The sequence below is a fragment of the Faecalicatena orotica genome, from assembly GCF_905197545.1.
In the GTDB taxonomy this organism is placed as follows: Bacteria; Bacillota; Clostridia; order Lachnospirales; family Lachnospiraceae; genus Faecalicatena_A; species Faecalicatena_A orotica.
Window position 1 is genome coordinate 57,672 of sequence record NZ_CAJJZH010000013.1, and the last position, 57,671, is coordinate 115,342.

The window sequence follows — 57,671 nt, forward strand, 5'->3', positions numbered from 1 at the left end:
TTTCTGATATTGTTATTCATTAAATGCCTTCCCAAATTTCTATACAAGAAGCCTTTAAGTACTGACAGTTCTTGATTATGATCTTTTAGTAACTCATCCGGACAATCATAAATTCCGAAGTCATGGTTAATGCCCTCGCTCTGAATATAGGTATCGTTTCGATCAAAATCAATTACAGGATTATGAAAATCCTTTACAGCAACACCATACCCGCAAAAGGCACCTGAGCATATTGAGTTTATACGTTGTAATTGTGAAAGATATTTTTTGTCTAATATAAATGCCTCTAATTCATACCATATCCCATCCAAATATACCTCGACCCAGCTGTGTAAAATATTTTTGGGAGCGTTTTTGTATACAAGGCCTGTCATTGCCCCTTTTTGCAATTTCTTATCAATTGTAAATCCATGCATACGACATGGAATATGAACTCCGCGGAGCAGGGCCATAAATAATGTTCCCTTTGTATTACATTGCCCATACCCATCAGACAACACTTTTGACGCGGGGATATGATCATCTATATTGTAACCAAATAGGATTTCATCACGAACAAAATTGTATATCTTCTTTATGCGATTGTACTCATCTATATTTTCCCATTGCCTGTCCCTTATTAATTTCTGAATATTTTCGGCAGAAAAGTTTAACAAAGAGGTTTCTTTTAAATATTGTTCCATCAGTGGACTCCCCCATAAAATCACATCATTATTTAGCCAAAAACATAATTTGTTTCTTCGCTTCGGGCTTTAGGTACTTTGCCTTTTCCTGTAGTAATTCAATAATTGTTTGTTTATCATTTTTAGAGAGAACAGCGTAGGAACGGTTATATGTAAATATCCATCTGCTGATTTGTGTTTGACATAGATTTTCTAATTTCTCACAGCCACTGCCAAGGAGCATAAGAGTATAAATCAGCGATTGCCATTTACCGCTCAAAAACAGAAGCGTGGCGCATTTTATTTTTGTGTTCTCATTTGATGAGTTATTAAGGATTTCTGATACTTTTTCAAAATCGTACTCTCTATTCAATTTGAGCAGTATCGCTGCTGTTTTGACTATGCCAGATTTATCTGCGGCCAGCATATCTGTTATATTAGCCAGATATTTTTCTGTATTTAACCGCATTAATGCCGTCATTGCGGCACGAACAACAGAAACCCTGTCATCTGCTAAATACTTCTCAATAAGTTCACAGTCTTCGGCAGATCCAACTTCCCCCAGTCCATAAATACTAATTGATGTATTTACATAAAGGTGATTCAAATAAATTTGGCGGATGTCCACCTTTGTATCACCCAGGGAAATAAGATTGCGGGAGAACGCACGAACCTGTGCATTTTTATCCATTAGCATATGTTTTGCAATATCAAATAAGTCATTGGAGTGATTATCAATTAAGTACTGTAATGCTAAGATGCGATTCGGCGGATACTTATCCTTCAGAAAGCATTTGCTTAACTCCAGTATTTCGGTGCTGTCTGCATTTGTTTTTAGTAATATCTGAAAAACCGTTTTTCGTAGAAAGGGGTCTTTTTCATGAAAAATGTAATCCATCAGGTAGTCGTTATCTATTTTATCCAGATGATTAATGATTGATATACAAAATTTTCTTGCCCTAAAATCAGTACTGTTTAACCCTCGTTTTATCAATTGGCCGTTGATCCGAAAGAGATTGACTACAACCGGCAGAATAGTATCATACCCGTACCGTGTGCTCCTACGTAATTTTTCCATAAGGGGAAGCGCATGAACAATTTCCTCTTCACTGGAATATGCCAATATCTGGGTAAACACATTAAATGCCGCCTGACGCACTTGACAAACCCAATCATTACACCTTAGAAGAATAAAGGGGAGGGCATCCTTATATTTACCCAAAGCGTAGATAGCCTGTTCTCTGATATATCCGTTTGGATGAAAAGACGCAAAAACAAAGACTGCACGTTTTTCATCCTCTGACATATGTTTTGTAACAAAGCTTTCCACGTTTAACTCCTTCCAGTTGATGCTCCATTCCATTGAAGTTGTCTGTCGCATTTGCTTATCAATTCTGTAAATATCATCAAAAGAAAGTTTACTTAAAAATTCGTATAGAAAGTTTGCGGCGGTCACTTTGTGATTATCGGAATTCTCAGCAAAAACACAAAAAATCAAAGGCAGATTATGCAGTGCACCTTCTGATGCCAGAGCAATGTAAGCATTTAAATTTGAAGAATAAAAATCAGTTTTTTTATGCAAAAACATTGTTTTAGAACCTCCCGGCTATATAAATAATTTCCGCCCGCAACTTTCATTTGGCTAAAGGCAACTGGTTTTTCATCAGCCATTTTTAATGCCTGATGTCAGCGCTGAACCACATAACGATAATGCGGCATATCTACACCCTTGTAATGCTTTGTCCATGTGCCTGCCATTGTCATCCCGTTTCTTATGGCTACGTTTTGAGATGCTATATTTGTATCTCTGATGATAGAGCAAACTTCTTCTGCTCTTAATACTTCAAACGCATACTTTTTACACGCCTTAGCCGCTTCGATGGCATACCCTTTATGCCAATATAATCTCTCGAAAAGATAACCTATTTCAAGTACCTCCTCATCCTTCCAGGGCTGCATTGTAAGCCCGCATTGCCCGATCATTTCATCGGTCTCCTTTAAAATGACTGCCCATAAACCAAATTTCCATTTTGGATAACGGGAAATTTGTCTATCGAGCCATTCTTGGACTTCCTCATCACTGAATGGTCCCTCAGTGATTCTGTCATTTATCCAGTGTAAGCATTTTCTTCAGTATTTGAAAAATTTTGTTTATCTAACCATTCTTGTTCTTTCACATTCTCTGGAATATCAATTCTTTCTATTTTAAATATGACTGGTCTTGTCCCATCATTGCAGCAAGCGATCATCATTCTTTCGTCATTTGTCCAATTATGCATAATTGAACCTCCTTGTAATGCTGTATAAACATATCTGCTTATTGCATCCCACGCTTCTCCGCAAAACTCTCCATTCATTAATTGATAAAAGTCATCTCTTTCAGGTGTTCTTTTTAATATAAAAGTATCTCCCGCTTTAAAACAAGGACAAGGACCTGATTTTGGATTAGCAAGATATTTCTTCTGATAATCCGAAAAAACTTTTGTTTCCAATACTGTTATTTTGCATTCATGTTTCATGATTTTTTTACCTCACTAAATTCATATTTATAGATTATACACAAAGATGAAAATGTCCACCTTTGTATCACCTTGGGAAATAATATTGCGGGAGAACGCACAAACCCGTACATTTTTATCCATTAGTATATGTTTTGCAATATCAAATATGTCATTGGAGTGACTATATCAATCTATATCAATCCAATATCTTTGTTCTGTTTTTCCTTCATTTTGAATTTCATTTTCCAAAATTCCACCATTGTTTTGAATGGACTTTGCAGAGCCAGTATTATTTTTGTCACATACCATCAGGACCTTATGAATACCAAGTGCTTTGCATTCTTCCAATGCTAAAGCAATCATCTTTGTGGCATATCCTTTACTTCTTTCAGATGGCCGGATTCCATCACCGATATGACCTCCAAATTGTAGTAAAGAATCATTCAAATAGTGGCGAATATTCACGGCACCAATCATAATATTTCTTTCTTCATCCAGACAAAAAAATGTGGAAGAAGGAACTTTTCCTTCTTCAGCCTTTATATAATCTAAATTTGAAATATAAGATGTAAAATCGTGGTAGTCATTTTTGAAGATTGCCATAGGAGAATGATTGGCAGATACATGGTTATTATTATAATCAATCCATTCTTCCAACATATTTACAATTAAATTTTTATATTCAGCACTTGCCTTTACTAATCTTAACGCCATAAATTATCATCCTCCACAAATATTATTTTTCCATAACTAAAAACTTAACCGGTTTTTTGAATGTCGTTTAAGCCATATTTTTGAGATACAGATAGAAAACAAAACGCAATGACCGTACCAATAACGCCATACACAGCATCGGCTATATCTGGTGTATTCATAAATCCCATAACGGTTTCACATAAAATATTAGCTATAATAATTATTATTCCTAATAAGGCGACCCTTTTAAATTTTATTCCCTGTAAAGTCCATGTAAAGCCTATAGCCAGATAAACTATCAAACTTAATGATAAATTTGAAATATGGGAATTTATTTCTTCATTGATAACAACTATGTGGCTGTCGAAGGCGCTTATCCAGCGTATAATCGTTAAAAGCGCTCCTAATAAAATTAAACTGTAATATAGAATGTTAGTTATTTTCTTTGGCTTGAACTTGTAGTTTATGTTCATGTGATTACATTTTGCCCTTTCATAAATTTTAAGTGTATAAAATTCCTTTTGTCATTGACATCATTATACCATGTAATTTTCCATTGTTCTATTTATATCAACGTTAATTGTATGGTATATTCCAAAGAAAAATATTATAATATGCTTACAGATGAAAACAGGACAGAAAAAGTAAGACGGGATTTTGAGAAAGGGGAATATCGTTATGAGCAGAAGCCACGGGGCTGGTGGAAAATTGGAGATAAGGAACATAAAAAAATTGTCAGATTCTAACGTGATTATAAATGTAGTGTCTAAAACGGTGAAAGAAGTATATCCTAGATATTATCCGGAAGAGGTGGTTACTTTTTTCCTGCTGTTCCATAGTGAAGAGAAAGTCATGAAGGATATTGCCGATGGAAATGTCTGGGTGCTGGTACATGATGGGCAGGTTATAGGGACCGGAAGCATAGAAGAAAACCATATCACCAGAGTTTATATACTTCCTGAGTATCAGGGGAATGGATATGGAACCTTTTTAATAGAGAAGCTCGAAAAAGAGATCGGAAAAAAGTATGACAGTGTGCTGGTCGATGCGTCACTGCCGGCATGCTGTTTATATGAGAAATCGGGGTATCATACAGTAAAGCATGAACGGATGGGTGTGATGAATGATGCTGTGCTTGTTTATGAAGTGATGGAGAAGAGATTGGACGGGAAAGATGCCAGAATATAAACAGGAACGAATCCCTCAAATAGTCCCAAAAAGGAACGGATCAGTGGATTCGTTCCTTTTTTGTGCATTTACCCCGTGTTAGCATGAAATTAGAAAGTAAATTCGGTAAATATGCTTAAAAGTAAGGGGGATGAGATGGAATTATACGATGAAATTATTCGAAACACGAGGGAATATTTATCGGCATACACACCTCGCTGTTATCCGTACGATGAGAAGAAGTGCTGGGAGGAGACTGCTTCGGGGGAAATGATCATGCTGCGTGATGCCGCTTTTGAACTGGGCGGAGGTAACTGTGAATCTGTCAATTACACATGTGTGACTTCTGCTTTGGATGGAGGCGGAAAAAATGAAGTGCTTCTTTATGGGCCGGAATTAAGTGAACTGAAGGGGGATGCATCGTTTGCGAGGATTGTTTTTCTTACTGCTGATCCGTCGGTTTGGGAGGGACTTAATGAGGAGGCGGCTTATCGGTTTATCCGTGATCTGGAATATGTCAGGTACCACGTCTATCCGAGGGGATATATGGTCAGAACATCGGCAAAGAGCAGCAAGGAGCAGGCAAGAGTCAGCAGGGAGGCTTTGAAAGCGGGGATTAGTTTTGAAAAGCTTGGAGCTGTATATATCAGAAAGTACCTGCAAAATCCGGGAATACAATCTGTACAGGTTCTGTTTCTGACCGGACTGTATTCGCTTGTACCGTTTCAAAAGGAGGCAGGGCAGGCGGAGGCGGTGACAGAAGCATTGAACCATATTTTAAAGGGGATGCCGATGAACTGTGGAACATGTGATTTGAAAGTAATCTGTGATGAAGTGGAGGGGATGCGTGCACTGCATCAAAAGAAGCGGTAGAACATTAGTGCGGATTAAACAGGCAAAGGAGAGCAAAATGGAAGGAAATGCAAAAGTAATAGCCGTCACAGGTAAAGGCGGCGTGGGAAAGACCTCTCTTGCGGCAGCGCTCGTGCGCAGGCTTACAGAACGGTATCCGGAGGCAAAGGTACTTGCGATTGATGCGGACCCGGCAGTGGGGCTTGCGACAGCCCTTGATGCAGAGGTTAAGGAGACACTGGATGATATCCGTCTGGAGATTACGGACGGGGTATCGGAGAAACTGAAGGAAACACAGGATATCCTATCGGAGGCGAAGTTCCGTATTCTCGATATGATGGATGAAAAAAACGGGTTTGCGTTTGTTGCAATCGGAAGGCCCGAATCGTCCGGCTGTTATTGTGCCATTAATTCTTATCTCAGGGATGTAATTTCCATGCTGGCGGGGCAGTTCGACTATGTGGTGATTGATGGGGAGGCCGGGATCGAGCAGGTGAACCGGCGCGTCATGGAACAGGTGACACACCTGCTTCTCATAACCGACCAGAGCAGGAAAGGGATGCAGGTTATCCAGACGATCAAGGAGGTTGCCGACCGGCTCGTGATGTATGAGAAGCTGGGGGTTGCGGTCAACCGGATTACACAGACCGTTATTCCAATGGAGAGCCCGTTTCCGGATGAACCATTCATACAGATTAAAAATGATGAGGCCCAGATTGTGAATGATATTCAGGGGAAAAGTGTATTCGAACTGCCGGAAGATTCCCTGCTGATGAAAGGGGCGGACGAGATTTTGGAGGCATTGAAACTGTAACGTAACTGTTCAGTACAGGACTGTGCATTTACTGCACAGTTCGTACGAAAACGTAGAACAGCCAGAAGCAAGCCCCATCGCCAAAGGCGATTTTCATGGGCTTGCGGCGTAACTGTTCATGGTCCTGAACAGTTACACTGTAACGGGGATTTACATGAACAGAAAAAGGAGGCGATCGTATTTATGAAAGATTTGAAGCATCTGTATGATTTGGAGCAATTGCTTCAGGAGTGCAACAATGATCTGGTGAAAGCGGCGTGCGAAAAGGGACAGATTGCGGTCGGGGACGTGTGCAGTATGATACCGGAAGTACTGCTGAACCTGCCCGGGTGTTTTTCCGTGCGTTTAAGGGCACCACGGACCGGATCTATAGAGATCGGGACATATTACATGACGAGTCTGCTGTGCGAGTACTGCCGGGCCCTTGTGGAACGTGCGGTGGAGGGCGGCTATAATTTTCTGGACTGTATCATTGCACCGGATGCATGTGCGGCCATGAACCGCTGTGTAGAAAACATGGAACTTTTGAAGACCTGTGAGAAGGAGAAGTTTTTCGTTACATATTCAGACGTACCGATGAAGTCGGATGAAACGGCGCTGAAGCATTATGTAAGGCAGATGAGGCTGCGTGTGCTGGAGCCGCTCCATGATGTGTATGGCATTGATGTTTCGGATGCGGCGCTTCTTGAAGCAGTGGAACAGCATAATAAAGTATGCCGTCTGATCCGTGAACTTGGAGAATTCAGGAAGGAAGAATACCCCCGTATAACGGGCTACGAGTTCTACATATTCTGTCTGGCAACTTACTGCTGTCCGAAGGATATGCTTCTCCCGATTCTGGAAGAGACTCTGGAGGAAGTACGCGAAAGAGAGCCGGATCAGGAGAAAACTTACCGGATCAGGGTTTTGCTTGCAGGATCTGAGATTGACGATCTGGATTTTATAAAACTGATTGAAGACAACGGTGCTTTGATCGTGGCAGACAGACACTGCTTCGGTTCTTTTCCGGGGCGGGATGAAATCAAGATTTGCGAGGGGGAAGACCTGCTGACCCAGATCTGCCGCCACTATATGGTGACCGGACAGTGCCCGCGTTTTATGAACACGGAAAAGGTGGAGGAGCGCAAAGATTATGCAGACCGGCTTGCGAAAGAATATCATGCGGACGGGATCATTTATGAACAAATGAAGTTCTGTGATTACTGGGGATATGAGAGGATGGCAGCGAGCCATATTATGCATGAGGAATATGGGTATCCGGTCCTTTCTATTGACAGGCCGTATGTTGTGGGGAGCTCGGGACAGCTCCGCACCAGAGTGCAGGCATTTGTGGAGAGTGTGGAAATCAAGAAGATACAAGGAGGGAGATAGATGGGCAGGAAGATCAACAGTGAAAAGCTTGGCAGCCTCTACTACGGAAAACGGACGAAGAAACGCCGTGAATGGCGAGGTGCAGCGGATACATGGTATGACTATACGCGCTGGCTGAAAAACTGGTCGGTGATGGCAAAATTTATGGCAAAACCGGCCAACTTAAAAGGCTTTTTCCGCTACCGCTGGATGGGGAACTATCTGGCTGTACCGGATTTTGTGGACCGCCATACAGAGGGACTGAGGGGCCCGCAGCTGCGTATCGCGCATCAGGAATTTGATTTTATTGTGGAACATGTCTGCGATACGATCAGTGATTTGTTCAGGGCCGACCCGAAATGCGGCAATGACGAAGAGTTTAGCAAGAAGCTTGTCGTATTCGATGAAAATATGATGTCGCAGATCATGAACGGTTTTCCAAATCTGAAAATGGTCTGCAGGGAGATTCCGATCGTCTATACCCCTTCCACGGTAGCGCAGGATGGTGTCCTTCATTATATTGATGTAGCAGAAGAGTTTGGACTGCCTTCCGATGTCTGTCCGATGCCGGCCGCGGAGCTGGGCTGTGCGATTGATGATGACTACCCGCTTGTTGGTGTGTGTGCCGTGAACTGCAATACAACCTGTGACGGCAGTCTGATGGGGAACGGTGTGGAGGCAAGAAGGTTCAATATTCCGTCGTTCCAGCTTGCCGTTCCAATCCGGCATATGCAGCAGAGCGTGCAGGAATATGGCGCGGAAGAAGTAGCAAACTGCATCCGGTTTATTGAAGAACAGACAGGTGAAACGTTCGACTGGGATCATTACTTCAAGTGTATGGAAACATTTAATGAGGAGACGAAGCTGTTCCGTGAGTGGCTGGATATTTCCAAAACGAATCATCCGCAGGTGATCGGGAATAATGTGGCGCTGTACCGGGATGCCTATTATCAGGTGGGAGGCGGCCGTGATCCCCGTTTCCTTGAGAATGACCAAAAGATCACGCAGCTGGCGTATAAAGGATATGAGAAGAAGGTTCCCTGTGTGTCCGAGGTTCGTCACCGTGCGGTGTTGTGGGGCGTTCAGGCACAGTACTATACGGCATTTCCGATCTGGCTGCAGAACTGCTGGGGCATCCTTCCGCTGATCGACATGCTGAGCCTGACCTCTACAGAGCTGTACAGCACCACGGATAAACAACAGGCCCTGTATGACATGGCAGACCTGTACATGAAGATGAATATGAGAAACCGCTCCAACGGTGGATATGAAGTCGGTGTGGATGATCTGTGGCGGTTTTGTGAGGAATTTCATGCAGACATGGTCATTATGTATGAACATATCGGGTGTAAGGCAATGGCAGGTTACCACGGAATCTTCGAGGAGCAGGCGAAAGAGCGCGGGCTGCACCTGATCTGGGTGACACACGGCCTGATGGACCCGAGAAAAGCGGGACGCAAGGATATGCGTGACGAGGTGAACCGTTATATGAGGACGGTGCTGAGAGAGGAGCCGCTGGATGAGTCTCTGGAAGAGTTTCAAGATGAAAACAACTGGTAGAGAGGAGCTGACAGGTGATGAAAAAATATTTTGGCGGTTGTGATGTTGGTTCAACCTATACAAAGTGTGTCATATTGGATGAAGACGGAAATATGGCTGCCCATACGACGATGAAAAGTAAAATGAATTCAGAAAAAAGTGCGCGCTCGGCAATGGAGGAGACTCTCGCACAGGTGCCGGGGCTCGATTCCCCGGAGGATCTGGCCTACCTGATCGGAACCGGATATGGGAGAAATAAAGTGCCCTTTGCACAGGAAAATATCAGTGAGATCAGCTGTCATGCTATGGGTGTGCATATGACGGACCCGAAAGTCAGGGCTATCATCGATATCGGCGGGCAGGACATCAAAGGAATCGCAATTGATACAGACGGAACAGTAAAGAATTTTGCCATGAATGATAAGTGTGCGGCCGGTACCGGGCGTTTTTATGAGACAATGGCAAATGCATTCGAGATGTCACTTCCGGACTTTTCGAAACTGTCCCTGACAGCCAAAAATGTGATTCCGATTACGGCCCAGTGTACCGTATTTGCAGAGAGCGAGGTCATTACACTGGTGGGAGAAGGAAAACCCATGAATGAGATTGCAGCCGGAATCCAGCGTTCTGTTGCAAAGCGATGCTTCATTATGGCAAAGAAAGCCGGAGCCACAGACAGCGTGACACTGACTGGGGGCTGTGCAAAAAATGACGGTCTGAAGAAGGCGATTGAGCAGGTTCTGAAACTAAAAGTAGTAGATCTAAAGACAGACCCGCAGCTGATGGGGGCACTCGGGGCGGCTGAGTATGCAAGGCAGAAAGGTCTGGCAAAAGGGAAAGGAAGATGACGATGAAGAAGAGAGTCTGTAAAATATTGAAAACGGTAGTTGTTGTTTTTGCAGTGCTGTTTGGGCTCAGCCTGATTGTATACTATTTTAATCTGGACATGAAACTGGCGGCCGGGATGCAGAAGATCATGGATAAAGTGTATGACAGCAGGAAGAGGGACCGCCGCCTGTAGGTATGCCGGGGAATGGAATATTTCAAAACGAAAGGAGTTAAGTTATGAGACCGTTGATTATGAAACTGGCCACGAAGATAAGTGTCGAAGCCAAATCGTATACGGGAATCACGGTTCATGATCCGGAATACAGGATACTGGAACCGGTGGTGACGGACGAGATGGCGGAGGTGGCGCTTGCGGCGAAGGTGCGTAAGAATATGACCGTAGATGAGATTGCCTCACGCTGTAAAAAACCGCTGGAGGAGACGAAAAAGCTTTTATGGGATCTGGCCGTGACAGGTGTGATGCGTGTACACCATGCAGACGGGACGGACTACTACATGCTGCCGATCTGGGTTCCGGGAATCATGGAGATGATGGTTGCGAACAAAGAGCAGGCAGAGAAATATCCGGTGATGGCAGAGTGTTTCGAGGAATATACCCGCAGACGGACCAAACTGCTCGGACCAAATGTTCCGGTTGGAAAAGGACTGATGCGTGTCATACCCGTCGAGGAGGCAATCAATGGAGACAGCCATGCTGCAGATTACGAGGAAGTATCGTCCTACATAGAAAAAGCCTGGCGGCTGTGCGTGTCTGACTGTACATGCCGGCGCTCCAGAAGGCTGATGGGCGAGGGCTGCGGCCATCTGGAGCAGGATATGTGCATCCAGCTGGACGAGGGCGCCGATTATTTTATACGCACCGGTGTAGGGCGTGAAATTACGAAAGAGGAAGCCTATGAGATCTTGAAGCGTGCAGAAGAGAACGGGCTGGTGCATGAGATACAGAACCTGGACGGTGAGGGGAAGACGGTGGCCATCTGCAACTGCTGCACCTGTTCCTGTTTTTCCCTGCGTGTTGGAAAGTATTATATGTCACCAGATTTCAACAGATCTAACTATGTTTCCAAGATAGATGTGGATAAGTGTACAGCCTGCGGCCAGTGTGTGGAAAACTGTCAGGTGAATGCACTCCATCTGGGGAGAAAACTGTGTGCGAAGACCCCGATCCCGGAAAAAGAAACCGAGACGCCGCACGACCATGTGTGGATGCTGAACAAGAAACGATGGAACCCGGAGTTCCGTTTTAACAGGAATGAGATTGACGAAAATGGAACCGCCCCCTGTAAAACCAATTGCCCGGCTCATATTGCCGTACAGGGTTATATCAAGCTTGCCGCGCAGGGAAAATATATGGAGGCACTTGAGCTGATTAAGAAAAACAATCCATTCCCGGCGGTCTGCGGACATATCTGCAACAGACGCTGTGAAGATGCCTGTTCCCGTGCAGATGTGGATGAACCGGTAGCCATCGATGAGATTAAGAAGTTTATTGCAGAGCAGGAACTGAAGGCAGAGACACGCTTCATTCCAAAGATGCTGAATCCGCAGGGAGAAAAATACGGGAAAAAAATCGCCGTTATCGGCGGGGGCCCTGCAGGGATGAGCTGTGCGTATTATCTTCAGATACGCGGATATGATGTCACCGTATTCGAGAAAAATGACCGGCCCGGCGGTATGCTGACAATGGGGATTCCCACGTTTCGTCTGGAGAAGGATGTGGTGGATGCAGAGATCGAAGTTCTGCGTGAGATCGGCGTTACATTCCGGACTGGAATTGAGGTCGGCAGGGATGTGACCATTAGAGAACTGCGGCAGCAGGGATATGAGGCGTTTTATCTGGCAATCGGCGCCCAGGGAGGAAGAAAACTGGAGGTAGAGGGCGAAGGAGCCCGGGGCGTGCTGTCCGGTGTTACATTCCTAAGAAATATCAGTCAGGATGAATCAACAAAGCTGGAAGGCAGGACGGTTGTTGTCGGCGGGGGAAATGTTGCCATTGACGTGGCACGTACGGCGGTCCGGGCCGGAAGCAGTGAAGTGGCCCTGTATTGTCTGGAGAGTGCGGACGAAATGCCCGCACAGAAGGAAGAGCAGGAAGAAGCAAAGGCAGAAGGAATCTCATTAAACTGTGGCTGGGGACCAAAACGGATACTGACAAAGGATGGAAAAGTGACAGGGATAGAATTCAAGCGCTGCACAGCCGTGTTTGATGAAAACCACCGTTTCAGCCCACAGTATGATGAACATGATACAGTTACGATAGAATGTGAGAATATTCTTGTTTCCATCGGACAGTCCATCCAGTGGGGGACCATGCTGGACGGAACCCGGGTCAGGCTGAACAGGAATCAGACAGTGATGGCAGACGAGAGGACTTATCAGACAGGGGAGCCGGATATCTTTGCCGGAGGTGATGCATACACAGGACCAAAGTTTGCCATCGATGCTATTGCGGCAGGAAAAGAAGCGGCCGAATCTATCCATCGGTACGTACAGCCGGGACAGAGTCTGACCATCGGGCGTCCGACGGGCAAATACCATGAATTAGACAAAGAAAATGTGGAATGGGACAGCTTTGACCATGCACGGAGGGAAAGACCATGTGCCCCGGACCCGGAACAGGCAAAGCATACGATGAGAGACCTGCGAGGAACATTTACCGAGGAGCAGGTGAAAAAAGAGACAGAGCGCTGCCTTGGCTGCGGGGCAACCGTGGTAGATCAGAATATCTGCGTAGGATGCGGCATCTGCACGACAAAGTGCAGGTTTGATGCGATTCATCTGGAGCGCAGATATGACGGGCATGAAGTTCCGTATGAGAAACTGATTGTCGGACACATGGCACCCACACTTGTAAAGAGAGGGGCAAAGATTGCAGCAAGACAGGCAAAAGAACTGGTGAAACGCAGGTGATTAATCATGCATGAACTTGGAATTGTACTTAGTATTGCAGATAAAGTGATGGAGGTTGCACAGGCAAACCAGCTGACAGAGATCAAAGCCATCACCATGCAGATCGGGGAAATCAGTTCTGTGATCCCGGAGTATCTGGAGAAATGTTTTCCGGCGGCAGCAGAGAGAAATCCTCTGTTTGAGAATACAGAATTGAAGATCGAAATCCTTCCGGCAAGATACCTGTGCCATGTCTGCGGAGAATCCTTCAGCCTTGGGGAATTTGAGGAGGCGAAAGGATGCCCCTCCTGTAAAGAAAATCAGTTGCTGGAACTGCTGACCGGGAGGGAGTGTTTTATAAAAAATATTGAAGTGTGGTAGATGTGACTAAAAAATACCGCCTCTGGAGTTTATATCCAGGGGCGGCTGTTGTTTATATCAACCCATGTATCTCTCAGGTATTCCGGCATTGCCTCATAAAAGATCTCAGCCATGTCCCCGGGCGTCAATGCATCCATATCGTTAAGCCATTCCTGAAGAATCCCCACACAGCCGTGGCAGTAGTGGCTGATGGAATAGCGGTCGCGGACCGAGAGCTCACTTTTCCCTGTAGTAGTCAGGTAACAGTTTGCAACGATTCCAAAGGAATACGAATATAAGAACCCGGAGTGTGCATTCTGGCCCGATGAGCGGAATGCCCGGCGGTAATAACGGGAATCTTCCGAAATCCCCCTGAACATGTGAAACAGGAACTCTTTCCAGCTGTGACAGACCCTCTGTCCGATCAGGCGCTCGGCAAGTGCCATTGAATTGAAATTTAATACATCATACTTATCATGAAAATGCCGGTAGAACGTGGACTTGGAGACACCACTCTGCCGGATAATCATTTCTACCGTGATTTTTTCGAACGGTGTGTGATCCAGCAATTCATTAAAAGCATTGAAAATACGCTGTTTGGTGTATGAGCTGTGATTCATGGCGGCCCTCCTCTTTCCTGTATCGGATTACATTCTAATTATAAGCGAAACTTTTTGATCTGTAAATAAATGAAGGAAAGATGCGATTAAGTATAAATTCAGTGAAAAGCACTTAACTACAAATTGAGGTTAAGTGAAAAAGACATTATACTACTTAATAGAGCTTATATTTATAGCAAAAGACGGAGGAAATATGTATGAAGTGTTATGAAATGTTTGAACTTAAGTTCAGCGGGCCTGCACCGGAAGGGTCCCGGGCGGAGGCAGATGTTGCCGCTGTTTTTCGGTGCGGTGATGATGAAAAAACGGTAAAAGGGTTCTATGATGGTGACGGGATTTATAAAGTGCGTTTCCTGCCACAGCAGACAGGAACTTACAGTTGGAAAGTGGAGGGGGTTGTACAGGCGGAAGGTACAGAGGAATGTACGGCATCGGACAAAAGCCACGGTATGGTTCAGGCAGTGGGGACTCATTTTGAGTATGAAGACGGAACGAAGTACCTTCCTTTTGGCACCACCATTTATGCACTGGCACACCAGACGGAAGATATCATTACACAGACGCTGGAGTCACTGGAAAAGGCTCCGTTTAACAAAGTAAGGCATTGTATTTTTCCGAAGCATTATGACTACAACCACAACGATCCCGAATTTTATCCGTTTGAGAAAGACGCAGAGGGGAATTGGGATGTCCACCACCCGTGTCTTGCCTACTGGAAACATTTTGAGGAAATTGTTACGAGAATGGGAGAGATGGGGATTGAGACAGACCTGATTCTTTTTCACGCATATGACCGGTGGGGCTTTGCCTTCCTGAATATGGAAGAATGCAGGGTATATCTTGATTACGTCATGCGCAGGCTTGCGGCTTACCCGTACATATGGTGGAGTATGGCAAACGAGTATGATATTATGTTCAACCATACGATAGAAGACTGGTATGAGATAGAACGTATTATCACCGAAGAGGACCCTTACCACCATCTGTTAAGCAACCATAACTGTATGAAGCTTTATGACTTTTCCAGACCGGCAGTGACACACTGCTGTGTACAGACAATTGCGATGTATAAGGCTGACGAATGGCAGAAGCGCTTCCGGAAACCTGTCGTTTTTGATGAGTGCTGCTACGAAGGTGATTTACAGCATGAATGGGGCAATATTTCCGGCTTTGAGATGGTGAACCGCTTCTGGTGTGCCTGTGCGAAAGGAGCATATGTAACCCACGGCGAGACTTTTTTAGACGATCAGGATGTATTGTGGTGGGCGAAAGGCGGAAAGCTGAAAGGAGAAAGTCCAAAGAGGATTGCATTCTTAAAAGATCTGATGTATGGCCTTCCAGCCTGCATGACTCCGTGGGATGAACCGTTCTGGGAAGACTTTGAAAATGCTACGGAAGAAAAGACCGGCAGCATGGAGGATAATCCATTTTTCAAACTGATGGGTTCTCTGGATGGAGAAAACAGAGAGATTATTCAGATGAAAAATGCGCAGTACAGCGGGTGCTGCGGGGAGGAAGTATTCCTCAAGTATTATGCGAGACAGTGTGCGAGGGTATCTTCCATCCACCTGCCAAAGGATAAGAAGTACCGGATCGAGGTGATCGACGTCTGGGATATGACGAGGGAGACACTAATTGAAGAGGCAAGCGGGACCACACAGCTTCAACTGCCCGGGAAAGAGGGGATTGCAGTTTTAGCGGTCCGGAGATAAAAATTTACCAAATCTCTGGTTGGAAAGAGCGGACAAGAAATGCTATAATGAAGAAACAAAAGTCGATACGAGGTATGCAGATGGAAGAACCAATCTTTAATATAGCTGTTTGTGATGATGAACTGCCGGACAGAGATACTATTGCAGATATGACAAAAGAGGTCTGTGATTTAGATCAGATAAATGCGCAAATATCCTGTTTTGGAAATGCGGAAGAACTTTTAAAAACAATGCAGGAGGGGAAGCAGTACCACATGCTTCTGCTTGATGTTATGATGCCCGGACAGGACGGCATGGAACTTGCCCGTTATCTCAGGGAAGATAAACGCAAGATTCCCATTGTGTTTATTTCCAGTAACCGGGAGATGGCCCTGCGTGGATATGAAGTGGCTGCTGCCCGTTATCTGGCAAAGCCTGTCGATAAAGAACGTCTCAGGGAAGCGGTGGCATTTTGCTATGAACAGGGGAGCGATAATGAAGAAATGCTTGTTCCTTTCAATGGTGGAGTGAGGAAAGTTGCGCCCAAGGAGATATATTACATTGAGATTAAAGGCAGGAAGTCCCGGATTACACAGGAAAAAGAGGAATGGGATACGCCGATTACTATGGAAAAACTGGAAATGATGCTTACCGGCCACAAATTCATCCGGTGCCATCAGAGTTTTCTGGTGAACTGCCGCTATGTCAGGATACTTTGCACCTCCCATCTCGAGCTTGTAGATGGAAGGTGCATACCTGTCAGCAAGCACCGCATAAAAAAAGTGCGGGAGATTTTTTTCCAATATATGGAGCATTAAGCGTATTAGGCCAGAGGGATGACTATAGAAACTTTGTAGTGGCTTTCATCCTGCTCCACGGACACCATTTCACCCCAGCGTTCCATAATCTGCTGTATAATTTTCAATCCATACCCATGTGTGTGCATGGGTATTTTTTTATAATCTGATGTTTTTACACACAGAGAGTTTTCACAGGAAAATACAAAATGCTGTTCTTTACAGTGAAAATCCAGCTTGATATATGGATTTGTAATACCCGGAACCGATGCGGCACTGATGGCATTGTCAAGGATGTTCATCATAAGGCAGCATAGTTCCGTATCTGCAAGGGGAAGTTTTTCCGGTGCATCGGAACGTACAATTTCTACGGAAATGTCTTTGCTGGCAGCGGTACTGAGTTTTCCGTTAATGATAATATCCAGCACGGGGTTTCCACTCGCCACTACGGGACGCACATTCTGTACCTGTTCAACTAATTCATCCAGATAATCGTTTATTCTTTCCGGCGTTTCCTTTGCCATTGAGCGGAGCATTTCATAATGTCTGGACATATCATGCCGGAGCATCATCATTTCTTCAGACTGGCGGCGCAGGTTTTCATAGCTTTCCAGCGCGAGTTCATTTCTGGCGGAAAGAATAGCCGTTTCTGACCTTCGGACCGTTTCCTTCTCCAGAATTTCTGTAATCATAGCAAAAAGACTGCAGATCAGGCATAGATACCAGACTAATTTTAAAGAAAAAATGGGTTCCAGCCGGGAAAAATCTCCTGCAAGCCGTGATAATACCTTATTAATATAATCAGGCTGAACCGGAATACTGATTAGTATAAAAACTATGTATCCGGAAATAACCGCCAGGGCAGCATGGGAAAATCGCCGGAAAAATGTATTGCCCCTGTGCCAGAGGTAAAAGGAACAAATAAGCAGTACCGTCATAGCCAGCAGACCAGAAGTTTGTGGGAAAAGCACAAAGAACAGATAAGTGTCTCCATAGGGCAGAACCCTTCCGGTTTGGACAATGACGCTGAAAATGGCACTCGCCCACTGAAAAGCGGTTATAATGACAAACAATGGACGCAGACGTCCTGCATAGAATGTAAGAAAAGCAAGCAGGGCACCTATGGCCAGATAGAAGGACAGCCTTGACAGGTCGATGGGGACTTCCCCCAGATATTGAATGACAAAATCTGCCTGTATCAGTACGCTGCACATAAGGAAAAATATAGTAAGTGTAAGGACCGGCAGTGAGGGCAGGAAGGTTCCCAGAGAAGCATACCATACAAATGCGGCCAGCAGAAACAACTCCAGAGCGAACAGGAGCACGGCAGGAATCATGGTTTTTGCGGAAGAAGCAATCAGTCCGCTTTCATAAGAATATCCGCAGTATAAAGTAACATCACAGGGATAAACGGTTTCGCTATCAGCCTGCTTTTCGGATAAAGAGCTGCTCGACTGCGCAATGGTAAGTGTGCGTCCAACATAATCCAGAGGCAGTGACACAGTTACCGGTTCCGCCCGGTCATACTCCAGCATAGGCAGCTTAAGGCAGCCAATCCGGTTATCCAGCTCCGGGCAGTCTGTATAAACAAGAGTATCATCCAGAAAGACACTGATGGTCCGGTTGACGACACCAATCTGGAGGGCAGGGCTATCGAGATCTTCTGTCAGTTCACGGGAAAAATAAAACGTCTGTCCGCCATAATCAAGTCCTGTATAACCTCCGATACCATCGGACGTCAATTCTTTCCGATCCTCTCCGTTCTGGATATAAACGGTCCAGTCCTTCGCACCTTCTGACATTCCATCCTGCCCGTCTTCCGTAAAAAAGGAAAAGTCATAAGATACATCTTCCATTGGCCATGTATAATAAAAGACCGCCAGTACAGACGGGACACATAAAACCAAAGATAAAAACAATGCAATTATTAATTTTTGTAATTGCTTCATCTGAAAGCCTCCCTCATATCATGCTGGGTTTAGTGTAACAGGATTTTTTAAAGAATGTCAATGGAGGCGAAAAGAATTGACTGACCAGTTTTGTCATTTTTTCGCCCTGCTTTGCAGATTCGGTGGAAAGTGACTTCTGATTGCATTAAAATTATAAAATATGCAAAGAAATATTGACATGCAGATAGATAGGAGAGGTGCATGATGGAGAATAGATTACCGGTAATGAATGTACATATGTTTGGGGAATTTACGTTGGAATACGGCGGCAGGCGGATTACTTTCGGGCAGGCTTCAGACAGCTGGGTCGTGAAGCTGCTTCAGATACTGCTTTTCTGTGGTGCTAAAGGGATTTCACGGGTGAAATTGCTGGAAGATATGTATGATCGGGATGAACTGGAGGATGTGTCCGGCGATCTCGAGGCGGTATGCCGGCGTTTGAATGAGATGCTGGTGAAAGCCGGGCTTCCTGAATATGAGTATATTAAGATAGAAAATGGGGCTTACCAATGGCAGTCCCCAATGGAAGTCCGGACAGATACACAGGAATTTTCTGACTGGATGGAACAGGCGTACCAGGAGGACACCCCTGCAAGGATAGAACTCCTGCGAAAGGCCTGTGAAATCTACAGGGGGGAATTCCTTCCAGGAGGTTCCTCAGGAGCGTGGGTTCTGGTGGAATCTGTAAAATACAAAAAACAATATACCCGCGCCCTGAAAGAAGTATGCGATTACCTGATGAAACGTCAGGAATATGAGGCAGCCCTTAACCTGTGTACTGCAGCCAGTGAGATATACCCGCTGGATGAGTGGCAGGTGAGACAAATTGACTGCCTTATGGCCCTAAACCGTTACAAGGAGGCCATGCAGATCTATGAGGAAACAACGAAGCGAGTGTTCGAAAAGCTTGGAACCAGTCCATCCGACAGGCTGACGAGCCGATACAGGGAGATGAGCAGCATGATGGGGCTCAAGACCCGGAATATCGGGGACATCAAATGCGGTCTGGATGGTGATTACGAAGAAGGCGCACTTTACTGTACTTTTTTCGGCTTTAAGAATAACTACAGGCTCGTGAGACGAATGATTGAGCGTAACGGACAGTCGGTCTACCTGATGCTCTGCACCATTACGGACGGAACGGACAGACTAACGGAGGATAAAGAGCGTTTGGAGGCCATGTCGGATGAACTATACGATTCCATTAAATTTTCTCTGAGAAGAGTTGACTTTTTTACAAAATGCAGCCCCACCCAGTATCTAATCCTGTTGGTGGGAACCAATCAGGAAAATACACAGATGATATACGAACGGATCTTGCGCCGGTTCAGCAAAAAGCACAAGTCATGGAAAGAGTATCTGGATTTTTATGTTTCTACTATCGACGATGTAGAAAGAGATAATTCCCGGATCAGTTTTCGGGGAGACAGCTTCCTGTGGGATTAATCCAATCCTCCTTTTTATATTATACAGAACTTCGTTCTATCAGCTGTGTGGCAATTTCGATCTTGACAGGCTTGGCTCCCTTTTCATTCAGGATGGTGACCAGCCGGCGTGCCGCCATCTCCCCCATATACTGCTTGGGCACGTGGATGGTCGTAAGAGATGGCTCCACGATCCTGCTTAAGGGGATGTTGTCAAATCCTACGATAGAAATATCGCCGGGGATCGAATAGCCATACTCTTTAAAAGCTTTCATCGCTCCTACGGCAATGAGGTCATTGTCTGCAAAATAGCAGGGGGCCAGTTCTTCCTTGTTTTCGAGTATTTCCTTCATATCTGCATAGGCACCGTCAATGGAAGGCGTGAGCATATGTACGATACTCTTTGAAGAGGCCATGCCATAGGATCGGACCGCCTTGAAAAATCCGGAGTTTCTCTCCGCAAAATTTCCGATTGGATAAGAGGACCTTAAATATCCCGGCTGTTTCTTTGTCTTTTTAATCAGATGCCTTGCAGCCAGATAAGCGCCCTGTACATTATTGATCAGTACATAATTACAGTCGACAGTTTCAAAATAGGTATCTAAAAGTACAAAAGGCACCGGCAGTTTTTGAAAAATAGCCAGGTCCTCCGGAGCCATTTCTGTCCCGAGGAGTACGATCCCGACGCAGTCGGAATACTGGATTTCTTCCAGCTGCTCTTCCACATCTCCTTCATCTCCGTAAATATAACTGATTTTCACTTTATATCCCGCTTCTTTGCATCCGAGTACGATTCCGTCGGAAAGTTCGGAGAAGAACGGGGTATCGGCAACGACGGCCCCATGTTTCTTATATAATACAAAATAAATATTTCCGGTGACATTGTGTTTTTCTGATATACGGGAAAAATCATAACCATATTCAACCGCGGCGTCCATAACCATTTTGCGGGTTGCCGTGCTGACACCCGGCTTATTGTTCAGTGCCATTGAGACGGCAGCTGCGGACAGATTCAGTTTTCCGGCAAGTTCTTTTGCTGTAATTGTCATAAGAATATCCTTCCTTTTTTCCAAATCAAATGCTGTAACTTCATTATGAACTCTTTCCTTAATTATTTCAATGCTTAAGTTAATAATTAAGTTAATTATGCTGAATAATTGGATGAAATTAAGCCTTGTGAATTATATACTGCAAGTAACAAAGAAAAGCCACTCACCTGTTCATGTAACAGGACGTTGTTAAGGAGGAAGTAAAATGAAGAAAATTAAGTTAGGCTTTGCACCGACAAGAAGGAGCATCTTCAGTGCACCGGATGCGGTTAAGTTCCGGGGGCTGACAGCAAAACGTCTGGAAGAGCTGGGAATTGATTTCATAGATATTACAGATATCAATGAAGAAGGGCTTTTGTATGACGATCATGATGTCGAGAAAATAGCAGCCAAATTTATTGCAGAGGGTGTTGATGGCCTGATGCTGCCTCATTGTAATTTCGGTACGGAGTATGTCTGTGCAAGGCTGGCGAAGAAACTGAATGTCCCGGTTCTCCTCTGGGGACCGCTGGATGAACGCCCGGAACCGGACGGAACAAGACTCAGGGATACACAGTGCGGTCTGTTTGCAACGGGAAAAGTACTCAGGAGATTCCAGATCCCGTTTACATATCTTACAAACTGCCGTCTGAATGACCCGGTATTTGAGCGGGGTTTAAGAGACTTTCTGGCGGTCTGCAATGTTGTAAAGACGTTCCGTAATATCCGGATTCTCCAGATTTCTACAAGACCGTTTGATTTCTGGACAACGATGTGCAACGAAGGAGAGCTTCTGGAGAAATTCAATGTCCAGCTGGCGCCGGTACCGATGACAGAGCTGGTAGAAGAAGTCAGGGCGGTAAAGGCAGAGAAGAGTGAACTGGAAGCGATGACTGCATACATCCACGAGACGATGGACGTGCAGATTCAGGAGCACCAGACAGAAAATGTTGCGGCGCTCGCTGTTGCCATGAAGCACCTTGTAACAAAATATGGCTGCCAGGCTGCGGCAATCCAGTGCTGGAATGCCCTGCAGACGGAACTCGGGGTAATGCCGTGTGCAGCCAATGCGATTTTAAATGAAGAAGGAATCCCGGTTGTCTGTGAAACGGATATCCACGGTGCGGTTACTGCATTGATGGTCGAAGCGGCAGGCATGGATGAGGCGAGGGGGTTCTTTGCGGACTGGACAATCAGACACCCGGATATTGCCAACGGGGAACTGCTCCAGCACTGCGGACCGTGGCCGGTTTCTGTTGCAAAAGAAAAGCCAAAGCTTACCTACCCGCTCGCATTTGATCATCCGGGAAGTCTGACGGCAGAGGCAAAACACGGTGATGTAACACTCTGCCGGTTTGACGGGGATAACGGGGAATACTCCCTTCTCCTCGGAAGAGCAAAAGGAGTGGACGGCCCGAAGGGTATGGGAACTTATCTCTGGGTTGAAGTGGAGAATATCAAGCGTCTGGAAGCGAAGATTGTGGAGGGGCCATACATTCACCACTGTGTAGGAATCCACAGAGATGTTGTGCCGGTGCTCTATGAGGCTTGTAAATATATAGGTGTAAAACCGGATCTGTATGATCCGATTGAGGAAGAAGTAAGGGCATATCTCCGCGGAGAATGATCCTGATTCCAAGTTTGGAACAACGCATAAATAATAGAAGGAAAGGTGAAATTAGAATGAATTTAAAAGCATTGGCATATAAGCTGAGAGAAGACACCGTAGATTTGATCCGTGCGGGAAAGGCGGGGCATATCGGCGGGGACATGAGTGTGATGGAAATTTTGACAGAGCTGTATTTTGACCAGATGCATATTAGCCCGGAAAACATGGATTCACCGGACAGGGATTTATTTGTCATGAGCAAGGGACATTCTGTAGAGGCTTATTACTCCGTTCTGGCAGAAAAAGGTTTTTTCCCGAAGGAGCAGCTGCACAAAGAATTTAGTAAGTTTGGATCAAAATTCATCGGACACCCAAACAATAAACTGCCTGGAATCGAAATGAATTCCGGCTCCCTCGGACATGGACTTCCGGTCTGTGTAGGGATGGCAAAGGCAGGAAAAATGGATGACAGGTCTTACAGGGTCTATACCGTTATGGGCGACGGGGAACTGGCGGAAGGTTCTGTGTGGGAAGGCGCAATGGCGGCAAGTCATTATAAGCTGGATAATCTCTGCGCGGTGGTTGACAGGAACCGTCTGCAGATTTCAGGTGGTACGGAAGAGGTAATGGCGCATGATGATCTGCATGAACGTTTCAGAAGCTTTGGCTGGTACGTAATCGATGTGGCCGACGGCAATAATATCGATGAACTGAAAGCGGCTTTTGAAGAAGCAAAGACAGTGAAAGGAAAACCGACTGTCCTGATTGCTAACACGGTAAAGGGAAAAGGTTCCCCAATCATGGAAAATAAAGCGGCCTGGCACCATAAAGTACCCACGGACGAAGAATATACACAGATAATGAAAGACTTAGAACAGGCAAAGGAGGCAGCAGAATAATGGGAAAAATAGCAAATAAACAGATGATTTGTGAAGTATTGATGGAACATGCGGTTCAGGATAAGAGTATTGTGGCCCTGTGCAGCGATTCCAGAGGGAGTGGTTCTTTTACTCCGTTTGCAGACCAGTATCCGGAGCAGTTCGTGGAAACCGGGATTGCCGAACAGAACCTGGTCAGTATTGCAGCAGGTCTTGCAAAATGCGGTAAGAAAGCTTATGCAGTTTCTCCGGCATGTTTTTTGTCTACGAGAAGTTATGAACAGTGCAAGGTGGATGCCGCATACTCCAATACGAATGTGAAGCTGATAGGCATCAGCGGCGGTGTCAGCTACGGAGCTCTCGGAATGAGCCATCATTCTGCACAGGATATCGCGGCTATGAGCGCAATCCCCAATATGCGTGTCTATATCCCGAGCGATTACCTCCAGACAAAGGCACTGACAGAAGCACTCCTGGAGGATGAGAAACCGGCGTATATCCGTGTCGGAAGAAATGCAGTAGATGCGGTATATGAGGAAAATAACGTGCCGTTTGAAATGGATAAGGCTACATTCGTGACAGAGGGTGAAGACGCAGCGGTCATCGCATGCGGGGAAATGGTTGGTCCTGCAAAAGATGCGGCAGAGCTTCTTGCGAAGGAGGGCATCCATGTGTCCGTGATTGATATGTACTGTGTGAAACCACTGGATGAAGCAGCGGTAATTAAGGCGGCATCTGGCGCAAAGGGCGTGGTTACGGTGGAAGAACATGCACCGTTCGGAGGTCTTGGATCAATGGTTGCACAGGTAGTCTCAAGGGAGTGCCCGAAAAAGGTATTGAATATGTCTCTTCCGGATGCCCCGGTTATTACAGGGACTTCAAAGGAAGTGTTTGATTACTACGGATTAAATGCACAGGGGATTGCAGCCAAAGTAAAAGAAGCGATTGCGTAACCGGCTGCCGGCATATTACAGGAGGCAAAAATGCAGGATCAATATATTATCAGTATAGACCAGAGTACACAGGGCACAAAAGCCTTACTGTTCAGCGGCGGGGGTAAACTTCTGGAGCGCTCTGATTTATCCCACAGGCAGATTGTAAATGAATCCGGATGGGTGTCCCATGACCCGGAGGAAATTTATCATAATACTATCCGTGTTGTGAAGGATCTTCTGGAGAAAGCAGATATTGACAGGGAAAAGGTTGCCGGGGTAGGAATCAGTAATCAGAGGGAAACCTCTCTGATCTGGGATTCTGTAACCGGGAAACCTGCGGCAGATGCTATTGTATGGCAGTGCGCCCGCGCCCAGGGTGTCTGCGAAAAAGTGGAGAAGGAAGGTCATGGAGAGCTGATATGCAGAAGCACGGGGCTGAAACTTTCCCCGTATTTCCCGGCATCCAAGTTTGCATGGCTGTTGGAAAATACAGAAGGAGCGAAAGAAAAAGCAGCAGACGGGAGACTTTGTTTCGGAACCGTTGACACGTGGCTTGTATATAAACTGACGAACGGGAAGGCTTATAAAACGGATTATTCTAATGCATCCAGAACACAGCTGTTCAACATCCATACATTGAAATGGGATGAAGACATCTGTTCTATCTTCGGTATTTCACCGGACAGTCTGGCTGAGGTATGTGATTCCGACAGCTGTTTCGGGATGACGGATTTCGGAGGTGTGCTGCCTCATGAAGTTCCCATCAGCGGGGTTCTGGGAGATTCGCACGGAGCCCTGTTCGGGCAGGGGTGTCTGGAACCGGGGATGATGAAAACGACCTATGGCACGGGTTCTTCTATCATGATGAACACAGGTGAAAAGCCTGTCATGAGCACACATGGTGTGGTTACCTCTCTGGCATGGAAGATAAATGGGAAAGTGAATTATGTGCTGGAGGGAAATATCAACTATACCGGGGCGGTCATTAGCTGGCTGAAGGATGAAGTCCAGTTAATCAGCTCACCGGGAGAGACAGAAGGTCTCTGCAGGGAAGCAGAACCAGACGATGAACTCTATTTCATTCCGGCGTTTACCGGGCTCGGGGCGCCCTATTGGAACAGCCGTGCAAAGGGGATGCTGAGCGGGATCACAAGAACGACCAGACGGGCCGAAATCGTCCGGGCATGTACCGAATGCATCGCATATCAGATCATGGATATTGTTCAGGCCATGAGTCAGGATGCCGGGCTGGATGCGGTACAGCTCAGAGTCGACGGCGGACCTACAAAAAACCAGTATCTGATGCAGTTTCAGAGCGATGTCCTGGATGCCGAAGTACTTGTGCCGGATGCCGAAGAATTGTCTGGGATCGGAGCTGCCTATGCGGCGGGAATCGCGCTGGGGGTATTCGCCCCGGATGTGTTCGAACAGATGAAGAGGGAAAGATATACACCGAAGATGACGGCAGGAAGAAGAGAAAAAAAGATCACCGGCTGGAAAGAGGCTGTGGGGAAAGTGCTGTAGACAGCTATTAATTGATAAATCACCTTCATTATGCTATGGTTTATGTAAACACTTTTGTTTATATGAAGAGGATGCATTATGGAAGAATACCGTCACGAGTTTATTGATAAAAATGAAATGCTTGACCTGCATCTGGATTTCTTCATTGATCCCGGGCAGACAGTAATTAATAAGCATTTCCACGACTGGATTGAGATTGTTTATCTGATCCACGGGGATCTGGAGATTCAGGTGAATAACAGGTCAATGAAGTTAAGAGAGAATGATTTTGTCGTGATCAACCCGATGAGTATTCACTCGACACGCTGCATGAACGGGAATACGGCGATTCTGCTTCAGATTCCGACATCATTTCTGGAGAAGTTCATGCCGGATATCAGGTATTTTTCGTTTGCCGTGGATCTGGAGTCAAAAGATCCAAGGGTGCAGACTAAACTGGCTAATATCCGCAGTACACTTCAGGATTTATGGATTAATTACCAGTTTCAGGCGGAAGGGTACGTGTTTCGGTGTTACAGCCTCATCTTTGAGGTAATTTATATTCTGATCCACTCGTTCTCTTACAAAGTGGACCGGAAGGAACAGCAGAAAAACCAAAAGAATCTGGAACGTATCCAGGAGATTATGGAGTATGTGGAGAGTCATTATACGGAGCAGATTTCGATTGCGGAGATAGCGGGAAGGGTAGGACTTAATGAGATTTATTTCTCCAGATTTTTTAAGGCAAACATGGGGATGACTTTTCTCGAATACCTGAATATGGTAAGGCTGGAGAAGATTTATGTGGATCTTCTGAATACAAACATGCCGGTCAAAGATATCCAGACAAAGCATGGATTTTATAATGATAAGGTTTTCCGCAGGATGTTCCGCGAAGTATACGGATGTACTCCGCGGGAGGCAAGAACACAGTAGCATGGTGTAGTAAAGTAAAAATATGGGTCGATACAAAAAAGTTTGTATCGACCTATTTTTTCGTTTGTTTACATCCTTATATCCGGCCGCCGGAATTGCTAAAATATAACCATAAAAGGAAATGAAAGCTTACGGGGCCCTGAAGCTTAATTACCTGCCTGATTAACAGATGAGAGGAATTAAGGAGGAGTGTTCTGATGGAACAGAAAAAGAGAAAAGGATTATCCATTTTTGAGCGTTTCGCGTTTGGATGCGGAGATGCGGGATGTAACATTATTTATACGGCAATGACAGGGTTTCTGCTTCTGTATTATACAGATTATGCGGGTGTGAATGCGGGGGCTGTTGGTATCATCATGCTGGTTTCACGTGTTTTTGACGGAGTCAGTGATCTGATTATGGGAAATATTGTTGACCGGACTCATTCCAGATTTGGTAAGGCGAGGCCGTGGATTTTAAGGATGTGTATTCCGTTTGCACTTGCAGGAATCCTTCTGTTTTCGGTTCCTGCAAGCTGGGCTTCCAATGCGAAGCTGGTGTACGTGTTCATTACATATAACCTGGTTTCTACGGTGATCTATACAGCCATCAATGTGCCATATTCTTCTTTAAACGCACTGATGACGCAGAACCCATATGAGAGAAGTGTGCTAAGTATATTCCGTAATCTGCTTGCAACAGCAGGGTCACTTTTCATCAATACATTTACATTAAGATTTGTAGAATTTTTCGGGGACAATGCAGCGGCTTGGAGCAAAACATTCGGGGTGTTCGGGCTGATTGCGGTTATCCTGTTCCTGATTAATTTCGCGGGATGCAAAGAACGTGTAAAGCCGGCGGTAAAAGACGGGGAAGAAAAAACGGTTCCGGTCAAGGAAGGGTTTGTTTCCCTCCTGAAAAATAAATACTGGATTATTGTAACGGTCATGCTTGCTCTGATCTTTGTGTCTATGGCGCTGTATGGCGGGGCAACAGTTTATTTTGCAAAGACGGTGCTGGGAGACAAGAACCTTGTTGCGCCAATCGGGAATGCAGTCTATATTGCGCAGATCGTGACGATGTTTATCGTGGCTTTCTTTGTAAAGAAGATGGGCAAAAGAAATGTTATGATAGTGGGATGTGTATTGAACATCATAGGTTTCGGCCTGATGCTCCTGACAGATAATTATGTACTGATTATTGCGTGCAGCGTACTGCGCGGTGTTGCTTCGGCGTGCATGGGGGCAACAATGTGGGCGATGGTTTCCGATACGATTGATTACGGCGAGTGGAAGACAGGCAACCGTACAGAGGGCCTTGTAAACAGTGCCTGCAGTTTCGGATATAAGATTGGCAACGGGCTTGGTTCCGCAATCCTGGGAGGCATCATCTCTATGGGCGGTTACGTGGATTCGGCTGCGGTTCAGTCGGCAGGGGCGGTTTTCTCAGTAAAACTGGCGTTTGCAATTATCCCGATTGTGATCTATGTGGTCATCATCATTTTACTGAAAGGCTATAAACTGGATCAGGAATTTGACGGGATTATCGAGGATCTGAAGAAACGGGCGGAAGCTTAACATAGAAAGACGAGGTTGAATGCAATGTATATAAAAGGTGTGAATTTAGGAAACTGGCTTGTACTGGAAAAGTGGATGAATCCGGCTTTGTTCGAAGGGACGACGGCAGAGGATGAATATTACCTTCCCAGGCAGCTCACAAAAGAAGTCTATGAGGCGCGGATCAGGGTGCACCGCAGTGAATATATTACAGAACGGGACTTTGCCATTATCAAGTCTTACGGAATGAATGCAGTGCGTATTCCGGTCCCTTACTTTATCTTTGGTGACTGTGAACCCTTTATTGGCTGCATTGAGGAACTGGATAAGGCATTTTGCTGGGCGGATAAGTACGGGCTGAAAGTGCTGATTGACCTGCATACAGTGCCCGGCAGCCAGAATGGTTTTGACAACGGCGGCCTTTCCGGGGTATGTAAATGGGCACAGCAGGAAGAAAGTGTGGAGTTTACCCTGAACCTTCTGGAAAGATTGTCTGAGCGGTATGCTGACAGGAAAAGCCTCTGGGGAATCGAGATTGTGAACGAGCCGCTGACCGCAGCGGTATGGGACACGTTTCAGATTGAAGAGCGTTATCCTGCCGTAGATGCAGAAATGGCAGCAGGCAGTGCGCCGGTATCGTTTGAGTTCCTGAAAAAATTTTATATAGAGGCCTACCGAAGAATGCGTCGATATCTGCCGGAGGATAAGGTGATTGTATTTCATGACGGCTTTGATATTTATGCATGGAAAGACTTTATGAGGGAAGAAGAGTTCAAAAATGTCGTGCTGGATACACACCAGTATCTGATGATGGCAGAGAGTGATGGATGCCCTCAGAATAAAGATGCCTATGTGGAATATATCAAAGAACATTATGAAAAGGCAGTGGATGAGATGCAGCAGTATTTTCCGGTTATATGCGGAGAATGGTGTCTCTTTAACTCACAGGCATGCGGATGTGATACAAAGGGCGGCCAGTCTGTTTTAAACGGTATCGAAGGGGCAGGAGAAGAGACCTATAGTGAGGAAGAAAAGAAAGAGATTTACCGGGCAGTGGCAGAGGCACAGCTTCAGGCATGGAGAAAAGGCAGTGGTTATTTTTACTGGAATTATAAGCTGCTTCTGGATACAGTCAATGAAACAGGATGGATCGGCTGGGATGCGTGGGATTTTGGAAAGTGCGCTGCACATGGCTGGTTTCAGGATGAAAAGGAGGGCGAATTATGATACAGAACCCAATCTTGCCGGGATTTAACCCGGACCCGTGTATTTGCAGGAAAGGGGAAGACTATTATCTGGCGGTTTCTACATTTGAATGGTTTCCGGGAATCCCGGTTTACCATTCCCGCGATTTGAAGAACTGGGAGCTCTACACACACGTTTTGACAGATGATGTGCAGGTTGACCTGAAGAAACTTCCATCAGCGAAAGGAATCTGGGCGCCGTGCCTGACATACTGTGAACAGGAAGATCTGTTCTATGTTGTGTATGGTGTGATGAATTCTATGAATGCAAGGTATTTTGATGTAGACAATTTTGTGGTGACGGCAAAGGATATCAAGGGGCCGTGGAGTGAACCTGTTTATCTGCATTCGTCAGGATTCGATGCGTCCATGTTCCACGATGATGACGGCAGGAAATGGGTCGTGTCACTGGAGTGGGAAACGCGCGAAGGCTATGAGAAACCGGGGGCAATCTGTATGGTGGAATATTCTCCCAAACAGAAGAGCATCCTCGGCTATCCGAAGAGAATCTGGAGCGGCGGAACGGACAGGGGGTGCATTGAGGCACCACACCTGACAAAACGAGGCAGATATTATTACATCATGTGTGCTGAAGGAGGAACGGGATACAATCATTGTGTCACAATGGGTAGGGCCAAACAGGTCTGGGGACCATATGAAAAAGACCCGAAAAATCCGATCGTGACATCGGTTCCCGGGGAATCCTATGAAAGGCATGACCCGGATCATCTGAAACCGAAGTATTATAATCCGGAATCTGTCCTGCAGAAATCAGGTCATGGAAGTTATGTGGAAACGCCAGATGGCGAGGTGTATCTTGTTCATCTCACGTCCCGGCCATTTGTACCGGAGCTGCGCTGTACTCTGGGGCGGGAAACCGCGATCCAGAAGATGATGTGGACAGAGGATGACTGGCTTTGTATGGCGGACGGCAGCAATCTGGCGAAGCTGGAAGTGCCGGAAAGCAGCCTTCCCGAATATCCGGTGCCGCAAATCCCGGATTTCGATGATTTTGATTCAGATGAACTCGGTATCTGGTATTATGCACCGAGGATCATGCCTCAGTCATTTGCAGATGTAAAAGTAAGGCCGGGATATGTAAGACTCCGGGGACAGGAGTCCAGAACGTCTCTGAATAAGGTCAGTATTCTCGCGAGAAAACTCACAAGCGTGCATGCAAGAATCACGACAAAAATGGAGTTCGTCCCGGAGGTCCACCAGCACAGTGCCGGGCTGATCCTATATTATGACAACATGAACTACATCAATCTCAGAAAATATTATAGCGAGACACTGGGGCAGAGCGCGCTTTCCATCATTCATCTGGAAAACGGGGAGAAGACCGAGTTCCTGAATACGAGAATCCCGGTGGAGGATGTTCCCGTATACATGAGACTCTACATCCAGGGCAGGGAATCCTGGTTTGAGTGGAGCTGTGACGGAGAAAATTATCAGAAGATCGGCCGGAAATTTGATACGACGAAATTTTCTGATGAATACTGTAAATACGGCGAATTTACAGGGACAATGGTGGGAATAACATGTGCTGACAGGGTGCGGCACCAGTACTATGCGGATTTTGATTTTCTGGAGTATATAGATCTGGGCGAGGGGATTTAACCCATACATTACTGAATAAAAGCAGGCATCGCTCTGCAGTCTCCAAACCCTATACTCCAATGAGTCCGAGCTGTCTTAAAGCCTTTGGAATCCCTTCATGTTCCATAGTATCCGTGACATAGTCAGCCGCTTCGGCCAGTTCCCGGGAGGCATTGCCCATAGCAACCTTGGTGTGGACGACTTCGAACATGGAAAGATCATTATTGCTGTCTCCGAAAGCGTAAGTATCGGCCTTATCAATTCCCAGTACACCGCAGATGACGGCGATAGCCAGACCTTTTGAACAGCCTTTTGTGATGAATTCAATCGTTTTTCCTACAAAATTGCCTTCATGGCAGATATAATCAAAGATTGGTTCCAACTCCCGGCAGGCTTTCTCCACCTGACAGCCGGGAGTTTTTTTCGCACTGATTTTACTGAAATGGAGCCGATCCTCGTTCCCGCTGATCGGAAGAAGTCTGGAACCAAGTTCCTTTGTAATCAGGTCAGCATACCAATCTACATCAGTCGTATATTCGTCCTGATCATAGTACATATAATCTGCGCCCTCCAGAACAGGAACGAACCCGCATTTACGGAGCGTGTCCACGGAAAATCTGGCATCAGAAGCGGAAAGTTCCCTGTGGAAAATACAGTTTCCCTCATATTCCATATAGGCTCCGAGATTGGTTATCATACCCGAAAATCCCAATTCTTCCACCTCTTTCGGGATGAAAGCCCGGCTTCTTCCGGTGCATAAAAAAGCAAGATGGCCGTTTTGGGTCAGCTTTCGGATGGCCGGCTTTATGTCGGATGGGACTCCTTTTTCGATATCTAAGATTGTTCCGTCTGCATCAAAGAAAACACATTTTCTCATAAGAATATCCTCACAATTTATAATAAGCGCAATACTGAATTTATTTTTATAAGTATATCATATCAGCAGACACGAGTACACTGGATTATGATATACTATTCATAGAAATAAAAACTGGCTGCGGTTCTATAAAAAGTGTTTGGAAAGGAGAAATGCAGTATGAGTGATAAGGCAGAACAACTGAAAATTTTAAAAGAAATCTTCAAGGAAGATTTCGAAGAAATTGATGCCGGTGTCCGAAGCGGAGGGGATACTACATTGTTTGAAGTAACGAGTATTGAAGGAGTGGCGATTCCGGAGGGGCTTACCATTATCGTCAATTTTGATAATGGTAAAAAGCTAGGCTGGGCCGGACCAAGCTCACCTCTCTACACATCTGACCGTTTTGACGAGCGGTTTAAAGGGAATCTGAACATATTTGTTATGAAAAAAAAGAAGGTCCTGAAACAAATTCATACAACATATAATCAGGAAACCTTCAAAAAAAGGGCAGATACATATAGCTTTCAGGAAATATTGGATTCTGTGGAATCCTGATCATGACTGCTCATAACCTCACAGCTGCTTCTAAGGTGCATATATTATTATTGAGACTTTATCTCATTTCCCCGAAAGGAGAATCACTATGAAGGAGCAAGAAAAAAGGAGTATGAGTAATCCAGAGAATATGTCTGTGCCCTCAAATATAGCTGCAAATGCTGATGAGCCTGACGCGCCGCAGAATCTGATCGCGGTGGCTGACGGTCCGATAAGAATCAACACGTCATGGGACGGGGCAGCCGGAGCTGAACTGTATAAGGTGTACCGCAGTACAACGGTTTCCGGCCCATATGAGCTGGTTGGGCTGACGGCAGCAACGTCATACACGGATGCAGGCCTGACACCAAATACCACTTACTATTACCGGGTGTCGGCCACGGCGGGCACTACAGAAGGGGCTTTGAGTAATATCGCGTCTGCCACCACGGATGCCGATGTACCAATGCCGACGAATGTAATAGCTACACCGGTGAGCCAGACGCAGATCAATACGACGTGGAACCCTGTACCGAATGCTATGGCCTATGCAGTTTACCGCAGTACGACACCGGACGGGACATACCAGTATGTTGGCACGGCTTCCGGCCCGGCCTACAGTGATACGGGACTGACGCCGGGAACGGCCTACTATTACCGGGTGGCTGCCATTGTCGGCGGAGCGGAGGGAACTCCGAGCGCATACGCGGCAGCAACGACTTATCCGGAAATTCCCGTTCCGCCATGCAGGCCATGCTGCTGCCCACGCTGTGGGTGCAGTCCGTGCCGCTGTCCCCGGGAACAACATCACAATCCATGCAGCCGGTAAGTGACGGGAAAATATTAAAAAGAAGAGACGCCCGGGTGAAAGCCCGGGCGTTTTCCTATGTCTGTAAATCGAAATCATAGACAAAATCTATAAGTATCAATGTATATGCCAATTATTAATTAGTGAATAAATAAGGACAATGATAAAATATAAACAGACTGTACAAGGCCCCGCAACATACCGGGGCCGGAGAAGATTAATTGGAGGACTTGAAAATGGAAGTAATTAAAGATCTGCCGGAAGTATTTGAGGAGTTTGCAGAACAGCGGAAGAATTCATTTCTGACTGTCAAGGAATTAAAGGATAAGGGGATTCCGATTGTGGGGGCTTACTGCACCTATTTCCCACAGGAGATCGCGATGGCAATGGGCGCTGCCACGGTAGGGCTGTGTTCCACATCAGATGAGACGATTCCGGTGGCTGAGAGAGACCTGCCGAAGAACTTGTGTCCGCTGATCAAATCCAGTTATGGATTTGCCATCACAGATAAATGTCCGTTCTTTTATTTTTCAGATGTGGTAGTAGGGGAAACTACCTGTGACGGAAAAAAGAAAATGTATGAGTACATGGCAGAGTTTAAGGATGTATTTCTCATGGAACTGCCGAACAGCCAGAGGGAAGAGGGCCTCAAACTGTGGAAGAGTGAGATTATCCGTTTCAAGGAGTATTTAGAGAAGAAGTTCGATGTGGAGATAACTGAAGACCAGATCCGTGATGCGATAAAAGTTAATAACGCAGGCAGACGTTCCTTAAAAAGGTTGTATGAGGTCATGAAGCATGACCCTGCGCCGATCAAAGGACAGGATTTGTTTAAGGTGCTCTATGGCAGTACGTTTAAGTTTGATAGAAAAGCAATTCCGGCGGAGGTCGATGCACTGGTTGATAAGATTGAAAAAGAGTATGCCGAAGGTATCATGCAGGAAGAGAAGCCCCGTATTCTGGTGACAGGATGTCCGGTGGGAGGCGCTACGGAGAAGGTTATCAAAGCGATTGAAGATAACGGCGGTATTGTTGTTACCTATGAAAACTGTACCGGGGCAAAATCCATTGACAAGCTGGTAGATGAGGACAATCCGGATGTGTATGATGCACTGGCGAGACGTTATCTGAATATCGGATGTTCTGTCATGACCCCGAATCCGAACCGGCTGGAACTTATGGGACGCCTGATTGATGAATATCAGGTCGACGGAGTTGTGGAAGTGCTGCTTCAGGCCTGCCATACATATAGCGTGGAATCAAAGGGAATCCATGATTTTGTAAACGAGAAAAAAGGAATCCCGTACATCAGCGTTGAGACAGATTATTCCCAGGCTGATATCGGTCAGCTGAACACAAGGATTGCGGCGTTTATAGAGATGCTATAAAGGGCTGCCCGGCAGAGACGATGCATCGTTTACGGCTGATATATGGTAAACCTGTAAAGGACGGAAGGTATAAGAGGATGGATTATGTAGGGATAGATATAGGTTCCACTGCGTCAAAGGTAGTGGCAAGAGGGAAGAATGAACTGCATTTTACCCTGCCTACAGGATGGAACAGCAAGGAAACGGCAATGGTGATTGAAGACAGGCTGCGCGAGGCCGGTGTGGATGTCCGCTCGGATGCGACGAAAACAATCGCGACAGGCTATGGGCGTGTGGCTGTTGATTTTGCCGATTATGTGGTTACAGAAATCACCTGCCATGCCAGGGGAGGCATTGAATTTGCAGGAAAAGACTGTGCAATCATCGATGTAGGCGGACAGGATACGAAAGTAATCCTTGTAAGACAGGGAATGGTACAGGATTTCCTGATGAATGACAAGTGTTCTGCGGGGACGGGAAAGTTTCTGGAGATTATGGCAAACCGCCTTGGTATTACCCTGCAGGAACTATTTAATATTGCGTCACAGGGAGATGTTCTGCCGATCAGTTCCCTCTGCACTGTGTTTGCAGAATCAGAGATTATCAGTTACATCGGTGAAGGGAGAAAAAGGGAAGATATTGCAGCGGGTGTTGTAGACTCCGTAGCGGCAAAGGTTGCCCAGATGAGCCTGCGCCGGGAACTGCCGGAGAAGATTATGCTGACAGGGGGATTAAGTGAAAGTACATATTTTGCAAAGATCCTGTCAGATAAAATCGGAAGAAAAGTAGAGAATACGAGTCATGGAAGATATGCCGGGGCATTGGGCGCGGCAATTCTGGCAGAAGAAAAATCAAAGAGGAGAGCAAAGAAAAATGAACATTAAGAACGAGGCAAGTGTCGATAAAATAAGAAAAGATGCCGAGGATTATTTCAGAGGGGGATACTTTTGCTGTGAAGCTGTTATGGCGGCAATCCGGGATAATTTTGAACTGGATGTACCAAAAGAAGTGATAGCAATGGCAACCGGTATGGCGGTTGGCGCAGGGCATTCGGGATGCATGTGCGGAGCTTTGAATGGCGGAATCCTTGCCTTGGGACTGCTATTTGGCCGCACGGAGCAGAATGGGCCGAAAGACCCGAAGGCGGTTAAATGTATGGAACTGACGAATGAACTCCACACTTGGTTCAAGGAGGCAAGCGGGAAGAATTCTGTCTGCTGCCGTGTATTGACCAAAGAATTTGATATGGGGAAAGGGGAGCATAAAGAACAGTGTGTCCGTTATACAGGACTCTGTGCAGGAAAAGTGGCAGAAATCGTAATACGTGAGTTCGGACTCACCAATACCGATGAAGAGACAGCATAGGGATACATAATAAGAGGAGCATGGAGAGAGGGAATGAAAGATAAAATACATAAAGTACATAAAGTACCACTGCCGTTGTGCGGTGTCATGCTCGGATGCGCGGCACTTGGCAATCTGCTGCAAAGTTATTCGGAAGGACTTCGCTATATCTGCGGGATCGCCGCGGCTTTTCTGTTTATACTGATTCTGCTGAAACTGATCCTTTTTCCAGAAATGTTCAGGGAAGATATGAAGAATCCGATCATGGCAAGTGTGTCTGGGACATTTTCAATGGCACTGATGATTCTCAGCACATATTTAAAACCATTTATCAAGGGAGGCGCTTATTATATCTGGCTTTTTGCACTGGCGCTGCATATTGTGCTGATCGTCTTCTTTACATTCCGGTTCATCGTGCATATACAGATGCCGAAAATATTCGCGAGTTACTACATTGTATATGTCGGGATTGCAGTGGCGGCGATTACTGCACCGGCCTATGAAAAAACGGGGATTGGAAGTGCGGCATTCTGGTTCGGGTTTGTGTCACTGATCGTGCTTTTGATACTGGTGACATACCGATACGCAAAGTTCAGGCAGATACCGGAACCGGCAAAACCGTTGATCTGTATCTACGCGGCACCGGCCAGCCTGTGCATTGCAGGCTATGTGCAGTCCGTGGCAGTCAAATCAAAGGGATTTTTCGTTGGAATGCTTATCCTCGCCAGTATCCTGTATGTGTTTGCACTGGTAAATGCGGTGCGCTTCATGAAAATGCCGTTTTACCCAAGCTATGCTTCATTTACGTTTCCATTTGTGATCAGCGCCATCGCTGTGAAACAGGCCGCAGCCTGTCTTGGCAGCCTGGGGATGCAGGTACCGGGAATACAGATTCTGGTGCTGGCAGAGACCGTGATTGCGGTGGCACTTGTCCTATATACTTATGTCAGGTTTATGCAGAATATCTTTGGTCTAAAAAAATAAATGCATATGGGGTGGCTCTAATCAATTTGAAATGCTCAAATGATTGGCAGCTGCCCCATTTTATTATCAAAATCGAAAGTATAAACAAAAGCTGTTAAAGAAATGAAAACATGCTATAATAATTACGGCCTTTTTATGAAAGAGGAAAAGATGGTTATATTACATTAAAACTTAATGATAACGGAGAGGAAACTTACGATATGTTAACCAAAGAGGTGATGCTGCTGCTTGATATTCTTTCCGGAAAAGAATATGTAACAGCATCTGATTTAGCTGAAAAAGCCGGGTGCAGCAGTAAAACAGTACGTAGCAGAATGAAAGAACTGAATGAAGCTTTAAGCCGGATTCCGGGCAGTCCTGCGTGGGTGGAGTCAAAACCCCGCTATGGATTTAGACTGGTGCATGGACAAGGGATAGATATAAAAACCCTTCCTCAGCTTCTTGGGGCAGAGGAAGCCAAAAGCATGCCGGCAACTCCTGGGGAACGGGTTAAGTTTTTATTGTTTCATTTACTGGAACGGAAGAGTTATATTACTATCTCAGAACTTGCAGAGCAGCTCTATGTGTCGGATGGAGTCGTGAAGACTGCCCTGAAGAATACGGAACGTATTCTGGACCAGTATGGAATCCATATAGCCAGAAGGCCCGGTTATGGAATTCTTGCGGTAGGGGATGAAACGAATATAAGAACCTGCCTTGTAGATATGTTCATGGATGAAGATAGTAAAATAGGTGTAAGCTACGACATGCGGCAAAAGGAAATGGAGGAACTGGTCCAGATCGTTGCGGGGCTTATGAAGGAACATAATGTTTCTATTCCGGAGATATCTTTTTATAATTTTGTAAAGTATATCTATGTTTCTATAAAAAGGATTCAACACGGAATGGAGGTCCATTTCCAAAGCGAGTCGCAGGTACAGATAGACGAATCCAACATAAAATTCGTTAACAATCTGGATGATAAAATCAGGGATTACTTTGATATAAATATCTCTGATAATGAGAAAGAATATCTGGCAATCCAGCTTGCAGGCAAACGGGTGATCGGGAACAACGGAGAGGGAAATCTGGTATTTAAGGAAGAACTCAGCAGTCTGGTTTCTCAGATGATGGAGATCACGTTTGAGGAATTCAATCTGGATCTGAGAGGAAATTTAGATTTAATTATGCTTTTGAACCAACATATGATTCCGCTGGATATCAGGTTGAAGTATAACATTCCCCAGGTGAACCCGTTGCTGGAGGATATACAGAAAAATTATCCTTTTGCATACACGATAGCAGAACGTACTGCTGTTATTTTGCAGGAATATTATGGCAGGGAGGTGCCGGAAGATGAGATTGGTTATCTTGCAATCATTTTTGCTCTTGGGCTTGAAGAGCAGAAGCCAGTAGTAGAGCCCAGTAATATCCTGATTGTATGCAGCTCTGGAAAGGGGAGCTCCAGACTGCTGACTTATAAATACCGGCAGGAGTTTGGGGAATACATCGACCAAATCAAGATTTGCAATTTATTTGAATTAGGACAGATAAATTTTGACGATATAGATTATGTCTTTACTACAGTACCGATTGAAGACCCTGTCCCGGTGCCTGTCTATGAAGTAAGTCTGTTTCTTAATGGGGAAGATATCATTCATGTTAGAAAAATTCTGGAAAAGGGAAACGATGGATTTTTAAAGACTTATTTTGCAAAAGAATTATTTTTCCCAAAGATAGGAGGGCTTACAAAAGAGGAGGTTATCCGGGAATTATGCCAGAGGGGGCGTGAGGTACTGGAACTGCCTGAAAAGTTTGAAGAGTCAGTTCTATATAGAGAAGAACTTTCTTCTACGGACTATGGAAATATGGCAGCAATTCCCCATCCATATAAAGCAATGGGAACAGAGACTGTGGTGATTGTTGGCATTCTTGAGGAGCCTGTATTTTGGGGACGGGGAGAAGTCCAGGTAGTCTTCCTCATTTCTATAGGCAGCCGGGAAGACCGAAATTTGCAGAGGTTTTATCAGGAAGTTATGAGGCTTTTAATGAATCAGGATACAATCCGGGAGTTCATAAAAGAAAAGGACCTGGATGCTTTCTTAAGTGGGATATAGTAAAAGTGAACAAATCCACATTCATTTTTTCCAGAATGAATGTGGATTTTTTGTGTCTGGAGATAAAAAAAGGTTATGTTAAGATTTAAATATAAATAAATAATCTAAAAAGGAGGACAGATTTATGGCGGAATCTTGGGAAACCCTTGATCAGAGGGAAATACCAGAATGGTTTCAAAACGCTAAATTTGGAGTGTTTATACACTGGGGACCATATAGCGTGCCTGCATACCGCTCCGTAAATAATGAACAATTCGGTTCCTATGCTGAATGGTATTATGCATCTGTATATGGCAGTTATCGGAATAGCGGGGAACGTTATCATGAGAAAATGTACGGGGAGGATACCGAGTACAGGGATTTTGCAAAATGGTTCCGGGCAGAACTGTTTGATCCGGATTATTTAGCAGGCCTGATCCGGGACAGTGGGGCAAAATATGTCGTACTTACAACCAAACACCATGACGGATATTGCATGTGGCCTACGGAAAATCCACACAAAACCCATTGGAACTCCTTCGAAAATGGTCCGAAGAGGGATATCACAGGAGAGTTAAAGGAAGCGGTGGAAAAGAAAGGAATGAAGTTTGGGATATATTACTCTATCATTGATTGGGAAAGTGTACCATCCCACCGCTGTGATGACGGATATTTTATTCCTGAAAAGGATGTGAAGAAATATGGCCTTCCAAAAGATAGATATCTCAAAGAAGTGCTTGCTCCGCAGCTCCATGAACTTGTAGAGAAATATGAGCCGTCAGTGATTTATTCTGATGGCGGTGAATGGGATCTGACAGAGGATGAGAGCCAGGTCCGTCCGTTTTTGAGCTGGCTTTACAATGAATCCCCGGTGAAAGATAAGGTGGTTGTGAATGACCGGTTTTACAAGGAAATGCCTGGTCAGCATGGAGACTACTATTCAACGGAATATCAGGATAAGCAGATTGACAATCATCCATTTGAAGAAAGCCGGGGGATAGGGAAATCTTACGGGTACAACAGGGCTGAAAGGGCAGAGGATTACTGCACTTCAAAAGAGTTAATACAGGAATTGGTCCGTGTGGTGAGTAAGGGAGGAAATTTGCTGCTGAATATAGGACCAATGGCTGATGGAACAATACCAATTCATGAAGTGGAAAGGCTGAAGGAAATCGGGGCATGGCTGGCAGACTGCGGAGAGGCTATTTATAATACAAAACCGTATTTCCCAGAGAATGAGAATCCATCTACATGCTGCGGCAGGAACAGATATATTTTTCTCGACCGGGCAGATGCAGAAGGCATTTACCTGACATCACACGAAGAACAAATGGTAGAAAGCATCAGCATTTTGGGAGTAGACCCTGATTGTATATACCAGACTGAAGACGGCAGACTGCGTGTTGAGACAGATAATCTGGAGGGGCTTTACAGGTATCTGGAGAGATTCGGTATGATTACAGTTAAAATTACAGAGAATGATAGTAGAAAAGAGGAGGAAGAGAAATAATGGAGGCTGCAAAAGTAAACAGATTTGAAAAATTTCTTGATGCAAAATTGATTCCACTGGGAAATAAAGTGTCCCAACAAAGACATTTGAAGGCAATTCGTGATGGTATGGTTGCTGCCACGCCTTTGGCCCTGCTGGGTGGCATGACCTTAATTGTGACATCACCGCCGGTTAATCTGGAGACCATGAAGCCCACTAATTTTTTGTTCCAATTTCTGATTGCGTGGAAACAGTGGGCGGTAGCCAACGGAATGCAGATTGAATTGTTGTACCGTGCATCTATGGGACTGATGGCTATGTTTATCTGTCTGGCAATTGCGCATTCACTGGCAAAATCTTATAAGATGGACCCGGTAGGAAGTATGATTGTTTCAGCAGTCTGCTTTATGATTACCTCTGCGCCATCCGATTTGGGTGTAATGTCGGCCGGTATTACTGCAAAGATGACCGGCGAACAAATTCTTGCGAACCAGTCAGTACTGATGCCAACGGGATTTCTGGGAGCGGAAGGTATTTTCACAGCAATCATTTTGGGCCTTCTGACTACAGAAGTGACAAGAGTCATGCATGAAAGAGGATTATTTATAAAAATGCCGGATGCAGTACCGGCTCCTGTAAAAGCATCCTTTGCATCCATCATACCCTTGATTGTAAATGCTGTAGGTATTTTCCTTATCAGTATGCTGGTGCAGAAACTGAGCGGGGGACTTCTTATTCCGGAATTGATCAAAGCATTGTTTAAACCATTAGTAGTTGCGGTAGATTCACCTTTCGGCATCATATTAATTTCCGTTGTTACCCAGGTTCTGTGGCTCGTTGGACTTCATGGCTCCTCTATTGTAAGTGGGGTTGTTGGTGCCTTTGAATTAGGAAACCTTACCGCAAATGCAGCCTTGGTTACACAGGGACTGTCACCGGAATATATTTACACAGAGCCATTCAGGGCATTTTTTATGATACTGGGCGGTGCCGGAGCGACAATCGGCCTGAATATTCTGATGCTCAGAAGCAGGTCAAAACAACTGAAGACATTAGGAAGACTTGCAATCGTACCATCTATTTTCAATATCAATGAACCATTGATTTTTGGTACACCAATTGTTCTGAATCCTACATTAGCAATACCATTTATATTAGCCCAGACTGTAAACGGGGTACTGACTTATCTGATTATGTATGTGGACATCATCGGAAAGACCTTTACGTATGTTCCGTGGACAACACCGGCACCTATAGGGGCAGCTATTTCAACGATGGATTTTAAAGCATTAATATGGGTACTGCTACTGATTATTGTTGACTTACTGATCTGGTTCCCATTCTTTAAATCCTATGAGAAACAGCTTATCCTCGAGGAGAAAGAAGAAACGGAGGCATAGTGATGACACAGGAAGAAATTCACAAACACATATTATGGGGGGCGGCAACGGCCGCCTATCAGGTAGAAGGTGCAGCATATTGTGACGGCAAGGGAAAAAATTCATGGGATGAATATTATGAAATCAATGATATCGGATATGACGGTACTGTGGCAGTGGACCACTACCATCATGTGGCGGAGGATTTAAGACTCTTCCATGAAATCGGCCTTCAGACATACCGGTTTTCAGTTTCTTGGTCAAGAATTCTGCCGGAGGGGACTGGAGAAGTGAATCCCAAAGGCCTGGAATTCTATGACTTTATTGTTGATACGCTGAATGAATATGGAATTGAACCATACCTTACATTGTATCACTGGGATCTTCCGCTGCCGCTGCTGAAAAAAGGCGGCTGGCTGAATCCGGAAGTTATAAAGGATTATCTGAATTACTGCAGGATATTATTTGAACATTTTCGCGGAAGAGTACGGATGTGGGGCACAATCAATGAACCTGCGTCAGAAGTAATTGAAGGATATATTCAGGGGACCCATCCGCCTCAGGAAAAGAATTATGCCCATGCATTTCAAGTGTCACACCATTATAATCTGGCAAGTGCATCCGCGATAAAAATGTTCCGTGAGATGGGGATGGAAGGAAAGATCGGAATTGTTTTGAATCCGATGCCTGTTGATGTCCTGGAAGAAACACCTGATAATCTAAAAGCAAGGGATATTGCTTATGATTTCTTGTCCGACTGGTATTTGAGTCCTGCACTAACCGGTCGTTATCCTAAGAAGATGCTGGAATACTGTCAGAAGACGTATGGTTCTCCAAAGATTCAGGAGTCCGATTACCGTCTTATGGAAGAAAATACAGGGGATTATCTGGGGATAAACTATTATATGCGAAGGGTAGTAAAAGCAAAAGACCTTGACAGTAAAAGCATTGAAGATCAATATACCTTTGTAAAAGTACCAGATGGTAATTACACGAAATGGGGATGGGAAATCTATCCTGAAGGAGTTGCAAATCTGCTGCAACGAATCTATAATGATTATGGGAAAAAGGAAATTATTATAGCAGAAAATGGTATTGGTTTTGACGATCAGATTGACGAGTCAGGACAATTTCAGGATGAGGAAAGAATCTCATATATGCATCAGCATATTGATACCATTGAACGGCTTTGCTGTGAAGGATTTAATATTACTGCTTACTATGTCTGGTCAGCCATTGATTTACTTTCCTGGACAAATGGCTACCAGAAGAGATACGGTTTGATTGGGGTAGATTATAAAACTTTAGAGCGAAGGATTAAGAAAAGTGGCTTCTGGTACAAAGACTTTATAGAAGATTAATAGGAGAGTATAAATTAATGGAGAGCAAAGAAGAAAATTTGTTAAATATAATTGTTAATTCAGGTGAGGCAAAGTCTCTGGCCTTTGAATCCATCCAGCTAGCCAAAAAGGGTGAACTGGAAGCTGCAGAGGAGAAACTAGAGGAAGCAAAACAAGTGCAGTTAAAAGCACATAATGCACAGACGGAACTATTAGTGCAGGAGGCAAATGGAGAACATACGTCACTGAGCATGCTTCTGATTCATGCTCAGGACCATCTGATGAACAGTATAACATTTGTAGACCTTTCAAAAGAGATTGTAGAATTATATAGGAGGCAAAAATAATGAAAAAAATATATTTGATTTGTGCAGCAGGGCTTTCCACAAGCATGATGGTTGAAAAGATGAAAAAAGCAGCTTCAAAAGATGGGTTCGAGTGTATGATTCAGGCGGTAGGCATCCCAATGGCAGAAAGTATTATGCCGAGTGCGGACTGTATCCTTTTAGGGCCACAGATTCGCTTTGAGAAGGAGAATATTTGTAAAATCGCAGGAGATGTACCGGTTGCTGTGATAGATATGAAGGATTATGGCAGAATGAATGGGGAAGCCGTGATACAGCAGGCAAAAAAGCTGATGGAAGACAGGTAACTCGTTTAGCCAGAAATAAAAAGGGTGGCTTCAGGAACAATTGACAGCTACCCTGTATTTTAAGTCCTATTGTATACTTCTCCCTAGTTCCAGTATTCTGTCATAACATTTCTCAAAGAATATCTGATAACCTGCGCAGAAGTAATTTTCATACAGTCCGGTGGAGGGATTGAAATCCCGGTTCCGCTGACAGCCGCCCCGGCAGAGGCGGCTGTATTTGCATTCTCTGCACTTTTCATTCAGCTTTAAGGAGCGTTCAACAAATCCGATTGCTTCCCGCCTTTCATTGATATGATCCAGCCGGTGTTCATTAAAATTACCAAGGCAGTATTCGTCCAGCATATAGAAATCACACGGATAGACGCTGCCGTCTGCTTCGACAACATTCTGAATTCCGCAGGAACCTCTCTGATCACAGGATTCCGCCATATATCCGGCGGCAAGTCCGATATAATTTTCAAACTGCCTGATATAAGGCTGGCGGCCATGCTTAAGATCTTCATACCACAGGTCGAATAAATCAGTGAGGAACTGTCCGTATTTTTCCGGTGTGAGAGAATAAGGAGTCTTCTCATGACCTTCATCCAGAGGGTCGAGACAGGCGATATACTGCTGGTAATTCCAGCCATGTTTCTGGTAATCCCGGTAAATCTTTTTGACATTGTCAGCGACTGCAGGTGTTACGACCGTCAGGATATTATATTCCACCTGAAATTTGTCCATCAGCCTTGCCGCCTCACTGGTCCGGGCATAAGTGCCCCCGCCGTTTTTTGTATGGCGAAGCGAGTCATGGATATCCTGTGTGCCGTCTAAGGAAAGACCGATCAGAAAGTTATTTTCCCGGAAGAAACGGCACCACTTTTCATCGATTACATATCCATTTGTCTGCAGGGCATTGTGGACCTGAATCTGGTTTTTATTATACTGTTTCTGATAGTCCACAGCCTTTTTGAAAAAATCCAGTCCTCTTAGGGTTGGTTCCCCGCCCTGAAAGGCATAGCTGATCATTCCTTCCGCACGCAGCATAGTCTTGCGGATGACATTTTTTAATGTTTGTTCGGACATGAATCCGAAAGATTCCTGAGAACGTTTTTGTGCCTCATCACAGTAAAAGCAGTAGTCACAGGACATATTGCACATACTTGAGGAAGGTTTGATTAAAACACTGACAGCAGGCATAGTAGATTCCCCTTTCAATTTAAGATAACTTCACCGAACCGATATATTCAGATTCAGATGTGTATGACATGAGTGACGGTATAGTAAGATACTTCGAGTAAACCACAAAGTACCATGACCAGAATTGGATTTAATTTTATCTTACGCAGCAGCACGACTGCAAGGATAAAATACAGGACCATACGGACAGAAACATTTTCCCGGGTAAAGGAGATCAGGCCGTTTACAAAAAATGCGGAGATTATGATGGTAAGTCCGGCTTTGGCAATCATGGCTACCACTGCGGGCCGCAGCGAGGCAAGTGTCCCCTGAAGGAGGGAAAGATTCCTGTATTTGGTATAGATAAAGGCGAGGAGTGTGACAAAAATACAGGACGGGAGGATGCATCCGAGTGTCGCTGCGACGGCACCCGGCGCCCCGGCAATCTGTGTACCTACGAAAGTTGCGGCATTCACGGCAATCGGGCCGGGGGTCATCTCTGCAATTGTGACCAGATCTGTGAACGCGTTCATGGAAAGCCAGTGGTTGAGGGTGACAACCTGCTCCTGAATAAGAGGCATGGCCGCATATCCGCCTCCGAAACTGAAACAGCCAATCTGCAGGAAACTGAAAAATAGTTTGAGATATATCATCCTTTTGTCCTCCTCCTTTCCTCAAAAACGGTGCGCAGAAGTCCGAATACAGCAACGGCGATGATGATAAGAACCACATTCATACCAAAGAAATAGCTTGCACAGAAACTGACCAGCATGATCACGATATTGATCCAGTCTTTTGTTTTAACGACATTTGCGCCCATATCGTAAACGACGGAGGCGATGACGGCCCCGACACCTGCTTTCATGCCGCCTAACAGGGCTGCAATATACGGATTTGTCCGGAACGCATCATAGAAGACGGAGACAAGCGAAAGGATGACCATAGGGGGAATAACAGCACCCAGCACGGACACAAGAACTCCGGGGATTTTACAGAGCTTATAGCCGATGACGATAGCGCCGTTCACGGCGATGGCTCCGGGGGAGGACTGTGCAATTGCGACAAGGTCCAGCATTTCCTCCCCATCAATCCAGTGGTAGTGGTCTACGAATTTATCCTTCAGCAGAGTGACGATGACATAGCCCCCACCGAATGTGAAGGTACTTAAATATAGGGTTGCAAAAAAAAGTGTGGTTAAAATATGTTTTTGGTTCTCTGGTTTTCTTTCTTTTACTGTTGTTTCTTTCATAAATGGAAATCCTCCCTCTGTTACTAACAGTATATCGTGCATTGATATATAAGGCAAATAGTATTATTATATAGATATGTATAATGAAAATATTATGAAAAATATGAGGCATTACTATGACATTGAGACATTTAAGAATCTTTGCTGCTGTCTATCAGGAAATGAGTATTACAAAGGCCTCCGGGAAACTGCACCTTGCACAGCCAAGCGTCAGCCTTGCCATAAAAGAACTGGAGGAGGCATACCATATAAAGCTGTTCGACAGAATCAACAGGAGACTGTTTATAACGGAAAAAGGAGAAGCGTTTTATACCTATGCCTCCCATATACTGGATCTGTTTGATGAGATGGAGAATTGTATGATAGCCCCGGATATTCCGGTCGGGATTTCATTAGGATCGAGTATCACGATCGGCAATTACCTTGTGCCGCAGACCGTTGCCGCATTCCGCAACAAATATCCGGCGTGTGAAGTGACAGTAAGAATACAGAATTCACAGCAGATTGTACAGGCGGTTCTGAAAAACGATCTGGATCTGGGACTGGTGGAAGACAAAGTCAAACATGACCAGCTTGAGGCGGTTCCGTTTATGAATGACCGGCTTTACTTCATATGCGGGAAAGACCATCCGCTGGCGGGCAGGAAGATGCTGACACTAGAGGTGATCTGCGCCTATCCGTTATTTTTGAGGGAACCGGGAAGTGCGGGCAGGGAGATCACGGATGGTTTATTAAAGGCACACCAGATCAAGCCCAAAATCTCATGGGAAAGTGTCAGTAACCAGGCACTGATACGGGCGGTGGAAGTAAATCCCGGGATTTCAGTGATGTCGGAGAAACTTGTTGAGGAGGATGTGAAAAATGGCAGGATTGTGATACTGCCGTTTTATCCAGATGCATTTGAAAGAAGCTTTACTTTAATTTACCATAAAAAGAAATACATAACAGGAGCACTCGGGGAGCTGATTCAGATGTTTAAACTTTCATGGAGGGAATGATGATGGATGCAATCGAAACGAAAATATATTACCTGATCTGCAGCCACGAGGGTATTAAAGCAAAGGATATCGGTAGATACACAGGGCAGCCGAGAAAGGTAATCAACCATTACCTTTATAACTCCCCCTATATGAAAGAACTTTGTTATCAGGATAAAGACTACAGATGGCACGGCATGATACGGCAGTGTGTGCCGCATTACGGTCTGGAGGAGTTCAGCGGTTATTACAGCTGGGTCCGTGAACTTCTGGATACGGATTACGAGGAATTTCTTCAGCACCTAAAGCGGGGGTGTACCCAGATTGGACGGAACCTGAATGATACGAGGGGGCTCTTCCATTCTTTCGAAGATACCTACAATACTATGCAGAACCTGTTCGGAGATTTGATGATGCATGGAGTCGGTACTTCAAAATGGGAGAAGTGGGAAATCTTATTTGAACTCAGGATTAAGCGGGCCAGATACATAAGGATTTATGCGGATGTGATACTGATTACCAAAGAGAAGGTGTTTTCACTGGAATTCAAGATGAAGGATGAGGCGCTTGAGGAAGACATCAGTCAGGCAGCAAAATACTGTGAGTATCTGGAAGTCCTGTTCGGGCCTTCCTATGATGTCATACCGGCACTCGTCCTGACTCAGGGAGAGGATATTTACGGGGAGGCCAATCTGGCAGGCTCTACTGCGATAGTACCGGTGTGTTCAGGGGACAGATTGTTTCAACTGATAAAAGAATACTGCAAAGAGACTGCCTGACTTCGTTAGTTAAAGTTATACAGATAATGATTCCCCTCATTATCACTGATATAAATTCCTTCTATTGGCTCCTCCCCATTCATAATCTGCACCCTTGAGGCTTTGGATGCCGAATGGACTTTGCTGTAATTAAGCTCTTTTTTTATACCTTCGATATTCTTGTGCATATCAAATAAATATGGTGTTTCTACTGCACGTACCAGTGACAGGCTGTCGCCGTCGTATGATATGACGGCATAGCCGCATTTCTGGTTCTCAGCTGAAAATGTACAGATGTATAAGGAATCTTTCTCCATATCAGGATTCATGTCCTTATCTAAAATAGTATATTTGGCAAAGGTATCGTAATTCCACTTTGGATTTTCGATATCACCGAGTTTGGCGGTCCATCCGCTGGCAAGGTGTTTAAAAATGGATTTATTAAACATCTTAAACGCATGTGAATCCTGTGCTTCATAATAAGAATTAAGTAAAGCCTCTGTCCCGGAATTTTGCTCAAATTTCACACTGCCTTTTGCCTTCTCTCCGGTTACTGTGACCTTGTATGACCCACTTTCTTCAATCGGGACCTGAAAGGTATCGGAAGAGACAATATTATTCGTTTCATAGACCGGATCATCCTTATCCTTCTGGATTTTTACGGATAACTGTCCACTGTCGATTACAAGTTCTGCATCGATGACATCCCCTTTTTCCAGTTCAAGTAACTGAGAATCTGTACCGTTAAAGATACGGTATTCCATGAGCAGATGGCTGTCATCCCCGATTCGGCTTCCGCTGAAGTTGGAGTCCCGGCAGGCGGTCAGTGAGAATACAGTAAGTATTGCGGCGGACAAAAACAGGTATTTTTTCATAATATTTCCTCCTCAGCCTGAATCATACGCCTGTTTTCTAAAGAAGAGGGGTGGGAATAACTTAAAAATTTCTTAAGGATGATAATGTAATAATAATATGGCAGATTTTGGAGTATTTGAGTGATCTGTGATTGACAATTGATAATAAATATTTAATAATATGGTTAGCTGTATTACAGCATACAAGAAACACCTTTCGAGAATAAGCAGTATAAGAAGATACGACACTGCTTATCTATGAAGGAAAGGGAATCAGATATTATTAACCAGGAGGTATTGTCATGGGAATTAAGCCTATTAAGAAGGTCAATGTTGGTGAACAGGTATTTTTTCAGTTAAAGAAGATGCTGATAGATGGGGAATGGGGGCCGGGCAGTAAGATTCCATCCGAGAATGATTTAGCAGATTTATTTGATGTGAGCAGGATCACGGTCCGGCAGGCCCTGCAGAAATTAAATGCATTGGGGTTGATAGAAACGAGGCTCGGAGACGGCTCTTATGTAAGAGACATTAATGTCGGGGACAGCATGAATGCTTTGATTCCAGTTATGTATTTAGGCGAACAGACGGCAACACAGGTTTTTGAATTCAGACAGATTATAGAAACGGGCTGTACACGTCTGGCGGTAAAGCGGGCAACAGAAGGGGACATTGAAGAATTAAAGAACATTTTGGTGAAAATGACCAAATACAGAGATAAATCCGATAGTAATAATTTCAGTAAAGCAGATCTGGAGTTTCACTTAAAGATCGCCCAGATTACAAGAAATGCACTTTTTATAAAAACAAACAGTATTCTGCAGGATGTTTTAGAGCAGTCGATGGATGCTGTAATTGATAAGATGGGGTATGAGAATGGTCTTTACTACCATGAACAGATTATAAAGGCAATTGAGAGCCGCGATGAAGAAAAGGCTGCCGAGATGATGAAAGAGCATATTGAAAAGAATTTAGAGTATTTTAAATGAAAGCGGAAGTGATAACGACACACAATGATTTATATATATTGCACAAAAAAATCTTTCGTTTGAGAAATATATTGAAAAAAACGTAAATGTATGTTATATTTTACCCATAGCTGTAATACAGGTAACAACTAACAACAATTGAGCCACAGATGTAAGCTCCAGATCGAAATATTGGAATTAGGCAGACATCAAATTGGGCTCACAGAAGATGGGAGGGATTATTGTAAATCTGGAAACATGTAGGGATACAGTAAAAGTTCAAAAGGAGGAGAAAAGGAATGAATATTAAAATGAAACGTATCTTATCTTGTTTAATGGTTATTTGTATGGTATTTGGATTATGTGCATGCGGAAAAAAAGGGCAGACGGAAGAAAAGGAGCAGGGGGAACTGGCAGATGCCGGATATGATATTGATGCGATGGAAGTCGAAGAGACGACTGTAAAGTTATATCATCGTATCAACGCTGATGGGGGAGATGCAGAAAGTGAGTATTTCATCAGGAAAATAAATGAATGGAATGAAGAAGATAACGGCATTACAATTGAACCGGTCTTCATTATGAAAGAAACAGACTATCTTGACAGATTGTCTACAGACATTGCATCAGGAGATGCGCCTGATATTTTTATGCAGTATGGGGGTACAAACTGTCTGGATTACGTAGAGTCTGATATTGTATTAAATCTGGAACCTTACTTTGATGCAGATCAGGATTGGTACAATGGTATTGTTAAAGCAAACTGGAACATGGTGGATTATGAGAGGTATGGGCATGAGGGGATATACGGTGCTCCGTGGTCAGCGTTTGAACTGCTTTTATACTATAACGAAGAGTATTTAAGCAAATGCAATCTGGAAGTTCCCAAGAGCTGGGAAGAACTGGAGCATTGCTGCGAGGTTCTGAAAGAAAATGGATATCAGCCATTTTTAGTTGGTGAAGCTGATAACTACCGTTATGGGCATCTTCTGAGTGCTATGGCTGTAAAATCATATGGACCGGATTTTGAGAATCAGTTAGCTGACAGGAAATATACTTACGAAAGCCCGGAAATCGTGAAGTTAATTCAAGAGATTAAGGATATGCAGGACAAAGGGTATTTCGGAGAGAATGTATTAAGCGTTGATGTAAATGCAGAGCGTTCCTATTTTGGGGCAGGGGATTGTGCGTTTATGATAGATTTATCCAGAGGCGGTGCGCTGCTCTCTGATTCAGAATGCTTTAAAAACCAGACGATTCATGCAGCGAAGATTCCATATTTCGATGCCAAATATGAGAAAGATAATATGGGTGGAGCATCCCAGAATTACTTTGTCTGCACGATGAATAAATCTGTCAATCAGATTAAGGCATCCCTGAAAGTAGTAAAGTGGCTTACAAGCCAGGGATTTGTGGACGAGCTGGTCAAGGAATATGCTAATACATATTCAGTTATTCCTTCAGAAGGAATCATTGACAATTATATGTTTGATGAATGTAATGAACTGATGTCCCAGACGGAAGCTTATGTTGCTGAATTGGCACAGGCAAGTACAAATACTGCGGAACTGACCGTTGTAAGAAATGCACTCCAACTGTTGGGAAGTGGTTCATCGGCGGAAGACGTCAGTAAAGAGATTATGGATAACTTAGCAAACTACGAGTAAGCAGATAAAGGGCCCGTGCAGTTTGTCTGGTATTAAGGCGGTGCGTGGGCCCCTCAAAGGAGGAAAAGGCATGAAAAAGAAGGATTATTGGATTGCAGCCATATTCTTGCTTCCGGCGGTTTTATTATTGATTGTATTTGTTATTTATCCGATTATCAGCAATGTGATTTTATCTTTTCATTCTTGGAATGGGATTTTTAGTGCGAAAAGGACGTTTGTAGGTATGGAAAATTATCAGGTAATCCTTTCAGACAAATCATTTTGGCGCTCTCTGACAAATGCGGGTATCTTTCTGTTCGTTGGGTTTCTGATACAGATGCCCTTATCGTATGCGCTGGCAATTCTGGTAACAGCTAAAATAAGAGGGACAAAGGTTTTCAGAACTGTTTATTACCTGCCGGTTATACTGGGAACAACAATCGTGGCAGTTATGTGGAAGAATCTGATAAATCCTAATTATGGAGCCATCATAGAGATTCTGAAAAGCCTCGGATTAAATTCTCTTGCTTTTGACTGGCTGAATACGCCCGGTCTGAATGTCTGGATAGTCGCTTTGGTGAACTGCTGGAAGTCTGCCGCATTTAACATGCTGATTTTCTGTGCAGGTCTGGTTACCATCCCGGATGCACTCAATGAGGCGGCGGTAATAGATGGATGCACTACTTGGCAGAGAATCCGTTACATTACCCTTCCATTAAGTAAGAATTCCTTTAAGGTATATTCTATCCTGTGTATTACAGGCTGTATCAAGCAGTTCGATATGATTTGGGCAATGACAGGCGGCGGACCGAATGCGACCAGTTCCACTCCGGGAATTTTACTTTATTTGAATGCGTATTCATTTAAACTAATGGGCAGGAGTGCGGCGATTGCGATTATTTTATTAATATTGGGCGTTGCATTAAGTATTTGCTGTAACAGAATCTTCAGACAGGAAGAGTATTGAAAGGGGGGGACGGTGTGAAAAGCAGAAAATGGAAGAAAATAATGTTATATGTGGTTGCTGTAATCTGGCTTCTTGCAACAATAATCCCACTGCTGTATGTATTTATTTCATCATTTAAGACGAATGACGAGATGTATAGAAGCGCATTAAATCTTCCCATACAGTGGAAAATAGAAAATTACGCAGTAGCAAATGAACTGGGGCACTCATTTCGTTCCATCGGGAATTCACTTCTTGTCGCGATATCGACGACTATAATAGAAATAATTGTCGCGATGATGGCCGCATACGCAATTTCAAGAAAGCGTCATGTGTTTTTTGCCCGCCACGCGTATATGTTGTTTGTGATCGGGGTTATGGTTCCGATACATTCTACTTTAATCCCTATTTCCTCAATGGCCGCAGACTGGGGTCTGAAGAATAACTTCGGATACCTTGTTCTGGTTTATGTCTGCTTTAACCTCGCACAGGGAATCTTTTTGTTTACAGGTTTTCTGGATTCGGTGAGCAGGGAAATAGATGAGGCGGCAATTATAGATGGATGCAGTGACTTTAGGCTGCTCAGGTCAATTCTGCTGCCTATTTGCAAACCAATCATAGCAACAGAGGCAATTTTTTCATTTATTTATGCATATGGAGAACTTGTATTTTCCCTGACATTGATTTCAGAGCCGGCAAAATATACGGTTCCCCGGGCAATGCTGTCGTTCTGGGGTGAATTCTCAGCACAGATGGGCCCGCAGTATGCTTTTATAATTTTATCTGTTATTCCGGTAGTTATAATATATGTACTGTTCCATAATCAAATTCAGAGCGGAGTTATGTCCGGGGCGATTAAGGGGTAAGAGGAAGGAGTCTTGAATGAGAAGTGATAATTGGTTTAAAGATGCAAAATACGGTTTGTTCATCCATTGGGGCATTTATGCTGCACTAGGGGGAATATATCAGGGTGAGAAGGTACCATATGGGGCAGAGTGGATCATGAGGAATGCAAGGATTCCCGAGAAAGAATACCGCAGATTAGCGGAGCAGTTTAATCCGGTAGATTTTCATGCAGAAGAGATTGTCCGGAAAGCAAAAGAATGGGGAATGAAGTACCTTGTTTTTACGGCCAAGCACCATGACGGATTTGCAATGTATGATTCCAAAGTATCAGACTATAACATTATGAATACACCGTTTGGGAGAGATCCTTTAAAAGAACTGGCAGATGAATGTCAAAAGCAGGGTATGGTATTAGGCATTTATTATTCCCAGATGCAGGATTGGGAAGATGAAAATGGATGGGGAAATGACTGGGATTATAAGAAGGATGAAGAAAAAGACTTTGAAAAGTATTTTTACGGAAAAGTCGAACCGCAGGTAAGGGAACTGCTGACTAATTATGGAGAAGTAGGCATTATGTGGTTTGATACGCCTTATGTGATGCCTGTGGAGCTCTGTAAGGAGTTGAAAAGATTTGTAAAAGATCTGCAGCCGGACTGCCTGATTAATGGGAGAATCGGATATAAACTGGGTGATTACAGGCAGATGTCTGATAATGAAATTCCTGTTCTTTCTTTCCCGGGAGCATGGGAGACGCCGATGACCCTGAACGATACATGGGGGTATTCGAGTATAGACCATAATTGGAAGTCTGCAAAAGATGTACTCTATAAACTTGTTGATGTAGCAGGTAAGGGCGGAAACCTTCTGCTGAATATCGGGCCGGACGAACGCGGCCGGATTCCCCAGAAGAGTATCGAAGTATTGGATGAAGCAGGCGAATGGATCAGGGTAAACGGAGAAAGTATCTATGGCTGTAATTCCAGACTGGACTTCCAGTATGAGATACGCTGGGGGAAAATAACAGGCAAGAATAAAAAGCTGTTTCTGCATGTCTTTGAATATCCGGAATTTCCTTATGAGATACTCGTTACGGGATTGAGAACAAAAGTGACAGACGTATACATGCTTGAGGATAAAAGACAATTAGAATTTTATCAAAGTTATGAACCGGCAAGGGATGAATACCGGTTCAGAGTGATACTGCCGGAGACGGCGAAACTGGATAAGGACCTGGTTATTTGTGCCGAATATGAGGGAGAAATAAATATCCAGGAACTCGATTAAAAATAAACAGATATGTATTACAGCAGCTATCATACTAAAGGGGGCTCAGAGATGGAATATAGTAAAGAACTGATAAACAGACTTGAGGAAAAGGCAAAGACTCTAAGGCGGAATGTTGTAGTAAGCATCGGCGTAGGAGTCGCAGGGCATATAGGGGGATCTAATTCTTCTGCGGATATTGTTGCCGCACTTTATTTTTACAAGATGCACTATGACTGTAAGAATCCAGAAATGAAAGACAGGGACCGTTTTTTACTGAGTAAGGGACATGTGGCGATTTTACAGTACGCCGCATTGGCGGAAGCTGGTTTCTTCCCTGTCGGCGATCTCAGGCATACAAAGGAAATAGGCTTTTACCTGCAGGGGCATCCTGACGTCAGGAAAACACCCGGTATCGAGGCCGGGACAGGTTCTCTTGGACAGGGGCTGTCCATTGGCCTCGGAATGGCACTTGGAATGAAAGCCGACCATATTGACCGGAATGTGTATGTTCTGATCGGGGACGGAGAATTGGGAGAAGGGCAGATATGGGAAGCGGCGATGGCTGCAGGTTACTACAAAACAGGGAATCTGATCGCAATCGTAGATAAAAATAATCTACAGGCAAGCGGGGCTGTGAGAGACAGAATGAATTCGAATCCGGTTCCAGATAAGTGGAAAAGTTTCGGTTGGAATGTAATCGAGATTAACGGGCATGACATGGTGGAAATCCTGACAGCTTTGGATCAGGCAGATCAGGAAAAAGGAAAACCTACAGTTATAATTGCGGATACGGTAAAGGGAAAAGGAGTCAGTTTTGCAGAGAATGTGGTAGGTTTCCATAATGGCATGCTGACAGAGGAAACTTACAGGCAGGCATTAGCGGAACTGGCATAAAGGAGGGGCATATGAACTGTAATAATCAAAGGACTGCCTACGGGGAGGCATTGGTCGAACTGGGAAGAGAGAATAAAGACATTGTTGTACTGGATGCTGATCTGGGAGGCTCTACGATGGGGAAGATGTTTGAGGCGGCATATCCGGAAAGACATTATGAAATGGGTATTGCAGAGGCCAATATGACCTCGGTTGCAGCCGGGCTGGCACAGACCGGTAAAATACCATTTACAAATTCATTTGCAGTGTTTGCAGCAGGGAGGGCGTACGACCAGATCCGGCAGACAATAGCTATTGGTAAATTGAATGTTAAAATCTGCGGTTCTTCTTCCGGACTATCTGATTTTGGGGACGGGGCAACACACCAGTCGGTGGAAGACATTGCAATTATGCGTGCAATACCGAATATGACCGTATTGTCCCCGGCAGACGCAAATGAAACAAAGGCGGCAGTGAAAGCAATGACAGAACTGGAAGGTCCATGTTACATAAGATTAAACCGCAACGATTATGAGAATGTTACAGACGAAGGAAGTGAATTTAAGATAGGCGAGCCGGCTGTATTACGGTCAGGCAGTGATGTTGTTATTTTTGCTACAGGCTATATGACAGGGGTGTCAATGAAAGCGGCGGAAGAACTGGAAGGGCGGATTTCTGTAAAGGTAGTAAATATCAGTACAATAAAGCCTATGGATGAAGAGGCGGTCATCCGGCTTGCAAAGGATTGTAAAGGCGTTGTCACGGCTGAGGAACACAGTATTGTGGGCGGATTAGGCAGTGCAGTGTCAGAGGTATTGAGGAAGGAATGCAAGCCAATCGAATATGTGGGAATCGAAGACAGCTTCGGCTGCAGTGCACACAATTATCAGGAACTGCTCACTTACTATGGATTGACAAAAGAGCATGTTATAAAGGCAGTCGAGTCAATATATGAATGAGATGGTTATTCAGACGAGGAGGTAACAAAGTGAAAATAGGATTTATTGGATTAGGTATTATGGGAAAGCCTATGGCCAGAAATCTGATGAAGGCAGGCCATACAGTTATTGTGTATGATATCGTGAAAGAAAATACTGAGGTTATGGTGGAAGAAGGTGCGTCAGAGCGCAATTCTGCCAGAGAGGTGGCAGAGGAATGCAAGGTGATTATTACGGTTTTACCTAATTCACCTCATGTACGGGCCGCGGTTATGGGAAAAAACGGTGTTCTGGAAGGGGCATCAGCGGGAAGTATTTTAATTGATATGAGCTCTATCGCGCCGCAGGTATCGAAGGAGATTAGTGAAGCGTGTGAAAAACAGGGAATAGAAATGCTGGATGCGCCCGTATCCGGTGGTGAACCCAAAGCGATAGACGGGACATTATCAATTATGGTGGGCGGAAAAGAAGAAGTTTTTAAACAGGTGTATGATATTCTCATGGCAATGGGGGGGAGTGCAGTTTATTGCGGGGAAATAGGTGCAGGAAATACAACAAAGCTTGCCAACCAGATTATCGTTGCTTTAAATATTGCAGCGGTGTCAGAGGCATTTATGCTGAGTACGAAGGCAGGCGTTGATCCGGACAAGGTATTTAACGCGATCAAGGGCGGCCTGGCAGGTTCTACTGTTATGAATGCAAAAATACCAATGATTATGGAGAGAAATTTTAAGCCGGGCTTTAAAATCGACCTGCATATAAAGGATTTGAATAATGCCCTTGATACGGGGCATGAGATAGGAGTTCCGCTCCCTCTGACGGCAAATGTAATGGAAATGCTGCAGAAACTTCATGCAGACGGACATGGACAGGAAGACCACAGTGCAATTGCAAAATATTATGAGAAAATCGCAGATGTCTGTGTTGAGTC

At 44.7% G+C, this 57,671-nt stretch carries 55 protein-coding genes and 1 pseudogene (2 of these 56 cut by a window edge); 42 read left to right on the plus strand and 14 right to left on the minus strand.

Features of this window, described 5'->3' with window-relative positions; translation table 11 throughout:
• From ABIN22_RS21005 to ABIN22_RS21030, 6 genes and pseudogenes are all read right to left on the minus strand, one after another.
• Positions 1–683 carry the 5' portion of a transglutaminase-like domain-containing protein gene (locus ABIN22_RS21005; RefSeq protein ID WP_118621749.1) on the minus strand. The gene continues 19 nt to the left of window position 1, outside the view, so the window shows 683 of its 702 coding nt (coding positions 1–683); it begins with the start codon at positions 681–683; the stop codon falls past the left edge of the window.
• 28 nt (positions 684–711) lie between these two features.
• On the minus strand, positions 712–2,250 hold the full coding sequence (locus tag ABIN22_RS21010) for a HEAT repeat domain-containing protein (RefSeq protein ID WP_346910994.1): 1,539 nt from the start codon (positions 2,248–2,250) through the stop codon (positions 712–714).
• 98 nt (positions 2,251–2,348) lie between these two features.
• Positions 2,349–2,756, minus strand: a pseudogene (locus ABIN22_RS21015) (GNAT family N-acetyltransferase); the annotation flags it as partial.
• A 14-nt stretch (positions 2,757–2,770) separates the two neighbouring features.
• Positions 2,771–3,181 (minus strand): TIGR04076 family protein, encoded by a 411-nt coding sequence (locus ABIN22_RS21020; RefSeq protein ID WP_346910996.1) that lies wholly within the window; start codon positions 3,179–3,181, stop codon positions 2,771–2,773.
• 168 nt (positions 3,182–3,349) lie between these two features.
• Complete coding sequence (locus tag ABIN22_RS21025; RefSeq protein ID WP_346910998.1) at positions 3,350–3,877, minus strand: GNAT family N-acetyltransferase; 528 nt, start codon at positions 3,875–3,877, stop codon at positions 3,350–3,352.
• A 44-nt stretch (positions 3,878–3,921) separates the two neighbouring features.
• Positions 3,922–4,332, minus strand: coding sequence for a hypothetical protein (locus ABIN22_RS21030; RefSeq protein ID WP_118621757.1), 411 nt, complete (start codon positions 4,330–4,332; stop codon positions 3,922–3,924).
• Positions 4,333–4,516: 184 nt separating this feature from the next.
• Here ABIN22_RS21030 and ABIN22_RS21035 point away from each other — a divergent pair, with 184 nt between their 5' ends.
• The 9 genes from ABIN22_RS21035 (at position 4,517) to ABIN22_RS21075 (ending at position 13,700) form a co-directional block, all read left to right on the plus strand.
• Positions 4,517–5,047 (plus strand): GNAT family N-acetyltransferase, encoded by a 531-nt coding sequence (locus ABIN22_RS21035; protein ID WP_346911001.1) that lies wholly within the window; start codon positions 4,517–4,519, stop codon positions 5,045–5,047.
• Positions 5,048–5,182: 135 nt separating this feature from the next.
• Positions 5,183–5,899, plus strand: coding sequence for a hypothetical protein (locus ABIN22_RS21040; RefSeq protein ID WP_346911003.1), 717 nt, complete (start codon positions 5,183–5,185; stop codon positions 5,897–5,899).
• A 37-nt stretch (positions 5,900–5,936) separates the two neighbouring features.
• Complete coding sequence (locus tag ABIN22_RS21045; protein ID WP_118621760.1) at positions 5,937–6,692, plus strand: AAA family ATPase; 756 nt, start codon at positions 5,937–5,939, stop codon at positions 6,690–6,692.
• 183 nt (positions 6,693–6,875) lie between these two features.
• Complete coding sequence (locus ABIN22_RS21050) at positions 6,876–8,063, plus strand: 2-hydroxyacyl-CoA dehydratase family protein (RefSeq protein ID WP_118621761.1); 1,188 nt, start codon at positions 6,876–6,878, stop codon at positions 8,061–8,063.
• Positions 8,064–9,602 (plus strand): 2-hydroxyacyl-CoA dehydratase family protein, encoded by a 1,539-nt coding sequence (locus ABIN22_RS21055; RefSeq protein WP_109731378.1) that lies wholly within the window; start codon positions 8,064–8,066, stop codon positions 9,600–9,602. It begins immediately after the preceding gene.
• A 17-nt stretch (positions 9,603–9,619) separates the two neighbouring features.
• Positions 9,620–10,429 (plus strand): acyl-CoA dehydratase activase, encoded by an 810-nt coding sequence (locus tag ABIN22_RS21060; RefSeq protein ID WP_346911005.1) that lies wholly within the window; start codon positions 9,620–9,622, stop codon positions 10,427–10,429.
• A 2-nt stretch (positions 10,430–10,431) separates the two neighbouring features.
• A complete protein-coding gene (locus tag ABIN22_RS21065) occupies positions 10,432–10,602 on the plus strand; it encodes a hypothetical protein (RefSeq protein WP_181368677.1) in 171 nt (56 codons plus the stop codon).
• 44 nt (positions 10,603–10,646) lie between these two features.
• Positions 10,647–13,340, plus strand: coding sequence for an FAD-dependent oxidoreductase (locus tag ABIN22_RS21070; RefSeq protein ID WP_346911007.1), 2,694 nt, complete (start codon positions 10,647–10,649; stop codon positions 13,338–13,340).
• A 6-nt stretch (positions 13,341–13,346) separates the two neighbouring features.
• On the plus strand, positions 13,347–13,700 hold the full coding sequence (locus ABIN22_RS21075) for a hydrogenase maturation nickel metallochaperone HypA/HybF (RefSeq protein WP_346911009.1): 354 nt from the start codon (positions 13,347–13,349) through the stop codon (positions 13,698–13,700).
• Between the two features lie 29 nt (positions 13,701–13,729).
• Here the strand turns inward: ABIN22_RS21075 and ABIN22_RS21080 are convergent, their stop codons facing one another.
• Positions 13,730–14,299, minus strand: coding sequence for a TetR/AcrR family transcriptional regulator C-terminal domain-containing protein (locus ABIN22_RS21080; RefSeq protein ID WP_109731374.1), 570 nt, complete (start codon positions 14,297–14,299; stop codon positions 13,730–13,732).
• A 197-nt stretch (positions 14,300–14,496) separates the two neighbouring features.
• On the opposite strand from ABIN22_RS21080, the gene ABIN22_RS21085 reads away from it, so the two are divergent.
• Positions 14,497–16,011 carry an apiosidase-like domain-containing protein gene (locus tag ABIN22_RS21085; RefSeq protein ID WP_118621765.1) on the plus strand — a complete coding sequence of 505 codons (1,515 nt, stop codon included), beginning with the start codon at positions 14,497–14,499 and terminating at the stop codon, positions 16,009–16,011.
• Between the two features lie 47 nt (positions 16,012–16,058).
• Positions 16,059–16,808 (plus strand): LytR/AlgR family response regulator transcription factor, encoded by a 750-nt coding sequence (locus tag ABIN22_RS21090; RefSeq protein ID WP_346911012.1) that lies wholly within the window; start codon positions 16,059–16,061, stop codon positions 16,806–16,808.
• A 5-nt stretch (positions 16,809–16,813) separates the two neighbouring features.
• Here the strand turns inward: ABIN22_RS21090 and ABIN22_RS21095 are convergent, their stop codons facing one another.
• Entirely contained in the window at positions 16,814–18,736 is a 1,923-nt protein-coding gene (locus tag ABIN22_RS21095; protein WP_346911014.1) for a GHKL domain-containing protein, read from the minus strand.
• A 201-nt stretch (positions 18,737–18,937) separates the two neighbouring features.
• Between ABIN22_RS21095 and ABIN22_RS21100 the strand changes: the two genes are divergently transcribed.
• Positions 18,938–20,182: an AfsR/SARP family transcriptional regulator gene (locus ABIN22_RS21100; RefSeq protein ID WP_346911016.1), complete on the plus strand. Its 1,245-nt coding sequence runs from the start codon at positions 18,938–18,940 to the stop codon at positions 20,180–20,182.
• 19 nt (positions 20,183–20,201) lie between these two features.
• On the opposite strand, the gene ABIN22_RS21105 is transcribed toward ABIN22_RS21100, so the two are convergent.
• Positions 20,202–21,209, minus strand: coding sequence for a LacI family DNA-binding transcriptional regulator (locus tag ABIN22_RS21105; protein ID WP_109731369.1), 1,008 nt, complete (start codon positions 21,207–21,209; stop codon positions 20,202–20,204).
• Positions 21,210–21,414: 205 nt separating this feature from the next.
• On the opposite strand from ABIN22_RS21105, the gene ABIN22_RS21110 reads away from it, so the two are divergent.
• The 8 genes from ABIN22_RS21110 to ABIN22_RS21145 all read left to right on the plus strand — a co-directional run bounded on the left by ABIN22_RS21110 (position 21,415) and on the right by ABIN22_RS21145 (position 31,448).
• Positions 21,415–22,815, plus strand: coding sequence for an L-fucose/L-arabinose isomerase family protein (locus ABIN22_RS21110; protein WP_346911018.1), 1,401 nt, complete (start codon positions 21,415–21,417; stop codon positions 22,813–22,815).
• A gap of 56 nt (positions 22,816–22,871) precedes the next feature.
• The gene (locus ABIN22_RS21115; protein WP_346911020.1) at positions 22,872–23,696 is read left to right on the plus strand and encodes a transketolase; all 825 of its coding nucleotides are present in this window, start codon (positions 22,872–22,874) and stop codon (positions 23,694–23,696) included.
• Positions 23,696–24,628 carry a transketolase family protein gene (locus ABIN22_RS21120; RefSeq protein WP_346911022.1) on the plus strand — a complete coding sequence of 311 codons (933 nt, stop codon included), beginning with the start codon at positions 23,696–23,698 and terminating at the stop codon, positions 24,626–24,628. Before ABIN22_RS21115 ends, ABIN22_RS21120 begins: the two co-directional genes overlap by 1 nt.
• A gap of 30 nt (positions 24,629–24,658) precedes the next feature.
• Positions 24,659–26,134 carry an FGGY-family carbohydrate kinase gene (locus ABIN22_RS21125; RefSeq protein ID WP_346911024.1) on the plus strand — a complete coding sequence of 492 codons (1,476 nt, stop codon included), beginning with the start codon at positions 24,659–24,661 and terminating at the stop codon, positions 26,132–26,134.
• A gap of 78 nt (positions 26,135–26,212) precedes the next feature.
• Positions 26,213–27,049, plus strand: coding sequence for an AraC family transcriptional regulator (locus ABIN22_RS21130; RefSeq protein ID WP_346911026.1), 837 nt, complete (start codon positions 26,213–26,215; stop codon positions 27,047–27,049).
• 197 nt (positions 27,050–27,246) lie between these two features.
• Complete coding sequence (locus tag ABIN22_RS21135) at positions 27,247–28,605, plus strand: MFS transporter (protein ID WP_346911028.1); 1,359 nt, start codon at positions 27,247–27,249, stop codon at positions 28,603–28,605.
• A 24-nt stretch (positions 28,606–28,629) separates the two neighbouring features.
• Positions 28,630–29,811, plus strand: a complete 1,182-nt coding sequence (locus ABIN22_RS21140) for a glycoside hydrolase family 5 protein (protein ID WP_346911030.1) — start codon at positions 28,630–28,632, stop codon at positions 29,809–29,811.
• A complete protein-coding gene (locus tag ABIN22_RS21145; RefSeq protein WP_346911032.1) occupies positions 29,808–31,448 on the plus strand; it encodes a glycoside hydrolase family 43 protein in 1,641 nt (546 codons plus the stop codon). Before ABIN22_RS21140 ends, ABIN22_RS21145 begins: the two co-directional genes overlap by 4 nt.
• 49 nt (positions 31,449–31,497) lie before the next feature.
• Here ABIN22_RS21145 and ABIN22_RS21150 read toward each other — a convergent pair whose 3' ends face one another.
• On the minus strand, positions 31,498–32,304 hold the full coding sequence (locus ABIN22_RS21150) for an HAD family hydrolase (RefSeq protein WP_346911034.1): 807 nt from the start codon (positions 32,302–32,304) through the stop codon (positions 31,498–31,500).
• A 159-nt stretch (positions 32,305–32,463) separates the two neighbouring features.
• Here ABIN22_RS21150 and ABIN22_RS21155 point away from each other — a divergent pair, with 159 nt between their 5' ends.
• The 12 genes from ABIN22_RS21155 (at position 32,464) to ABIN22_RS21210 (ending at position 44,258) form a co-directional block, all read left to right on the plus strand.
• On the plus strand, positions 32,464–32,841 hold the full coding sequence (locus ABIN22_RS21155; protein WP_346911036.1) for a hypothetical protein: 378 nt from the start codon (positions 32,464–32,466) through the stop codon (positions 32,839–32,841).
• A gap of 112 nt (positions 32,842–32,953) precedes the next feature.
• Positions 32,954–33,649: a fibronectin type III domain-containing protein gene (locus ABIN22_RS21160; protein ID WP_346911038.1), complete on the plus strand. Its 696-nt coding sequence runs from the start codon at positions 32,954–32,956 to the stop codon at positions 33,647–33,649.
• Between the two features lie 215 nt (positions 33,650–33,864).
• Positions 33,865–35,016 (plus strand): double-cubane-cluster-containing anaerobic reductase, encoded by a 1,152-nt coding sequence (locus tag ABIN22_RS21165; protein ID WP_346911040.1) that lies wholly within the window; start codon positions 33,865–33,867, stop codon positions 35,014–35,016.
• Positions 35,017–35,093: 77 nt separating this feature from the next.
• Positions 35,094–35,879, plus strand: a complete 786-nt coding sequence (locus ABIN22_RS21170) for an acyl-CoA dehydratase activase (protein ID WP_346911042.1) — start codon at positions 35,094–35,096, stop codon at positions 35,877–35,879.
• Positions 35,869–36,360, plus strand: coding sequence for a C-GCAxxG-C-C family protein (locus tag ABIN22_RS21175; RefSeq protein ID WP_109731337.1), 492 nt, complete (start codon positions 35,869–35,871; stop codon positions 36,358–36,360). The genes ABIN22_RS21170 and ABIN22_RS21175 overlap by 11 nt, the downstream gene beginning before the upstream one ends.
• Positions 36,361–36,393: 33 nt before the next feature.
• Positions 36,394–37,323: a TDT family transporter gene (locus ABIN22_RS21180; RefSeq protein ID WP_346911044.1), complete on the plus strand. Its 930-nt coding sequence runs from the start codon at positions 36,394–36,396 to the stop codon at positions 37,321–37,323.
• Between the two features lie 200 nt (positions 37,324–37,523).
• Positions 37,524–39,419: a BglG family transcription antiterminator gene (locus ABIN22_RS21185; protein ID WP_118622950.1), complete on the plus strand. Its 1,896-nt coding sequence runs from the start codon at positions 37,524–37,526 to the stop codon at positions 39,417–39,419.
• A 124-nt stretch (positions 39,420–39,543) separates the two neighbouring features.
• The gene (locus ABIN22_RS21190) at positions 39,544–40,908 is read left to right on the plus strand and encodes an alpha-L-fucosidase (RefSeq protein WP_346911046.1); all 1,365 of its coding nucleotides are present in this window, start codon (positions 39,544–39,546) and stop codon (positions 40,906–40,908) included.
• On the plus strand, positions 40,908–42,287 hold the full coding sequence (locus tag ABIN22_RS21195; protein WP_118622946.1) for a PTS sugar transporter subunit IIC: 1,380 nt from the start codon (positions 40,908–40,910) through the stop codon (positions 42,285–42,287). The genes ABIN22_RS21190 and ABIN22_RS21195 overlap by 1 nt, the downstream gene beginning before the upstream one ends.
• Before the next feature lie 2 nt (positions 42,288–42,289).
• Positions 42,290–43,627, plus strand: a complete 1,338-nt coding sequence (locus ABIN22_RS21200; RefSeq protein WP_346911048.1) for a glycoside hydrolase family 1 protein — start codon at positions 42,290–42,292, stop codon at positions 43,625–43,627.
• A 17-nt stretch (positions 43,628–43,644) separates the two neighbouring features.
• Complete coding sequence (locus tag ABIN22_RS21205; protein ID WP_118622942.1) at positions 43,645–43,953, plus strand: PTS sugar transporter subunit IIA; 309 nt, start codon at positions 43,645–43,647, stop codon at positions 43,951–43,953.
• Positions 43,953–44,258, plus strand: a complete 306-nt coding sequence (locus ABIN22_RS21210; protein ID WP_346911051.1) for a PTS sugar transporter subunit IIB — start codon at positions 43,953–43,955, stop codon at positions 44,256–44,258. Before ABIN22_RS21205 ends, ABIN22_RS21210 begins: the two co-directional genes overlap by 1 nt.
• A 66-nt stretch (positions 44,259–44,324) precedes the next feature.
• Here the strand turns inward: ABIN22_RS21210 and ABIN22_RS21215 are convergent, their stop codons facing one another.
• The 3 genes from ABIN22_RS21215 to ABIN22_RS21225 are packed head-to-tail and all read right to left on the minus strand — an operon-like array spanning position 44,325 to position 46,665.
• Positions 44,325–45,437, minus strand: coding sequence for an anaerobic sulfatase maturase (locus ABIN22_RS21215; protein ID WP_346911053.1), 1,113 nt, complete (start codon positions 45,435–45,437; stop codon positions 44,325–44,327).
• A 53-nt stretch (positions 45,438–45,490) separates the two neighbouring features.
• Entirely contained in the window at positions 45,491–46,069 is a 579-nt protein-coding gene (locus ABIN22_RS21220; RefSeq protein ID WP_346911055.1) for a chromate transporter, read from the minus strand.
• Positions 46,066–46,665, minus strand: a complete 600-nt coding sequence (locus tag ABIN22_RS21225; RefSeq protein WP_346911057.1) for a chromate transporter — start codon at positions 46,663–46,665, stop codon at positions 46,066–46,068. Before ABIN22_RS21225 ends, ABIN22_RS21220 begins: the two co-directional genes overlap by 4 nt.
• A 116-nt stretch (positions 46,666–46,781) precedes the next feature.
• On the opposite strand from ABIN22_RS21225, the gene ABIN22_RS21230 reads away from it, so the two are divergent.
• Together ABIN22_RS21230 and ABIN22_RS21235 are read left to right on the plus strand one after the other, a co-directional pair.
• Positions 46,782–47,663: a LysR family transcriptional regulator gene (locus ABIN22_RS21230; protein WP_346911059.1), complete on the plus strand. Its 882-nt coding sequence runs from the start codon at positions 46,782–46,784 to the stop codon at positions 47,661–47,663.
• 2 nt (positions 47,664–47,665) lie between these two features.
• Positions 47,666–48,421: a helix-turn-helix domain containing protein gene (locus ABIN22_RS21235; protein WP_346911061.1), complete on the plus strand. Its 756-nt coding sequence runs from the start codon at positions 47,666–47,668 to the stop codon at positions 48,419–48,421.
• 5 nt (positions 48,422–48,426) lie between these two features.
• Here ABIN22_RS21235 and ABIN22_RS21240 read toward each other — a convergent pair whose 3' ends face one another.
• Positions 48,427–49,275: a hypothetical protein gene (locus ABIN22_RS21240; protein ID WP_346911063.1), complete on the minus strand. Its 849-nt coding sequence runs from the start codon at positions 49,273–49,275 to the stop codon at positions 48,427–48,429.
• Between the two features lie 281 nt (positions 49,276–49,556).
• Here ABIN22_RS21240 and ABIN22_RS21245 point away from each other — a divergent pair, with 281 nt between their 5' ends.
• From ABIN22_RS21245 to garR, 8 genes are all read left to right on the plus strand, one after another.
• Positions 49,557–50,243 (plus strand): FadR/GntR family transcriptional regulator, encoded by a 687-nt coding sequence (locus ABIN22_RS21245; protein WP_109731330.1) that lies wholly within the window; start codon positions 49,557–49,559, stop codon positions 50,241–50,243.
• Between the two features lie 278 nt (positions 50,244–50,521).
• Positions 50,522–51,889 carry an ABC transporter substrate-binding protein gene (locus tag ABIN22_RS21250; RefSeq protein WP_346911065.1) on the plus strand — a complete coding sequence of 456 codons (1,368 nt, stop codon included), beginning with the start codon at positions 50,522–50,524 and terminating at the stop codon, positions 51,887–51,889.
• Between the two features lie 70 nt (positions 51,890–51,959).
• Entirely contained in the window at positions 51,960–52,835 is an 876-nt protein-coding gene (locus tag ABIN22_RS21255) for a carbohydrate ABC transporter permease (protein WP_346911067.1), read from the plus strand.
• A 14-nt stretch (positions 52,836–52,849) separates the two neighbouring features.
• A complete protein-coding gene (locus ABIN22_RS21260; RefSeq protein WP_242996047.1) occupies positions 52,850–53,680 on the plus strand; it encodes a carbohydrate ABC transporter permease in 831 nt (276 codons plus the stop codon).
• A 16-nt stretch (positions 53,681–53,696) separates the two neighbouring features.
• On the plus strand, positions 53,697–54,947 hold the full coding sequence (locus ABIN22_RS21265) for an alpha-L-fucosidase (RefSeq protein WP_346911069.1): 1,251 nt from the start codon (positions 53,697–53,699) through the stop codon (positions 54,945–54,947).
• A gap of 51 nt (positions 54,948–54,998) precedes the next feature.
• Positions 54,999–55,823 carry a transketolase gene (locus ABIN22_RS21270; RefSeq protein WP_346911071.1) on the plus strand — a complete coding sequence of 275 codons (825 nt, stop codon included), beginning with the start codon at positions 54,999–55,001 and terminating at the stop codon, positions 55,821–55,823.
• Between the two features lie 11 nt (positions 55,824–55,834).
• The gene (locus ABIN22_RS21275; protein WP_346911073.1) at positions 55,835–56,761 is read left to right on the plus strand and encodes a transketolase family protein; all 927 of its coding nucleotides are present in this window, start codon (positions 55,835–55,837) and stop codon (positions 56,759–56,761) included.
• Positions 56,762–56,790: 29 nt separating this feature from the next.
• Positions 56,791–57,671, plus strand: partial view of a 2-hydroxy-3-oxopropionate reductase gene (gene garR, locus ABIN22_RS21280; protein WP_109731324.1) — the 5' portion only. The gene runs 10 nt beyond the window's last position; only the first 881 of its 891 coding nucleotides appear in the window; its start codon is at positions 56,791–56,793; the stop codon falls past the right edge of the window.

What these genes read in the sequence shown, in the direction of transcription:
- ABIN22_RS21010 (WP_346910994.1), bottom strand. Translation starts at nt 2,250, where the DNA reads ATGTTTTTGCATAAAAAAACTGATTTTTATTCTTCAAATTTAAATGCT.
- ABIN22_RS21020 (WP_346910996.1), bottom strand. Translation starts at nt 3,181, where the DNA reads ATGAAACATGAATGCAAAATAACAGTATTGGAAACAAAAGTTTTTTCG.
- ABIN22_RS21025 (WP_346910998.1), bottom strand. Translation starts at nt 3,877, where the DNA reads ATGGCGTTAAGATTAGTAAAGGCAAGTGCTGAATATAAAAATTTAATT.
- ABIN22_RS21030 (WP_118621757.1), bottom strand. Translation starts at nt 4,332, where the DNA reads ATGAACATAAACTACAAGTTCAAGCCAAAGAAAATAACTAACATTCTA.
- ABIN22_RS21040 (WP_346911003.1), top strand. Translation starts at nt 5,183, where the DNA reads ATGGAATTATACGATGAAATTATTCGAAACACGAGGGAATATTTATCG.
- ABIN22_RS21045 (WP_118621760.1), top strand. Translation starts at nt 5,937, where the DNA reads ATGGAAGGAAATGCAAAAGTAATAGCCGTCACAGGTAAAGGCGGCGTG.
- ABIN22_RS21050 (WP_118621761.1), top strand. Translation starts at nt 6,876, where the DNA reads ATGAAAGATTTGAAGCATCTGTATGATTTGGAGCAATTGCTTCAGGAG.
- ABIN22_RS21055 (WP_109731378.1), top strand. Translation starts at nt 8,064, where the DNA reads ATGGGCAGGAAGATCAACAGTGAAAAGCTTGGCAGCCTCTACTACGGA.
- ABIN22_RS21060 (WP_346911005.1), top strand. Translation starts at nt 9,620, where the DNA reads ATGAAAAAATATTTTGGCGGTTGTGATGTTGGTTCAACCTATACAAAG.
- ABIN22_RS21065 (WP_181368677.1), top strand. Translation starts at nt 10,432, where the DNA reads ATGAAGAAGAGAGTCTGTAAAATATTGAAAACGGTAGTTGTTGTTTTT.
- ABIN22_RS21070 (WP_346911007.1), top strand. Translation starts at nt 10,647, where the DNA reads ATGAGACCGTTGATTATGAAACTGGCCACGAAGATAAGTGTCGAAGCC.
- ABIN22_RS21075 (WP_346911009.1), top strand. Translation starts at nt 13,347, where the DNA reads ATGCATGAACTTGGAATTGTACTTAGTATTGCAGATAAAGTGATGGAG.
- ABIN22_RS21080 (WP_109731374.1), bottom strand. Translation starts at nt 14,299, where the DNA reads ATGAATCACAGCTCATACACCAAACAGCGTATTTTCAATGCTTTTAAT.
- ABIN22_RS21085 (WP_118621765.1), top strand. Translation starts at nt 14,497, where the DNA reads ATGAAGTGTTATGAAATGTTTGAACTTAAGTTCAGCGGGCCTGCACCG.
- ABIN22_RS21090 (WP_346911012.1), top strand. Translation starts at nt 16,059, where the DNA reads ATGAAGAAACAAAAGTCGATACGAGGTATGCAGATGGAAGAACCAATC.
- ABIN22_RS21095 (WP_346911014.1), bottom strand. Translation starts at nt 18,736, where the DNA reads ATGAAGCAATTACAAAAATTAATAATTGCATTGTTTTTATCTTTGGTT.
- ABIN22_RS21100 (WP_346911016.1), top strand. Translation starts at nt 18,938, where the DNA reads ATGATGGAGAATAGATTACCGGTAATGAATGTACATATGTTTGGGGAA.
- ABIN22_RS21105 (WP_109731369.1), bottom strand. Translation starts at nt 21,209, where the DNA reads ATGACAATTACAGCAAAAGAACTTGCCGGAAAACTGAATCTGTCCGCA.
- ABIN22_RS21110 (WP_346911018.1), top strand. Translation starts at nt 21,415, where the DNA reads ATGAAGAAAATTAAGTTAGGCTTTGCACCGACAAGAAGGAGCATCTTC.
- ABIN22_RS21115 (WP_346911020.1), top strand. Translation starts at nt 22,872, where the DNA reads ATGAATTTAAAAGCATTGGCATATAAGCTGAGAGAAGACACCGTAGAT.
- ABIN22_RS21120 (WP_346911022.1), top strand. Translation starts at nt 23,696, where the DNA reads ATGGGAAAAATAGCAAATAAACAGATGATTTGTGAAGTATTGATGGAA.
- ABIN22_RS21125 (WP_346911024.1), top strand. Translation starts at nt 24,659, where the DNA reads ATGCAGGATCAATATATTATCAGTATAGACCAGAGTACACAGGGCACA.
- ABIN22_RS21130 (WP_346911026.1), top strand. Translation starts at nt 26,213, where the DNA reads ATGGAAGAATACCGTCACGAGTTTATTGATAAAAATGAAATGCTTGAC.
- ABIN22_RS21135 (WP_346911028.1), top strand. Translation starts at nt 27,247, where the DNA reads ATGGAACAGAAAAAGAGAAAAGGATTATCCATTTTTGAGCGTTTCGCG.
- ABIN22_RS21140 (WP_346911030.1), top strand. Translation starts at nt 28,630, where the DNA reads ATGTATATAAAAGGTGTGAATTTAGGAAACTGGCTTGTACTGGAAAAG.
- ABIN22_RS21145 (WP_346911032.1), top strand. Translation starts at nt 29,808, where the DNA reads ATGATACAGAACCCAATCTTGCCGGGATTTAACCCGGACCCGTGTATT.
- ABIN22_RS21150 (WP_346911034.1), bottom strand. Translation starts at nt 32,304, where the DNA reads ATGAGAAAATGTGTTTTCTTTGATGCAGACGGAACAATCTTAGATATC.
- ABIN22_RS21155 (WP_346911036.1), top strand. Translation starts at nt 32,464, where the DNA reads ATGAGTGATAAGGCAGAACAACTGAAAATTTTAAAAGAAATCTTCAAG.
- ABIN22_RS21160 (WP_346911038.1), top strand. Translation starts at nt 32,954, where the DNA reads ATGAGTAATCCAGAGAATATGTCTGTGCCCTCAAATATAGCTGCAAAT.
- ABIN22_RS21165 (WP_346911040.1), top strand. Translation starts at nt 33,865, where the DNA reads ATGGAAGTAATTAAAGATCTGCCGGAAGTATTTGAGGAGTTTGCAGAA.
- ABIN22_RS21170 (WP_346911042.1), top strand. Translation starts at nt 35,094, where the DNA reads ATGGATTATGTAGGGATAGATATAGGTTCCACTGCGTCAAAGGTAGTG.
- ABIN22_RS21175 (WP_109731337.1), top strand. Translation starts at nt 35,869, where the DNA reads ATGAACATTAAGAACGAGGCAAGTGTCGATAAAATAAGAAAAGATGCC.
- ABIN22_RS21180 (WP_346911044.1), top strand. Translation starts at nt 36,394, where the DNA reads ATGAAAGATAAAATACATAAAGTACATAAAGTACCACTGCCGTTGTGC.
- ABIN22_RS21185 (WP_118622950.1), top strand. Translation starts at nt 37,524, where the DNA reads ATGTTAACCAAAGAGGTGATGCTGCTGCTTGATATTCTTTCCGGAAAA.
- ABIN22_RS21190 (WP_346911046.1), top strand. Translation starts at nt 39,544, where the DNA reads ATGGCGGAATCTTGGGAAACCCTTGATCAGAGGGAAATACCAGAATGG.
- ABIN22_RS21195 (WP_118622946.1), top strand. Translation starts at nt 40,908, where the DNA reads ATGGAGGCTGCAAAAGTAAACAGATTTGAAAAATTTCTTGATGCAAAA.
- ABIN22_RS21200 (WP_346911048.1), top strand. Translation starts at nt 42,290, where the DNA reads ATGACACAGGAAGAAATTCACAAACACATATTATGGGGGGCGGCAACG.
- ABIN22_RS21205 (WP_118622942.1), top strand. Translation starts at nt 43,645, where the DNA reads ATGGAGAGCAAAGAAGAAAATTTGTTAAATATAATTGTTAATTCAGGT.
- ABIN22_RS21210 (WP_346911051.1), top strand. Translation starts at nt 43,953, where the DNA reads ATGAAAAAAATATATTTGATTTGTGCAGCAGGGCTTTCCACAAGCATG.
- ABIN22_RS21215 (WP_346911053.1), bottom strand. Translation starts at nt 45,437, where the DNA reads ATGCCTGCTGTCAGTGTTTTAATCAAACCTTCCTCAAGTATGTGCAAT.
- ABIN22_RS21220 (WP_346911055.1), bottom strand. Translation starts at nt 46,069, where the DNA reads ATGATATATCTCAAACTATTTTTCAGTTTCCTGCAGATTGGCTGTTTC.
- ABIN22_RS21225 (WP_346911057.1), bottom strand. Translation starts at nt 46,665, where the DNA reads ATGAAAGAAACAACAGTAAAAGAAAGAAAACCAGAGAACCAAAAACAT.
- ABIN22_RS21230 (WP_346911059.1), top strand. Translation starts at nt 46,782, where the DNA reads ATGACATTGAGACATTTAAGAATCTTTGCTGCTGTCTATCAGGAAATG.
- ABIN22_RS21235 (WP_346911061.1), top strand. Translation starts at nt 47,666, where the DNA reads ATGGATGCAATCGAAACGAAAATATATTACCTGATCTGCAGCCACGAG.
- ABIN22_RS21240 (WP_346911063.1), bottom strand. Translation starts at nt 49,275, where the DNA reads ATGAAAAAATACCTGTTTTTGTCCGCCGCAATACTTACTGTATTCTCA.
- ABIN22_RS21245 (WP_109731330.1), top strand. Translation starts at nt 49,557, where the DNA reads ATGGGAATTAAGCCTATTAAGAAGGTCAATGTTGGTGAACAGGTATTT.
- ABIN22_RS21250 (WP_346911065.1), top strand. Translation starts at nt 50,522, where the DNA reads ATGAATATTAAAATGAAACGTATCTTATCTTGTTTAATGGTTATTTGT.
- ABIN22_RS21255 (WP_346911067.1), top strand. Translation starts at nt 51,960, where the DNA reads ATGAAAAAGAAGGATTATTGGATTGCAGCCATATTCTTGCTTCCGGCG.
- ABIN22_RS21265 (WP_346911069.1), top strand. Translation starts at nt 53,697, where the DNA reads ATGAGAAGTGATAATTGGTTTAAAGATGCAAAATACGGTTTGTTCATC.
- ABIN22_RS21270 (WP_346911071.1), top strand. Translation starts at nt 54,999, where the DNA reads ATGGAATATAGTAAAGAACTGATAAACAGACTTGAGGAAAAGGCAAAG.
- ABIN22_RS21275 (WP_346911073.1), top strand. Translation starts at nt 55,835, where the DNA reads ATGAACTGTAATAATCAAAGGACTGCCTACGGGGAGGCATTGGTCGAA.